Raw genomic sequence first — 57,671 nt, forward strand, 5'->3', positions numbered from 1 at the left:
CCCGCGGCGCGGATCGGTGCCGCCGCCTCCGCCCGTGGCGATGGGCGGCGCGCTGCTCGGCAGGCGGCCCGGGTCGGTGCGCCCGCCCGCGGCGGCCGGCGCGGAGAAGGGCTCGGACGTGCCGACGCTCGCCGCGCCGCGCGTGCCCGGCGGTCTCGAAGAGCTGAACACGATGGACGTCGTGGAGGCGCCCATCTCGACGCGGAGCAACGGCGGCTTCGGGTCGCCGCCGCCGATGCGCGCGCCTACGGGTTCGTCGTCGGACGAGCGGGGAGGGGCCGTGGAGCGGATCAGCGCGCTTCCGCCGCCTCCGCCGCCGCCGCGCAAGACCGCGGGTTCGTCGCCGATCTTCCCGCCGCCGCCGGCGGAAGGGGCGCCTCTGCCGCGAAAAACTGCGGCGTCGTCGCCGATGTTTCCGCCCCCGGAGGCCGCGCCTCCGCCGCGAAAGGCCGCGTCATCCGCGCCGATGTTCCCGCCGCCGGAGTCCGCGGTGCCGCCGAAGAAGGCGACGCCCGAGCCGCCGAACGTGCAGGACGCGGGGCCCTCGAGCGGCGAGGATCCGACGCTCATGATGGAGCGGCCTCCGACGAGCGAAGGGCCGACGCTGATGATGGATCGTCCGCCGTCGATCACGGCGGCGAAACCCGCGTCGGCCACGCCCGCGCCGCCGAAAGCCGAGCCCGCGAAGCCGAACTCGTCGAAGACGCCGTCGGCGAAGACGCCGGCGAGCGGGCCCACGTCGCTGCCGCCGTCGTCGGCGCTGCTGAGCCACGACGACGTGCTCTCGGTCTCGGGCGTGCCGCCGCGTCGGCCGCATGCCGCGCGCTGGATCGTGGGGGTCATGCTCCTCGGCGCGGGCGTGTTCGGCGCAGTGATGGTCGGGCGCGAGTACCAGACGAAGGGGAACGTGGCGGCGCCGACGCAAGGCGACGCGCGGCTCGGGACGCTGCTGGACCAAGGAGATCGCGATCTGCGCGACGGCGATCTCGACGCGGCGAACGAGTCGTACGTGAAGGCGAGCGCGATCGCGGACGCGGATCTGCGCGTGGCGGTGCGGCTCGCGCGCCTCGCGGCGGTGCGCGCGGACGTGGCGTGGCTGAAGGTGCGGCTTCTTTCGGCGTCGGATCCGGATCTGCCGAACGCGCGGCGGGAGCTCGATCTCGTGGTGGGGCGCGCGAAGCAGGCGGCGGAGCGGGCGCAGTCGATCGCCGCGGCCGACGCGGACGTGACGCGCTGTCGGATCGACGCGCTTCGCCTCGCGGGAGACGTGGACGGCGCGCGGAAGCTCGTCGCGACGCTGCCGAAGTCGACCACGCAGGCGAGCGACGAGCTCCTGTTCGCGACGCTCGATCTGGCCGAGTCCGCGCCGGTGTGGGCGACGGTGATCGAGCGGCTGAAGGCCGCGGCGCGGGACGAGCAGAACCTCGGGCGCGCGCGGTCGATGTTGATCTATGCGCTCGCCCGATCGGGCGATACGGCCGGCGCGAAGGCCGAGCTCGACAGGCTCGCGGCGATGCCGAGGCCGCATCCGCTCGTGGCGTCGCTTCGCGCGTTCGTGGCGAGCGCGGAGGGCGCGAAGAAGCCCGAGGTCGAGAACGCGAGCCTCAAGGTTCCGGCGGGGGACGACGCGCTGAAAGCCGCGATCGAGGCGATCGAGAAGGGCGAGCTCGACAAGGCCGAGCCGCTCTTGAAGGAGCTCGCCGCGAAGACGCCGAAGGACGCGAAGGTGCTGAAGGCCGAGGGGGATCTGGCGCAGAAGAAGCGCGATCGGGCCGCGGCGATCCGGTTCTACGAGCAAGCGGTGGCCGCGGACGGGATGTACCTCGACGCGGTCGCGGCGCTCGCGGATCTGCGGTGGGAGAACGGCGAGCGCATGACGGCGAGCACGCTCTACCGGAAGATCATCGAGAAGGGCGGCGAGGCGAACCCGCACACGAAGCGCGCGAAGGAGCGGCTCGCCAAGTTCGCGGATTCCTGGGAGCCCTGATGAAAAAGAGGCGGGACCAAGGTGTTCGTCGAGGGGCGCTCGTCCTCTCGATGGGAGCGGCGGTCGCGATGGCGGGCGCGGGCTGCGAGGGGAGGCCGCAGAGCGCGACGAACGCGCGTGTCTCGCCGGCGGTCACCGGGCCCGCGGTGGTCGAGATCGATCTGTCGCGCGGGGCGCCCGAGTCGTCGCAGGGCGGGCTCTTCGGCTCGCCGCGCGGGCGCACGCACGCCGATCTCGTGGAGGTGATCGGCGCGGCGAACGAGCGCCAGACGACGAAGGGGTTTTTCGTGAAGCTCGGGACCGCAGGGCTCGGGCTCGCGCGGGCGAGCGAGATCGGGCGCCTGCTCGCCACGATCCGCAAGGCGAAGAAGCCCGTGGTTTGTCACGCCGACGATCTCGGCAACGCGACGCTGCTGCTCGCGTCCGTGGGTTGTGATCGGGTCTGGGTGAGCCCGGCCGGAGGCGTGGAGTCGGTCGGCATCGCGGCCGAGCTCGTGTTCGGTCATCGCTTGCTGGAGAAGCTCCACGTCGAGGTGAACTTCCTCCAGGTCGGCAAGTACAAGGGCGCCGAAGAGCCGTTCACGCGCGACAGCGCGAGCCCCGAGGCGAGGCAGTCCGTCGAGGGCGCGCTGCGTGGGCTGCGCTCGTCGTGGCTGTCGGCGATCGCGGAGGGGCGCGGCAAACCCGGGCTCGCGGACATCGTGGAGGACGGGCCGTTCTCGCCGGAAGAGGCGAAGGCAAAGGGGCTCGTCGACGAGGTCGGGTACGCGGACGAGGCGCGCGAGGAAGCGAAGAAGCTCGCGGGCGCGGAGCGCATGAGTATGCGGTTCGGCGGAGGCGCGTCGCCGGAGCCGGTGTCGGGCGGGATCATCGACGTGATCCGCGTGCTCGCAGGGCCGGGGTCGGGCGGCGAGCCACACGTGGCGATCGTGCCGGCGACGGGGGCGATCTCGATGGGCGGCGCGCCGTCGTCGCCGCTCGGCGGGAGCGACGGGATCAACGAGCGCGATCTCGGAAAGACGATCGCGCGTCTGGAGAAGGACGAGTCGACGAAGGCGGTGGTGCTGCGCATCGACTCGCCCGGCGGATCGGCGCTCGCGTCGGATCTCTTGTGGAAGCGGCTGATGAAGCTGCGCGGGGACAAACCGCTCGTCGTGTCCGTCGGAGGCATGGCCGCGAGCGGCGGGTATTACATGGCCTGCGCGGGGACGAAGATCGTCGCCGAGCCGACGAGCATCCTCGGGTCGATCGGCGTCGTGTCGGGCAAGCTCGCCGTGGGCAAGACGCTCGACGAGATCGGCGTGACGACCGAGACGATCGCGGCCGCGCCCGATCCGGTGAAGGCGAGGCGCGCGACGTACATGTCGCCGTTCCAGGGTTGGGACGAGCCGACGCGGCAGAAGGTGCTCGGGTCGATGCAATCGATCTACGACCTGTTCGTCCGGCGCATCTCGGAGGGGCGCGGAATGCCGGTCGAGAAGGTCGGCGAGAGCGCAGAAGGCCGGATTTTCGGGGGTGTCGAAGCGAAGGAGCGAGGCCTCGTCGACGAGCTCGGCGGGCTCGCGGACGCCGTGACGCTCGCGCGAAAGCTCGCGCATTTGCCGGACGACGCGCCGGCCGAGGTGGTGGGCGAGGGCTCAGGGTTGCTCGATCTTCTCGAAGCCGCGGAGGACGGCGAGGCGGGCGCGGCGCAGGAGAGCAGGGCCGCAAAGGCGGCGCGGCAAGCCGCCGTGGACGCTCTTTTGCCCGAGGTGGGCGCGCTTCTGCCCGAGGTCGCCCGGTACCTGGGGTCGATGGCGCCCTTCCTGTCGGGCGAGCGAACGCTCACGGCCATGCCGTTCGGTCTGATCGTGCGTTGAGCTCACCGCTCGTCCGCGGCCTCTGGTAGCCTGGCCGCGCCCTTCCATGAGCTCTTCGGCCCATTTCTCCGCGGATGACGACGTCGCGCCGGTCGCACGGCGAGGCACCATGCCGCCGCCCGAGCTCGCCGATCGGCCGGCTCCCACCTCGGCAGGTTCGCTCGTGCTGGAGGCGAACCGCACGGAGGAGCCGATCCTGCGGCATCACGGCCCGCGCGCGGAGATCGCCCATCTGCGCGGCGTGGTCGCGCGCTGTCGGGACGCGGGCGACGCGGCCGGCGAGCGCGAGGCCGCGAAGGCGCTGGCGCGGCTGCTCGCGTCGCGCGAGACGGAGCTCGATACGGCGGTGAACCTGGCGCGGCGCGCGCTCGAGCTCGGGGAGGACGAGTCGCTGCGCTCGGAGCTCGCCGAGTGGCTCGCGGGGCTCGGCGAGCCGATCGCGGCAGCCGAGGTGCTGCGCGTGGCGTGTGATGCGTCGCGGCCCGCTTCGTCGGCGCAGACGCTGCTGAAGGTCGCGGTGCTGCTCGCGCGCGGCGCCAATCCGAAGGGCGCGGCCGAGGCGCTGAAGGAGGCGGCGGCGTTCGATTCGAGCCAGCCCATGCCGCTCGAGCTCGTCGGTACGATCGCGGCCTGGGCAAAGGATGCGATCACGAAGGCGGACGCGGCGGCGGGCTATTTGACGGCGGCGGCGCGGCACGAGGCGCTCGAGGACGCCGACAGCGCGCTCGAGGATCGGCTGCGGGCGTTCGAGATCACGCCCGAAGACGAGATGGCGGCGAACACGATGGTCGACGCGCTCGCCGCGCGAGGCGCCGCGGGCGCGGCCGACGAGGCGCTGCGCGATCACGCCCTCGCCGCGTTCCAGACGAACCGGTACCGCGCGCGGCAAGTGCACCTGCGCCGCGTGTCGCGGGCGCTCGACGAGGGGAACGCGGCGCGCGCCATCGCGGCCGTGCTCGACGCGGGGATCGTGGCCGAGGTCGAGAGTGATCTCGGTCTGCTCGCGGATCGCGCCGTCGCGCTCGCGTCGCTCGACGGGATCGCCTCCGTGCGGCGCGAGCTCCGGCAGAAGGGCGGGAGCATCGCGTCGATCGCGGCGCGCGCGAAGGGGCCCGAGGTCGCGGCGGCGGCGCTGCTCCAGGCGACGCTCGGCGCGTCGAAGGAGCGGGAGCGCGCCGACGCGCTCGTGCAGATCGCGGCCGAGGCGAGCGGCGAGATCGGCGCGAGCCTGCTCGCGGTGGCCGCGGAGGGCTACCTCGGGCTCGGGCACGCGTCGCTCGCGCGGAGGACGGCCGAGGACGCGTGCCTCGCGGATCCCGCGTCGGCCCGCGCCCTGTCGGCGCTGGCGAGGGCGACGATCGCGATGCCGGACCTCGACGCGGCGATGGCGGTCGAAGGCGGCGCCTCGACGATGCTGATCCGCTCGTCGCTCTGCGAGGGGCTCGCGAAGTCGTTCGAGACGGTCGGGGAGATGGCGCTCGCGGTGACGTGGACGCAGCGCTGGCTCGCGCTTCGCCCGGGCTGCCCCGATGCGATGCGCGAGCTCGTGCGGCTTGCTTCACAGGCGTACGATCCGGACCGGCTGGAGGACGCGCTCGGGTGGGTGCTCGCGCAGCCGCGTCCCCTCGACGACATGTCGAGCCTCTTCGGCGACGCGCTCTCGCTGCTCTTCGAGCTCGACACGCCGCGCGCGATCGACGTCGGCAGGCGCGCGCTCGACATGTACGGGCCGCGCGTGCCGGGGCTCCGAGGTCGGCTGCTCGCGATGAGCGATCGCGCGGAGGATGTGGCGCTCGGCGTGGTGCTGCTCGAACGGCTCGTCTCGGCCGACACGAAGAACGAGCGCACGAACGAGCGGCTCTTCGATCTGGCGCAGCGGCGCGCGGCCGCAGAGGACTGGGACGGCGCGGCGGCGGAGCTCGCGCGCGCGGCGGAGAAGGGCGCGGAGTCGCGGCACCTGCACGAGCACCTCGACGCGCTCGACGACAAGATGCAGGCGAGCGGCGCGTCGCTCGGCTCGGACGGGCTCGTCGCGTTCGTCGAGGCGAGGGTGCGCGCGCTCGGGGATCTCGTGGACGGGCCGGAGCAGTCGGCCCTCGAGAACCTGTCGAGCGGGCTGCGGGATCTCGGGGCCGTGCGCTGGGATCTCGCGCAGGATCCGGCAGGCGCGGAGGACGCGTTCTGGCGAGCCGCGGTGGCCGCGCCGCGCGGCGGGATGGAGCGGTACGCGCGAGACCTCGTGACGTTCGCGGGTCCAGCGGCCGCGCTCGATGCGATCGTGCGGCGCGCGGAGACCCTCACGTCGGAGCCGCGCCGCCGCGCGAGCCTGCTCATCGAGGCGGCGAACCTCGCCGTCGCGAACGGGCTGCCGAAGCGCGCGCTCGAGATCGGCGCGAGCGCGATCCAGATCGATCCGTCGCGCGCCGAGGCGGTGGCGATCGTCGAGCGATCCTCCACCGTGGAGGGCGGGATCGAGGTGCTCGACCGCACGTACGACGTACTCGCCGCGGCAGCGCTCGGTTGTTACGGGCGGCGCGCGGCGCACTACCGCGGCGCGCGTCAGCTCGAACGACGAGGCGCCATCGAGGCGGCGCTCCGCCACGCTGTCGCGTGCTTCGAGGCCGTCCCCTCCGAGGGCACGTCGTACTTCTTGATGGCGCGCCTCGCGGAGCGCGGCGGCAACCCGACCGAGGCCATCCGCGCGATCGAGCGCGTCGCCGAGGCGGCCGACGGCGGCGCGCGGGCCGCGTGGCTCAAGCGCGCCGCCTCGCTCGCGAAGGCCGCGGGCGAGGGCAGCCGCATGCGCTTCGACCTGCTCCTGCGCGCCCTCTCGGCGCGGCCGGACCTCGGGACCGTCGAGGAGCTCGGCGAGGCGCTGCGCAAGCTCGTCGGGTCCGTCAGCAACGTCGGGCCGCTCGTCGCGCGCTTCGAGACCACGGCCCTCGCCGCGTTGAAGCGCACCGACGGTCCGGACGGCGCGCGCGTGGCCGTGGCGCTCGCGAGGGTCGCGCTCGGCGTCCTCGGCGCGCACGCGCTCGGGCTCTCGCTCGTCGAGCGCGCCGTGGCCGCGGACGGCGACATCGACGAGTACGATACGCTCGTCGACGTCGCGCCCGTGGTCGCCGCGGGCGACGCGGAGGCGAGCCGCGGCTTCCTCGAATCCCTGCTGCGAGCCGTCGCCAAGCCTTACGCGAGCGTGGGCGTCGCCCTCCTCCGCCTCGGCGGCAAGCTCGCGCAGGCGCTCGGCGATCCGCTCGTCACGGGCACGCTCCTCGTGCAGGCGGCGCGCCGCGCCCCGGAGGACGAGGTCCTCGTGAGCGACGCGGACGCGGCCGTGTTCGCCTCGGGCGACGCGACGCTCGCGCGCGACCTCGACGCGGCCGTCGCCCCGGATGTTCGGCTCGCGGCCCTGCTCCACGTCGCCGAGCGCAAGGAGCGCGAGGGCAATTTCGCCGAGTCGATCGAGACGCTCGAGCGCGCCCTGCGATCGCCGAGCATCACGCCCGATCAACGCGAGGCGGCGCTCTCCAGCATGCGCCGGCTCTTCGTCCTGTCCGAGCGCGCGAGCGAGGCCGAGGCCGTGCTCGCCTCCGAGCTCGCGCGCCAGGACCTCGGCCCGATGTCGCGCGTGCGCATCGCGGTCGACCTCTCGACCATGCTCGCGGGCCGCGGCGAGGACGCGGCCGCGCTCGACGTCCTGAAGCGCATCCTCCAGGACAGCGAGCCGACCGACGAGCTGCTCGCGACCACGCTGCGCCTCGCGCGCCGCACCGGCGATCGCCCCGCGCAGGTCGCGCTCCTGAACCTCCAGCTCCAGCGCACCGAGGACGCCGTCGCGCGCGCCTCGATCCTGCGTGAGCTCGCCGCGCTGCTGGAAGCGCTGGGCGATCACAAGGCCGGCGTCGCGCACCTCAAGGCCGCGAGCGAGCTCGCGCCCGACAACGAGGAGGCCCTCGAAGGACTCGAAGCGCACGCGGCCTCGCAGGGCGATCACGCCGCCGTCGCCGACATCCTCGGCAAGCGCATCGCCGCGGCACAGGCGCCCGATCTGCGCCGCACCCTGCGCCTGCGCCGCGCCGCCGTCCTCGAGCAACGCCTCGGCCGCCTGGAGGACGCTTGCGCCGAGCTCGACGCGCTCCTCGCGGAGACGCCCGACGATCCGAGCGCGCTCCGCTTCCTCGCCGACATCCGCGAGCGACTCGGATCGCCCCTCCGGGCTGCGCCGCTCTGGCAGCGCCTCGGCGAGCTCTCCGCGAAGACCGACGAGCGCGCCGAGTACGGCATCCGCGCCGCGAACGACTGGCTCGCGGGCGGCAACGCCCAGGCCGCGCGCAACATCCTCGAGACCATCGCGCCCATCGCCGCGCGGGACGCCGTCATCGAGCTGCGCGTCTCGATCGCTCGCCACCAGGGCGACGCCCGCACCCTCTCCGAGGCCCTCGATCAGCTCGCCACCGCCTCCCGCGAGCCCGCGGACAAACGCGCGAGTTACCTCGTCGAAGCGGCCCGCGCCTCCTCCTCGACCGGCGACGAAGCCACGGCCCTCGACCGTGTCCGCCGCGCCGTCCGCCTCGCTCCGCACTCGGCCGAGGCCGTCCTCGAAGCGCGCCGCCTCGAGTACCGCGCGCGCGGCGGCGGCACGCCTCGCGAAGCGCAACACGCCATCGACGAGCTCACGCGCATCGCCGAGCACCTCACGCCCGAGCAGATGGAGCTCCAAGCATTCCTGCTCGCCGAGGAGCTCGACGTCATCCAGGGCGGCGGCGCTGGCATGCGCGAGCTCTCGCGCCGGCACGCCGCGTTTGGCCCGGCTCCGCTCATCGCCCTCGGCATGGCCGAGCGCCTCGTGCGCAACAAGAACTTCGACGCGGCCTTGCCCCTCTTCGAGCGCGCTTTGAGCGGCGACCTCCGTGGCCTTCGCAGCCGCGGCCGCGTCGCCCTCGCCGCGGCCGACGCGGCCCTCGCCGCGGGCCAGCTCGAGACGGCCTCGCGCTTGCTCGACACGGCCGCCGTCGAGCCCGACACCCGCCCGATCGCGATGCGCAAGAAGCTCGAGTTCGTCGCGGGCTACGGCGAGCCCGAGGCCGCGCGCGCGGCCCTCTTCGACCTCATCCGCCAGAGCGCTGGCCTCGATCGCGCCCGCTTCCTCTACCAGCTCGGCCGCCTCGTCGTCGCCACCGATCCCAACGAGGCCATCCGCCTCTACGCCGACGCCTTCCCGCTCGCGGCCCCCGATCGCAACCTCGCCGCGCAGATCGCCGAGGAGCTCGCCCATGCGCGGAAGCCCCGCCTCATCGTCGAGCCCTCCGAGCCGCCGCCGCCTCCTCCGCCGCCTCCGCCTCCGGCCCGCGCGCCGCTCGCCGACGACGGCCAGGGCCTCGTCTTCGACCTCGAAGAGGCCTTCGACCAGGCGTTCGACGACGCGATCGACGACGACGACGACATCCCGATCCCGCTCGCGGCGAGCGCCATCCGCTCCATGCCGACGGGCCTCCGCCCGCCGCCTCCCGCCGAGAAGCCGGTCCCCGCGCCCATCGTCGAGGAGCCTCCGCCGCCCGCGCAGCCGCGCGCCCGCCCGGCTCCTCCGGCTCCCGCGCCGGGCGGCGGACCTGCGCGCGAGACCGCGCTCTTCGAGCAGCTCATGGCCGGCTCGTACGACGCGGGCGAGCGCCTCGTCGAGCTCTACGGCGCGAACGCCGAGGCTCGCTCGCGCGACCTCCTCGTCGTGCGCAAGCACCAGGCGTCGCTTCGTCCCGGCGATCGAACCACGCTCCAGAAGCTCCACGAGGCCGCGCAGCTCGATCGCAACGGCGCCTATGCCCGCGCCGTCGAGCACGTCCTCGCCGGCTTCGATCCGGCGGGCCGCGCCGTCGCGCCTCCCGCGCTCTCGGCCCTCGCGTCCGCGCCCGAGCTCGTCCTCGCGCTCCTCTTCCGCAACGTCGAGAGCCCCATCAACGAGGCCCTCGCCATCACCTGGGAGACCGGCCGTTACCGCCGCGAGCCGAGCCACTACGGCCTCACCGGCGCCCTCCGCGTCCAGCCGGGCGCCCCCACCGTCCTCGGCGACGTCTGGGGCTCCGTCACGCGTGTCTTCGGCGCCGCGCGCACCCCGCTCTTCCACCGCCGCGCGCCTGCTGGCGCCCCGAACCAGGCCTCCGCCCTCGGCGTCCAGGTCGCGCTCCTCGCGCCGCCTGCCGTCGTCCTCGCCGGGGAGATCCGCGACGAGACCCCCGAGCTTCGTTACCTCCTCGGCGCCTCCATCGCCGGCGCCATGCCCGAGCACGTCCTCGTCCGCCTCCCCGAGGAGCACCTGCGCACCCTCATCGAGGCCCTCCGCGCCGCCTTTGGCCCCGTCGGCCCCACCGGTGGCACCGACCCGGGCGTCGCGCGCCTCGGCCAGGACCTCTGGCAAATCGTCCCACCCCGTGGGGACCGTCGCCTCCGTGAGATCTTCGCCCAGCCCGACGGCGTCACCTACGAGGCTGCCATCGAGAGCGCCCGCCGCGCCGCTCGCCGCGCGGGCCTCTTCGCGAGCGGCGACCTTCCCACGGCGCTTCGCCTCGTCGTCGCCGAGCTCGAGCTCGACCTCGACGTGCCCCTCACGGCCGAGGGGGGCCTCGCGCGCGCGTGCGCGGCGCATCCGGCGCTCGCCGATCTCGTTCGACTCGCCACGCGCAGCGAGTATGCCGAGGCCCGCTTCCGCGCGGCGCCTTCCACCGAAGGGAACAAGAACGGACCGCCGAGCCGATTTCGTGGCACTTGATGGAGGGGCTCGCGGGGTGGCCGCTGCGCCGCGCCCCTGCCCCAAAAGGAGGTGCCCTTGTTCGTCGCTCGTCCGCCCTCGTCCGCCCCTTCGTCCGCGCGTCGGCTCGACATACGTGGTGCGCCTCGAAGGCCCGTGCCAGAGGCTCTCCAGGACCTGACAGCGCTGTCAGGGGTGCCGCGCCGTCCGTCTTTGCCTGAAGGCCATTTCCTGGGCTTCGGCGCGCTGGCCCGAAGATCGCTTTACGCTCTCGGGCTCGTCGTGCTCGCCCCGGGGTGCCTCGTCACCGCGGAGCCCGTCACGTACGAGCCGCAGCAGACGCCGCCGATCCTCGTCGCTTCGGGCCTCGATCCCGATCCGCGCTCCATTCTGGTCGTGGGCGGCGATCTGGGCCTCGCGGCGTTCCCCATTGCCGCGTCCGTCGCTTCCGAGGACGCGGGGGAATCCGTCAAGGCCGCTCTTTACATCGATTACGGCTTTCAGAACGCCTTGAAGCAGCCCTTCCGGAACATATTGCCGAATTGGCCGGAGCTCCCGGCGGCGACGCTGGCGGACGGGCCGCGCCCGCTCGTCAATATTTCCTACAGCGACACGGTCTTGGAGCTCCAGCCCGGATGCCATCGCCTGACGCTCATCGTCACGCATGAATTCGATACCAGGACCGGTTGTCCCAGAGACCTCCGGGATTCCAGCCAGATCACCTGGCATTTCCGGCAATGCGACGTCGGCGACTGTCCGCCGGTCCTGGAGAATTGCCCAGCCAGCGAAGTGAGCTGCCCGCTCGATCCCACGGTGGTGACGAGCGACCTGAACGACGCCGGGACCACGGGAGGTTGACCTTGAAACGTACCTTGTCCTTGACTTTGTGGTCGATCGTGCTAACGGCCGCGCCTGCGCTCTCCGGATGCTTCGCGCTCGGGGGCTTCGACGCGGAGGTCGTGAACGCTTGCTCCTCCGACGAGGACTGCGAAGGCGGCGGCGTCTGCGCCAGCGTCGACGGCTTCCAGACCTGCGTGTCGACCCAGGTCGATCTCCCCGGCCTCATCCTCGAAGTGCGCCCCACGGCCGAGGCCGCCTCCGGCGCCAACACGCCCTACCTCGTGCCCTTCGGCGGCGAGGGCTTCGTCGACCAGTCGAGCGCGGGCCTCGTCGTCGATCACAACATCGCGCTCTCGCACGTCGTGGTCTCGCCGATCGAGCTCTTCGTCGACTACGACTACAAGGGCTGCCCCCTCTCGCCCGAGGGCAAACTCCAGGCGGACTTCACCTTCTACCGCGACGCGCAGCACGCGGGCCTGCCCGACCACGAGGCCAAGGCCGTCATCCAGCCGGGCAGCACGGACGCCTACTCGGTCGAGATCCCGCCCGGCATCTACGACGTGCACGTCGCCCCACGCGCGCCCGAGAACTGCCCCGCGCCTCCGCCGCCGCCCATGTACTACCGCGGCATCAACCTCAACCAGGGCGGCAAGATCGACCTGCACCTCTCCGCCGAGCCGCGCGTCATCTCCGGCAGCATCTCGTTCCCCGAGGGCAAGGACTTGAACGGCTGGTCGATCGAGGTCGTCGAGCCCAAGCACGGCATCCCCGTCTCGCGCACGCAGGTCCTCACCGTCGACCCGCCCTTGGCGCTCTTCACGACCTACAACCTCGAGTACTACTGGGACTTCGGCCTCGAAAGCTCGCCGATCCTCCGCCTCCGGCCGCCGCCCGACGATCCCAACGCGCCCAAGTTCTTCTGGCAGGTCGCCTCGCTGAGCCCCCTCAACCCCGACAGCAAGAACATCCAGGCCGACCTCACGCTCATCGACCTCGACGCCGTCGGCCGCGAGGTCACGTCGTTCGTCATCGACGCCCACGACCAGCCCGTCGTCGCCACCGTCGCCTTCAGCAGCCTCGAGCTCTCCGGCAACGCCTCGAACAGCGCCATCTACAACGTCGTCGTCGACACCAACGATCAGGGCGAATTCAGCGCGCTCCTCCCGCCCGGCAAGTACCGCGTCACCACGCACCCCATCTTCGACTTCACGAAGGCCGTCACCACCCACGACGGCTTCGAGGTCCCGGCCGACGGCGAGTGCGTCTGCGGCAAGGGTTTTACCGTGCAGGACAAGTCCGTCGTCTCCGGCGAGGTCGTCCTGCCGAACGGTGCGCCGCTCTCCATGGGCTCCGCCTCCGTCTCGCCCTCGCGTACGCCGGAGCGCCCGTACCTCTCGCGGAGCCTGCTCGCCGACGAGCCGGCCTCGCAGCCCATGTCGACGCCCCTCGGCTTCGGGGGCGAGTTCTCCTTGCTCGCGGATCCGGGCCTCGCCGATCTGCTCGTCGTACCCTCGCCCGGCTCGCTCTACCCGTGGATCGCCAACCCGCAGGCCAAGGTCACCGTCGGGCAGCCCCTCGACTTCACCACGCTCATCCTCCCGTATCCCGTCGTGCTGCGCGGCGAGGTCCGTGATCCTCTCGGGCAGATCGTGCCGAACGCGACCCTCCGCGCGTGGATGCCCGTCAAGGCCTCCGGCACCGAGCAGACCGTGGTGATTCAGATTGCGGAGGGAGCCACGGATTTCGATGGCCACTACACCTTGCCCCTCGCTCCGTCCCTCGCGCTTTCGAAGTAGGCGTGCGTGCTGCCACGCGCCTGCGTCCCGGGGGTACACGCTCGCCTCGGTCCGGGATAGGCTGGAGGCGTGGCGGAGTCCGACACCGGTGGAAGGGACGCTTCGGCGCGCGGACGAGGGTCTTCGCAGGAGGCGAGCCGCGGGCCCTTGGCCGACAAGGAGAGCGCGCGGATCGACGGCGACCCAGCGTTGCGACGCTCGACCGATCGAGACCTCGCGGGTGTCCTCCACGAGGTCTCGAACGCGCTGACCGTCGTGCTCGGATGGATCGATCGCGCGCGTGGCGAGATCGACTCTCTTCCCACCGTCGAGGACGCGCTCGCCATCGCGGCATCGCGCGCGCGTCATGCGCGACAGATCGTCCGCCGCGCCATCGGCGCCGACGTACCGGACGACGTACCCGCGTCCGTCGCGACGATCCTCGCCGAGGCTGCGAAGGGCTGCGAGCCCGAGGCCAAGCGCGGCGGCGTCGAGCTTCGCACCTCGCTCGACCCTGCGCTCGAGACCGCGCATCTGCCGGGCACCTCCGTCATCTTGCAGATCCTCACGAACCTCCTGCTCAACGCCGTCGCCGTCTCGCCGGCGCGTGGCGCTGTGCTCCTCGACGCGACGGTCGATGGCCCCGACGACGTCGTCTTCGGCGTGACCGACGAAGGCCCGGGCGTGCCTGTCGAGCGCCGCGCGAACTTGCTCGACGCGGGCGTCACCACGCGCGCGGGCGGCGCGGGCATCGGGCTTCGTTTCGCCGCGGCGCTCGCGCGCGAGTCGGGTGGTTCGCTCTCGCTCGTGCGGGCCGAGCCGTCGGCGCGGTTCGAGCTTCGCTGGCCTCGCCGCGCTTCGTCGCCGCCTGCGCCGCCGCGCTCGACGAGCAAGCCGGCGATGGTCCTCGCGGGCAAGTGCATCCTGGTCGTCGAGGACGACGATGCTGTCTTCGACTTGCTCGAAGCGGCGCTCGCGGCGCGCGGTGCGACCATCGTGCATGCGCGCACGCGCGCCGAGCTCGGCGCTGCGCTTCCGACGGGCCGCTTCGACGCGGCGCTCTGCGACCTCTCGCCGTTTGGCGCGGACGTGCACGGCGCGCTCGCCGAGATCCGCGAGACGAACCCCTCGGTTCGGATCGTCCTCATCTCGGGCAACGTGCGTGACCTGTCGGGTTTGCCCGCGTCGTTCGAGGTCAAGGCCGTGCGCAAGCCCTTCGAGATCGGCGAGATTGTCGCGGCGCTCACGGCCTGACGGACGGGCTCGAGGGACGCGAAAAAAAAGTGGTTGACATTGGGGGCGAACCGGGTAGGTTCCGTCGCCTCGAAGCAAGCGGTTCCGAGCGAAGGTGGCGGAATTGGCAGACGCACTAGCTTGAGGTGCTAGCGGGTAACACCGTGGGGGTTCAAGTCCCCCCCTTCGCACCCCGAAGCGACCCATACGGGTCGCAGTCAGCAAAAAAAGTGAAAAGGGCCGGTCACCGTAAGGTGCCGGCCTTTTTCGCGTTTGGGGGTTTCGACATGTCCTTGCGTTTCCTGCGTCCGGCGTCCCTGGTCCTTGCGCTCGTGCCTCTTGCGCTCGCCGCTTGTGCGGCGGCCCCGCCGTCCGCGGGCGCCCCGTCGACGGCGGGCGAGGCCGCGGCCCCGGCCGAGCCCTCTCCGCCGCCCCCTGCGGCGACGGCCATGACCGAGGAGAAGGTCACATCGGACGACCTCCGGACCCCGGACGACGCCGAGATGGAGCTCGCGCGCTGGGAGAGCTCCTTCCTCAACGTGATGGGCGTGGAGGCTTCCGCGAAGGCCTCCGGGGCCGATGCGACGCCGCCGTCGCCCACGCAGCAGAGGAAGGCGCCCGGGGCCGCGCCTACCAAGCCCGTGACGCCCGAATCGATGTCGACGACGGGCACCGAGGACAGCCCCTGCCATGGCGCTTGCCGCGCCTACGCCTCGATGAAGCGCGCGGCGACGCGCCTCTGCGACCTCGCGGGCAAGGAGGACGATCGATGCGCAGCCGCGCAGCAGCGCATCGATCGCGCGAACGAGCGGCTCAAGGCGGCGTGTCCGCGGTGCGAAAGCATCCGCGACTAGCCAATTTTCCAGGCTACGTTCCCGTCGGACGATTCCAATCGTTGCCCTCGCTTTGTCCGGTTCCTAGGATTGCATTCGGCCGCGCCTCTTCGGGGCGCGACCCACGTCCTCGGACTTCCCAAAGCAAGGGTTTACGATGCGCTTTTTCTCCTCCTTCTCGGCAAGCTTGATGGTCTTCGCGCTCGGCGGGACGGCCTTCGCCGCCTCCGGGCCGCGTACGCTGCTCGACGTCGGCGACTTCGTGCCCGCACAGAAGTCGCTCGTCTCGGTCAAGGATGCGGAGCCCCAGGCGCTCGAGGCCTCGGCGCGCACCATCCTCGCGGAGCGCGCGCCCTGGTCGCAGGGCCTCTCGCTCGGCGCGGCGCGCGGCGCGACGCTGCGTGATGGCCGGCGCATCGTCAAGATGCCGCAGATGCACAAGGGCGTGCCCGTGCTTCATCGCGGCGCCACGGTCTCGTTCGGCGACGACGGCGTCGCGCACGTCGTCGCGGCGCGCCTCGCCGAGGACCTGCCCGCGGACGTCGTCCCGGCGCTCTCCGCCGCCGATGTCGCCGAAAAAGCCTCCAAATCGGCCGGCGTCGAAATGGATCCCAAGAAGGCCCACCTCGTGATCTGGCCTTCGGCCGGCGGCCCTGTCCTCGCCTGGCATTTTTATGCGCCGGGCCTCACCCTTCCGTATGCGCCCGTCGTCGTCGTCGACGCGAAGACCGGCGACGTCGTGGTGCGTTACAACGCCGCGGTCTCGATGCACCAGGCGAACGTGTTCCCGTCGAACCCCGTGAAATCCCCGGACACGAAGGCCATTACGCTCGGTTTGCCGGACGGGGCCACCAAGCTCTCGAGCCCCCTCGTCGTCGCGCGCAATTGCATCGACAAGAAGACGACGAAGACGATCATGGGTATCACCATCCACCTCTGCGAGCTCGAGCAGACGGTGACGGCGAGCGCCGGCACGCTCGATTTCACGTCGATCACGCCGGCCGAGGATACGGCGCCGGAGGACCCGTTCTCCGAGCTGCACATGTATGCCCATACCGAGATCGCGTACGAGTTTTTCCGGACCTTCAAGTCCGATTTCCTCGTCCAGCAGGGCGCGCTCGACGCGGTCGCGAACCTCCGCATGCCCGACGGTTTGTTTGGCGGCAATCCCGCCAATATCGGCAACCCCAACGTCCCGCTCACCCCCTTCCAGAACGCCTTCTTTTCGCCGGCGGATTCCTTGGGCGGGCTCTTCGACATCTCGGGCGGCGCGATGATGTTCGGCCAGGGCCCGGTCAAGGATTACGCGTATGACGGCGACGTCATCTACCACGAGTTCACGCACGCCGTCGTCGAGGCGACGATCCAGCTCGTCGGCACCCCGCACCTCGACGCGTTTGGCATCGTCTTCTCGCCGGGCGGCATGAACGAGGGCCTCGCCGATTACTTCTCGTCGGCGATCACCGGCGACCCCGACGTCGGCGAATACGCCGTCCTCGACGCCGATCCGAGCGGCAAAGCCATTCGCAGCCTCGCGGCCCCCGACGCCTGTCCCACGGCCATCGGCGGTGAATCCCACCAGGACGCGACCCTCTTCTCGGGCGCGCTCTGGGACGTCCGCAAGGCTTTGACCGAGGCCCAGAGGCCCGAGCTCGACCTCGCCGTCTTCGCCGCCATGGAGGCCGCGCCCTCGGGCGACCTCGCCTATCACGACATGGCGGAGCTCATCCTCGCGCAGGTCAAGACCTCCTCGCTCGGCGACGCCGTCGCCACCCAGCTCGAGGCGGCCTTCACCACGCGCGGCGTCCTGCCCGAGTGCCAGCGCATCCTCGAATATAAGGGCTCCACGATGCAGGGCCCGCTCCCCGTCCAGACCGGCGGCGGCGGCACGCTCGGCGTCTGGTTTGGGCCGGGCATGGCCTCCGTGAACATCGGCTCGAACCAGCAAGGGTACGTGCCCGGCGTCGTCCAGGTCCGCGTGCCCCTGCCGGAGAACACCGGCTCGCTCACCATCGATTTCGACGCCGCGAGCACGGGCGGCGGCTCTCCGTTCGGCGGCGGCGAATTCGTGCCCAAGCTCCTCGTCCGCTTCGGCGAGGAGCCCCTCCAGTTCACGTATGGTCCCTTCAAGCCCACGGCCGACACCGTCGTCCTCACGCCGGACGGCGGCGGCGCCCAGGGCATCAATGCGTACAACACGACCGCCACGGTCCCGGCCGGCGTGAAGACGGCCTACGTGATGATCGCCAACTCCGGCGACGGCGACGGCCTCATCACGAACCTCGCCTTCACCCCGGATGGCTCGTCGGGCCAGGGCGGCGCGGGCGGCGCCGGTGGCGCGGGTGGCGCGGGCGGCGCCGGTGGCATGGGCGGCCCCGGCGGCGGCAGTGGTGACGGCGGCGCGGGCGCCAACCCGGCCAACCCGCCCGTCAATGACGACGGCAGCTGCGACTGCTCCGTCCCCGGCTCCTCCAGCGCTCCCGCGGGCGCCTCGCTCGCCGCCTTCGCGGCGATCGCCGGCCTCCTCGCGCGTCGCCGCCGGCAGAGCTGATCGACCCCGCCTTGCGCGGGCGCTACGGCAATCGCACGAGCGCCCGCGCCTCTTCGAGACTCCTCACCACCACATCCGCGATCTCCACGAACGCGGCCCCATCCCCCTCGGGCACCGCGATCACGGTCGGTCCTGTGGGTTGATCTGTCGAGGCGGCGCTTTCGCCGTCCTCTCACGAACCACGGGGGATTTCGTGCTCTTCACATTTTCGAGCAGATGGTGCGCAGGTTTTACAGGTCGAAATGCGCTTCGCCAACTCGGCCCTCGCGGAGTTCGCCGAAAAGGAGGCTAGGGCCCTGGGCGGTATGTGGTCCTCGTACGGGGGTACGGATACCATCACATTCGTGCTGAGGTGAATGCCGATGGCCCTTCTCACTTATTCGGTCATTCGTCGACACATGAAGCGCTCTCCCGCGTTTCATTCCACAGAGGACGTTGCTGACCTGCCGCTGCCAATCACGCTGACGCCCGGTGAGCACCTCGTGGGGTGGTACCAGAACCCACCACCGTGGACCGACGTCATCGTGATCTTCACCTCAACTGCGATATACACGTCTGATGCTGGAACTGTGTTCCGCATCGGTCTGGACGAAATCACCGATTACGAGACACCAAAGGACAAGACCGATGCTACGGGCGTTTACATTCGTACGCAGGATGGGTTTCGATTCGTCCGCATGGCGGGCTCCTACGGACCCCATGGCAAGTTCAAGGACGTGTTCAACCTGATCATGATCCTCGGGGTGATCGTACGCTCGCTCGCGTGAGATGAAGCGTGAACGGTTGCAGTTGTGTGCGTGGTGAACCCGATCACCGAGCACGATTCCCCGTCTCGTATTCGAGCGCTGCGAACATCTGCAACAGTTTCCCGGCGACACCGCTTCCGGTGCACAACCTGATCGCGGCGGAATGCCCCTGCCGCTCCCATGCCCCCTCCCCCCACACCCCGTAACGCGCGGGCGCTACGGCAATCGCACGAGCGCCCGCGCTTCTTCGAGACTCCTCACCACCACATCCGCGATCTCCACGAACGCGGCCCCATCCCCCTCGGGCACCGCGATCACCGCCATCCCCGCGGCCCTCGCGGCCCGCACGCCATTCTTCGAATCCTCGAGCGCCAGGCACCCCTCGGCCCCGACCGAGAGCCGCTCCGCCGCGCGCAGATACACGTCCGGCCACGGCTTTGCCCGCGGCACCTCCTGCCCGGACACCGTCACGTCGAAATGGTCCGTCAGGCCAAACCTTTTCAGGCTCGCGTCGATCAGCCGCCGCGGCGACGACGACGCCAGGCCGATCGGCAGCCGCCCCCGCGCCTCGTCCAGGAATGCGCGGGCGAACGGCTTGAGGGAAAGGGTCTCCGCGTCGGCGAGGAAGCGATCCTCGAGCTCGGCCACGTCGCGCGCCTCGTCCACTTCGAAGCCGATCTTCTCCCCCATGATGTGCACGATCCGCCCGATTCCTTGCCCCGTGCAGGCGAGCGCCATCTCGTCCGTCCACTCGCCCCCGCGCGCGCGCGCGAACGCGCGCTCCACGTGGTGCCAGAGCGGCTCCGAATCGACGAGCAGCCCATCCATGTCGAAGATCAGCGCGCGCGGGGAGAATCGGCTCATGTCGAGCCGGCGACTAGCACGGCGCGCCGCCCCGGCAAGCGCTTCACTTCCTGGGCGCCGTCGTCGTCGCGGCCGGCGTGACCGGCCCAGAGCTCGGCTGCTTCGGCTCTTGCTGCGATGTCCCCACGGCCGCGGGCGGCGCCGGCGGCGACGTATGGGTTTGTCGGAACCGAAGGGCCACGAACGCGCCCACGGCCGCAGCGATCACCACCACGAGCGCCACGAGCAGGCGAGCGCGGTCCGATCCGCGCGTCGACTCGGGCGCCGCCTCGACCAGCTCCGAAGACGCCTCGGCGGGCGTCTTTTCCTTCGTTCGCAGCGCGGGCGGCTCGGTCTTTGGCCCTGCGTTCCGGTCGAGGGTCGGCGTGACCGGCGGCGGCTCCACGGTCGACGTCGAGGGCACGCCCGGGGGCGGCGGGATCTCCGGCGCGATCGCGTCGGGCGCCTCCATCGACGGCGGCATGCTGCGCAGGTTCGGCAGGCTCGCCCCCACGCCCGGCTCGCTCCCGCCGTGCGCCGTATCCGCGCGCAGCACGCGCATCGACGACGCGGGCGCGTCCTCGGCTGACGGCGACGTCGCCTCGCCTTGCCGTAGCTTCGCGATCTGCCGCTCGATGATCTTCCGGATCTCGGTGCGTTTGTCCGCGTAGACCGTCGAGACGTACTTCCCGATGTCCTCCGGCGTGACGCGCAGCCCCGCGCCGTCGAGGTGCTCGAGGATCGCCGCGCGCATCTCGGCCGCGGTCGCATATCGATCCACCGGATCGTACGCCAGCGCCTTCGCGCAGATCTTCACGAGCGCCGCGGGTACGTCGGGACGAACCTTCTCGATCGGCACGAGATCGCCCGTCGCCAGCTTGTGGAGCACCTCCATGTCGGGGGCGTTGTCCCACATCTTCCGGCCGGCGAGGATTTCCCACAGCACGATGCCTGCGACGAACACGTCGGCGCGCCGATCGAGCGGCCTGCAGCGCACCTGCTCGGGCGCCATGTACCCGAGCTTGCCCTTCATGATTCCCGTGCGCGTCTCCATCAGGCGCACGTCGGCCTTCGCGATCCCGAAATCGAGCAGCTTGGCCTGACCGTCGTACGAGACGATCACGTTGTGCGGGCTCACGTCGCGGTGGACGATGTTGAGCGGCTTGCCGTCGTAATCGGCGAGCTCGTGCGCGTAGTGCAGCCCCGCGAGCACGTCGGCGAGGATCCGCAGGAGAACCCCGGGCGGCGCTGGCGTCTTCGTCCGCGACGACCGGTTGATCAGCCGGTTCAGCGGCGCGCCTTCGAGGTACTCCATCGTGATGAAGTACACGCTGTTCTCCGCGTGCACCTCGAACGTCTGCACCACGTTCGGGTGATTGAGGCGCGTCGCGATCCGCGCCTCGTCGAGGAACATCTCGCGCCGCTCGGGATCCTCGGCGAACTCGGCGCGCAGCCGCTTCACGACCTGCAGCTTGTTCACGCCGAGCGGCCCGGCGACCACGGCGAGGAACACGTCGGCCATTCCCCCACGGCCGAGGTTCGCGATCAGCTTGTACTTGCCGACGCTCACCGGCTCTTTGTCGGCTAGGCTTTGCGCGGCAGACACAGAGCCCATGTTCGTTCCGATCGTGCATCGGCGCAAGCGGGATCCGCCGCGCCGGCGGTGCAGGTTTTCGACGCGCTGCGCTCCGGATTCACGACGAACCTGCGAACATGCGATCCAGCATGGCCTGCGGGCGCCCGCCGGCGAGGATCTCCGAGAGCGTCCGGAACGTGTTCGCCTCCACCCGGCGCTCGTCGGCGAAGCGCACGATCCGCGGGATCAGCGGGATCGCCTCCACGCGGAGCTTCGCCATCGCGATCGCCTGATCGAGCGGCACCTTCCGCGCGAGCGCCTTGCCGAGCACCACCTCGGGCCGGTCTTCGAGCGCGATCGACGCGAGAAGATCGCCGTACCCGCCGAGCCCGAACATCGTCCGCTCCTCGCAGCCCGCGGCGGCCATGAGCCGCGCCGCCTCGTCGACCGCGCGCGAGATCAGCGCCGCCAGAAGCCCCGGCCCCGCGCCCGCCTCCTCCGCGTAGCCGACCCCGATCGACAGACAACCGACGAGCGCCGAGGCCCACTCGAGCCCACGCAGATCGTTTGTCCCGTACACCTTGAGGCTCGGGCTCTGGAACGCCCGCGTCACGGCCGTGAGCACCTCGGGGAACCGCGACCCGATCACCATCGCCGACGGCCGCCCCTCGATGAGCTCGCCGGCCTGCACCGGCCCTCCGAGCGCGCCGAGGCGCCGCGCGGGCGTCTCCTCCCGCACGAGATCGCTCACCGTCGTGAGCTCGTCGACCCCGAGCCCGCGCACCCCGTGCACCACGAGGTGCTGACCTCCGAGATGATCGCCGAGCGCCCGCAGCACGCTCCGCGCGACCGACGAAGGCACCGCGATCACGACGAGCCGCGCCTTCGCGACCTCCGCATAATCGACCGTCACGTGCAGGCCCGGATCGCTGTCCGCTTGATCGCGCCGCGAGTGCAGCACGACCTCGGCGCCCGTCCGGCGCGCCGCCGTCGCGAGCGCCCGCCCCCAGGGCCCGCCGCCCACGACCCCCACGCTCGGCGCCTCCCGTTCCGTCATGACAAACCTCCCTGCGTTGCCTCGGGCGACGCGGGTTTCGCGAAGACCGGCGGTCGCGCGGGCGCCATGCCCGGCGGGGCGATGACGTCCCAGGCCATCCCGTGGGCCGCGAGCCGGTTCTGGTAATAAAACAATAGATTCGTGTCGGCGATCGCGATCCCGTCCGGCCGCGACGCGAGCACGGGCGAAGCGTGGTAGCCGGCGAAGGCCCGCAGCGCCCGCTCCACGATGTCGCCGCCCGACGCGGTCCGGAGAAACCCGCCCACCACGATCTCGCCGCGATCGGCGAGCTCGACCAGCCGATCGCGGAGCTTCACCACGTCCCGCGCGAGATCGTCGCGCGGCACCACGACCACGTCGCGCTGCCGGAGCACCGTGAAGAGATCCCCGGCAGGAGAGGCGCGCCGCAGCCGTTCGAAGCTCGCGGCGGCCACGACGTGCGTCTCCAGCACCACCGTTTCGCGCAGGTAGGCCTTGCAGATCTCGTCGCCGAGCTCGCGCGTGTACTGCGCGTCGCGCACGGGATCGAGCGTCACGCGCCCGCCGTCGTCCTTCACGTAGCTCGACGGATCCACCTCGCGCCCGCGTCGATCGAACGACCGGCAGCGCTCGTCGACCACGTTGCCGAAAGGATCGATCGGCTTGCCGAACCGGATCACCACGGCGCCTTGCATGTCGAACATCTTGCGCATGAACGAGGTCACGCGGCCGAGGCGCGACGACTCGTCGTCCTCGATGATGAAACGCCCCTTGCCGGCCTCGGCGAGGAAGTCCGCGATCAGCGTCTCGGCCTCCAGCGTGATGAGGTAGTTGATCGTGGCGGGCACGAAGTACACGCGCCGCTCGCGGTTCGCGATCAGCGTCCGCGCGTACGCCTCGATCGCCGTGCCCATGAGCCCGAGCTTGAGCCGCCGCTCCACGCCGCCCGAGCGCGAGCGCGTCCCGCCCGGGAAAAACAGCGAGTGGTAGCCGCGCTCGAGCAGCACGCAGGAGTACGTCTTCAGCACGTCCTTGTAGAGGTTGTGCCGGATCCGCCGGTCGACGCGGTAGGCGCCGAGGTTGTGCATGAAGAACGACAGCACGGGGTTCGTGAACAGGTTCTTGCCGGCGCCGTAGGTGGCGGGAGGCAGCCCGGCGCGCTCGAGCGCGTAGCCGAACACGATCGAATCCATGTTCGAGAGGTGCGTCGGGACGTACACCGCCGTCCCGTGCCGCGACAGCTCGCGCAGCTCCTCGACGGGCCCTTCGACGCGCACCTTGTCGTCGAGGGCCGACAGGCTCACGAGGCGCTTCGGATCGCGTGCGAGGCGGACGAGCGTCCGCGGCGCGAGCAGCGACGTCACGACGGGCGGCAGGAGCTTCGACGACACCTTGAACACGCGCGGATCGAAGTTGCCGGCGACGTCCCAGCCCATGTGCTCGACGAGGGAGGCGAGCTTCTCGCGCCGCTCGCCGTCGCCCATGCGGCCGAGGGAGCGTGCGAGCTTTTGCCACTCGGCGAGCTCCTTCTGCTCCTCGGGCCCGCGCTTGCTGGCCTCGAGGCGCTTGGTCTCGTGGTAGGCCGCGTCGTTCAGCGCGAGCAGTGGATCTTTCGCGGAGAGCACGACGCGCGAGACCACGGACCGCACGATGTCTTCCCGCGCCGCGTTGAACCCGAAGATGGGGGCGTCGTCCTTCATGACGGATCTTGTTTAGAAAATTTCGCGGCCAGGCGCGAGCACGATGTGCGTGCGGGCGTACGCGTCCGGACGACGTAGGGCTTGGCTGTAGCTTTTGGCGAGGGGCGGGCGAGGTGAGGATCAGCGAAGGCGTTCGAGGTGGTTCTGGTGGCGCGTGGCCCACTTGTAGGTCGCCTTGAACGTTGTCTTCCCGGGTTCGATGGATTCCACGCAGTAAAACTTCTCGCCGAGGAGCAAGCAATCGCCCACGCTCACGGTGAAGCCCAAGGGATGGGGTTTGTCCCCCCACCACTCTTTTTCATGTTGGACCGATTCGGGGACGCCGCAGGCGAACTCCAGGACTGCCCATGGACCACCACGTTCATCCGTGGCGTTCCAGGCGTTCATGAAAAGGTGGCAATCCTCCACGCGCTCGACCTTGTTGTTCTCGAGGACGAAGCGGGCCGACTCCGAGCGGCCGCAGGCGACGCCGGAAATCATGATCACGAGGCCCAGGAGGATTACGTCTCGCATGAACAGTCCTTCGACGAACGCATCAATCGTCACAACGTGAGAAGGTGAAAGGTCCGCTGCAGTCGGTACATGTCTTCGAATTGCGCGCGCAACACGCTCCACAGTCCGACCGCGCGCTGGGGTGCGCGCAACTGTTGTAGCAGAGGTCCGTTTGCTCATGGCACCACGCGGCGTCCTTGCACTGCACGGCCGTGACCGTCCCCGCGGGCCCACACCCCACCGTCATCCCGGCCACCCCAAGAACAAGCCCCACAAGGTACGCCCGCATCGTTCCTCGACCCCAGCAGACGTTACCATGACTACATCTTCTCGGTCAACGCACCCCCCCGAGGGCCCCCGCGGCGCTACGTATTGCGCTCGTCGAGCCTGCGGCAGGGTCGGGAGACGCTCCACGAAGCGCCGTGCGAGCGTGTCGGGGTATCGAAGAACGCTCGGGCGTCCGCCGAGCGAGCCTCCGGCAGGCTCGACGGTCGCAACGCAGAGCGCTTCGGCACCCTCTGGTAGCCTCGACGGTCGCAACGCAGAGCGCTTCGGCACCCTCTGGTAGGCTCGACGGTCGCAACGCAGAGCGTTTCGGCACCCTCTGGTAGGCTCGACGGTCGCAACGCAGAGCGTTTCGGCACCCTCTGGTAGGCTCGACGGTCGCAACGCAGAGCGTTTCGGTACCCTCGGGTAGGCTCGAAGGCCGCTTCCTGTTGCGTTTCGGCACCCACCGATAGGCTCATGGCCCGCAATGTCGAGCGTTTCGAGGCCCCTTCGAGGGCCCCGAGGGCGCTCGATCCAGTGACATGCGGGCCCGCCACCGCCGTCGCACCTGCATCCGTCTCCGCGCCATTCGGGGGACACGGGGCCCGGCTCCTGTGGCTCCGGGCCCTCCTCGTGATTCGCCGCCTTCTACATCAAGGCACGCACGGATCCGGCGGCGGCGGCGCGGCTGGCACCACGCCCCCGAGCTGCGCCGATTTCATCGTGAAGCCGATCCCGATCGAGATCGCGTCGCATTCCTTGTTCGGATCCTGCGTCCCGTCGCTCAGGATGTCCGAAGCCTGGCGTATCTGGTTCAAAATGCTCTGAAGCGTCGGGCTGCTCGGATCGCAGAACGACTCGTCGAACTGGGCGGCCACCTTCTGCATCGCGTCGGTGAGCTCCTTCGTGTAGAGCACGCCCGAGATCTGGCCGTTCATGGCGCTCGCTTGATTGTCGTCGAGCTGGAGCGAAATGCGTGCCTGGTGAATGGGCAGCTTCAAATCGCCGGCCCCGAGCTTGAGCAGCAGCAGCGTGAACTGGCTCGGCGGCCCCGCGTCGACCAGGCCCGGCGTGATGGCCGTGGACGGGAACGAGCAGACCGCCGACGTCGCGTCGGCCGGGTCCGTGAGCGAGGACGCGTCGATCGGCCAGACGTCGCTCCCGTCGAAGGCCGGCTGTTTGCCCAGGTTCGCCCCCAAAAAGAGCTTGCTCGACGTCGAGCAGGTGTTCTGGCCGAGGCTCGCCACCGAGAGCAGGTACGTGAGCTCTCCGTTCGCGATGGCCTCGTTCTGCACCATGCTCAGGTCCGAGGAGAGGCCCAGGAACATGGGCAGGATGTTCCTCCCGAATGAGTTGTCGATGCCATTGTCCCCGTCCGGATACGCCCCCGCCGGCGACGCGCCCGCCGCGGGCTTGCAGACGTCGACCGAATTCTTCGTGGAGACGAGCCCGTCGATGTTCCTGCCATATTGCTTCCACCCCGACGTGTAGTTGGGCGTCCCGTCCGGATTCGTATCGCCGATCAGGAGGCGATCCATGGCGAGCACCACCGGCGAGCCCTCGATGCAATCGGGCAAGCTCATGCCGCCGCCCTGTCCGCCTTGTCCGCCTTGTCCGCCGCCGGCGCCACCGGCGCCGCCCGTGCCGATACCACCGGCACCGCCCGCGCCGCCCGTGCCGATACCACCGGCACCGCCCGCGCCGCCCGTGCCGATACCGCCGGCACCGCCCGTGCCGCCCGTGCCGATACCGCCGGCGCCGCCCGTGCCGCCTTCACCGGCGGAGCCGCCGCCTCCGCCCCCTGAGACCGTCCCACCACAAGCCGCGAGCGCGAGCGCCGCTGCGGCTGCCACCACCCCACCGACGCGAACGAAGCCAAAACGAAGCATGAAGTCCTCCGATCGGCGTCCGGGCTACGGACGCCGACTCACACCGTATCATGCCTTTTCACCTGACACGACCCGCGGTATCTTCACGGCAAGAATCTGACCACCTCTCGGGCCCCCGGACCTCGGGCAGATGAGACAATGATACGCTTTGCCAAACCATTTCTCGTCGCGCCCCTCTTCCTCGTCGCCTGCTCGGCGCCCGTCGTGCCCTCGGATCAGGCGCCCGCGGCCGGGAGCGCCTCCGCCGCCGCGCCCGCGCCCGCATCCGCCTCTGCGTCCGCCACCGCCACCGCGCCTGCATCTGCATCCGCGCCCGCTCCCGCGAGCATTCCCGCACCCCCATCCATTTCAGCGGACGAAGCCACCACGCTGCTGTTCCCCGGCGAAGCATCCGCAGCCGCTGCCTGCACCGAAGCCGACCCGCGGGCGCGGATTCGTTGCCTCCTCGAAAAACGGTACGAAGGACACGCCTCCGCGCGGGCCACCGTGCTCTCGCTCTACGAAAAGACCGGCAGCGTCGTCGGCGTCGAGGAACCTTACGTGATGGATGGCGGCTTCCGTGGCTCGATCCGCATCGTCCCGGAGCTGCCCGTCGGCCGCTACGAAAAACACCTCGGCTGGGTCGCCGAGGCCAGCGCCGATTTCGACGCCTTCTTCGACGGCATCGCCGCCCGCGCGAAGTCGGGCGTGAACTATCGACATCGCCCCATCTCCTGGAAGTTCTTTCGCTCCGTCGGCCGCACGACCCCCTCGGCCTATGCGAGCGGCTGGAGCATCGGGTACAACGTCTCGGGCTCGCTCCACGGCTCCGCGGACGCCGTGCGCGAGACCCTGTTCCACGAGATTTTCCACCTGAACGACGCCGCGCGGCTCTCGGGGCCCGAGGCATGGTCGCGCAAGAAGCTCGGCTCGATCCACGACGCCATCCTCCAGAAATGCAGCACGAAGGCCGCGTGCCTCGCGCCCTACGCGCCCATGCCCACGATGGTCCGCGGCGGGACCTATTACGCGTTCCAGCCGAACAACGGCGACGCCGTGAACGAATACGGCGCCGACCTCGCCGCCCGGTATTACCGCGAGACGCGCGCCCTGCTCCGCGGCGACAAGCCGGTCAAGCCCGCGTTCAAATGCGGCCCCGAGGAGAATGGTCGCGCCTGGAGGATCCTCGTGGACGAGTTCTTCGGCGGCGTGGACCTCGTCCCCGAATGCTAGGACGCGCGCCCACCTTCATCGCTTCCGTTTCGTTCCGTCATCATCCTCGCACGCAGCGTGCACAATGTCATCGCTTCCCGCGCGGGGCTCTGGTTTGATGGCGCCCGAGCCCATCGATTGGAGGAATCTGCCATGAACGCGACGAACACCCGACGCGCGCGCTGTGCAGGCATCGCGCTGCTTGTTTTGCCCCTCGGTATTTCTTGCGGGGAGACGCAGCCCGGCGGCGGGCTCGGGCCTGGCCCTGAGCCCGAGCCCGAGGTCGTGCTTCCCCCGCCGCTCGATCCGCTCCCGTCCGTCGCGCCCACGAGCACCGATCGTTTCGCGACCAGCGGACAGTGCGGGCAATGTCACTTCGCCGGCCCGGAGGCCACGGTCATGCACGACGCTGCCGGCAACGACATCTCGCCGGTCTATCTGTGGCGCAGTTCGATGATGGCCTTCGCCGCGCGGGATCCTTATTATCTCGCGGTCTTTGGCGAGGAGCTCGTGAAGAACAAAGGCCGCGAGGCCTTCGTCGAGGAGACGTGCACGCGTTGTCACGCGCCCGCCGGATCCGAGGAGCAAGCGCAGGCGGGCGGGCATTTGACATTCGACGCCATGGTCGCGGGCGACGGCAAAGAGGCGCACCTCGCCCGCGACGGCGTGACCTGCACGTTGTGCCACCAGATCGCCGACGAGGGGCTCGGAAAGATCCAGAGCTTCGCGGGCGGGTTCGTCATTGGATACGAGCGGGAGATCTATGGCCCGCACCTCGTGCCCAAGGTCGACCCGATGCAGCTCATCGTGAATTACACGCCCACCGCCTCCACGCACATCACGAAGAGCGAGGTCTGCGCGACGTGCCACACCGTGCTCGTGCCGATCATGAAAGGCGAACAGCGCGTCGGGGATTTCCTGGAGCAGGCGCCCTACCTCGAGTGGAAAAACTCCACGTTCGCGTCGGGCGCTCCTTGCGCCACCTGCCATTTGCCCACGCAGGATGCGTCGAAGGTCGACATCTCCTCGCCCATCGCGAAATTCCCGGCGGGGCTCGGCGCGCGGAAGCCGTACGGCCAGCATCGCTTCAGCGGAGGCAATTCCTACATGCTGCGCATCCTCGCGGACAACGTCGAATGGACGGGCGCGGCCGTCGCGCCCGAGGAGCTCGAACAGGCGGCGACGCGGGCCGAGGCGCACGTCGCCGAGGGGGCGGTGGTCAGCATTCTCTCGACGTCGATGCAGGGCAATGCGCTTGCCGTCGCCGTGCAGGTCGAGAACCACGCGGGGCACAAATTCCCCACGGGGTATCCGGGCCGGCGCGCGTGGATTCACGTGCGCGCCGAGGGCGCGGGCGGCGAGGTGCTCTTCGAATCGGGCGCGTTCGATGCGACGGGCGCCCTCGTCGATCGCGCGGGCGCGCGGCTCGATCGATCCGACGCCGTCCTGCCGCACCGCGATCTCATCACGAAAGAATCCGAGGTGCAGGTCTACGAGGCCGTCGCCAAGGACGCCGCGGGGGCCCCCACACATCGGCCGCTCGCGTCCGTCGGGTACATCAAGGACAATCGCCTGCTGCCCCTGGGCTGGTCCAGCGCGGATCCGTGGATCGATTGGATCGGCCCCGTGGGCGTCTCGGGCGACGGCACGTTCCAGGCTGGATTCGACCGCGTCACGTACGAGATCCCGGGCGGCGCGGGGGTCCGGCGCGTGATGGTGGAGCTTTTGTATCAATCGGTGCGACCCACCGAGCTCGACACGCTCGCGCGGGTGCCGCACCCTGCCGCGGTGCGGTTCTCCGGCATGGCGAGCGCGCGGCCGTCGATTCCCGTGGTCGCCGCGCAGGCGCAGATCGAACTGTGAAAGAGAGGAAGCAGATGGGAAGCCAATACGACATGCTCGCGGCCATCACGAACCTGACGGCCGAGATGCCGCTGCGAAAGTATTTCGAGGAGTACACGTTTTTCCAGGCGCTCGGCGACGTCACGGGCCGCTCGGTGCTCGACGTCGCCTGCGGCTCGGGGCTCTACAGCCGTCGATTCAAGCAGCGCGGCGCGGCGCGCGTCGTGGGCATCGACAACTCCGAGGGGATGATCGATTATGCGCGCCACCTCGAAGCGTCGCAGCCGCTCGGCATCGAGTACCACGTGCAGGGCGCCGAGAACGCCCGCGGCCTCGGCACCTTCGACGTCGTCGCCGCGACGTACCTCCTGCATTACGCGCCCACGCGGGAGGTGCTGCGCGACATGTGCGCGAGCCTGTTCGCCTCGCTCGCGCCGGGCGGTCGCCTCGTGTCCATTTGCATGAGCCCCGACATGGAGCTCGGGGACAGCTCGTATTATCGCAAATACGACTTCGAAGCGGCGTCGCGCGGCGAGGAGGGAGACGTCGCCACGGTGAAGAGCCTCGTGCCGGAGCTCCCGTTCACGATCACGGCATATCACTGGACGCGCCCCACCTACGAGGCCGCCCTGCGGGATGCCGGCTTCCGCGACATCGTGTGGCACCCGCCGCAGATCGCCCCCGAGGGCATCGCGGCGCTCGGCGCCGATCACTGGACCGAATACCTTCGGCGACCCCACGCCGAGGTGTTTTCCTGCACGAAGTGAACTAGCGAGGCCGCGGCGCGACGCGGCGCGGCTGGCGCCGGTTCTTGTCGACGATGCCCGCGATGAGGAGCGCGAACGCCAGCAGCCGGACCAGGAAGATCCAATGGCGACTTTCGTGGTTCCCGGGGACGAACGCGAGGACGCTGCGCTCGACGGAGAGCAGGGCGAACACCAGCGAGAGCAGCGCGAACAATCGCTCGCGGCTCTTTCGCCAGAACCGAAAGAAAAACAGGCAGACGGCCAGCGCCATCCCCACGAACACGCCCGAGAGAAGCTGGATCACGTGACCTCCCTGATCATTCCGTAAAGGAGCAGCCCCACCGCGACGACCGCGGTCATGACGCGCGGGAGCGACAGATCGGCGAGCGGCCCGATCAGGAGGTCCGTGAGGAGCAGCAGGTTGTTCAGGGCGAACGCGGAGAAGCTGAGGCCCGTCCAAAAGATGAGGCGCAGGCGGGTATGCCTGTAATTCTTGAGGAGAAGCACCGCGCAGACCAGGCTGGCCAGCAGGCAGAGCGTATAAACGGTCTCAGCCATCCCGCTCCTTTCTGAACCGGAATCCTTCCGCGTATACGTGCAGGTTGGAGATGGGGTTCGAGAAGATGCTCTCGAGCACCTTGTAACGAAGCTCCGTGTAGGCCGACGACAGGCGCGCGACGTCTTCGTCGAGCGACGGCGAGGCCGGCGCGTACCGATGGACGACGTGCTCGGAGGCCTTGCGCGACGCGACGAGCCCGCCGGCCTCCAGATCGGCCAGGCGGCGGATGACCGATTGCTCGCTCGTGCGGAGCGCCTCGCAGATCGCGCGGGCGGTCCACTCGTCGTCCGGAGCGCCGCGCAGGAGCAGGAGGATTTCCAGCTGCTCCACCGAAGTGATGTGGTCGGCGATGAATCGCGCGACCTCGTCCGGTAATCGCCGCTCCTCGGCCAAGTTCTCTCCCGATCCCCCGGCGTACCACCCGCCCGAATCCCTCGCAACCGAACGGAGGCAACGATAGGTAGACGGGCAGCCCATACCATTGCGGCCGTGACGGACTCATGCATTAAGGTGCGAGCGTGCTGTCTCGAACAACGCTAAGCATGTGCCCTTGACCACGCTGGGTGAGGACCGCTCATCCAGAGAGGGGTCGTTCAGCGGACCAAGGACGTCCCTGGGAAACGAAGAATGAGCACAAAAGAAGCCATCGTCTCCAAGCAGAGCCGCGCTGCGCGCCTGAATGGCACGCACAAGACCTCGAACGGCGTCGATGGACATCTCAATGGTCGAGGCACCCCCAAGAACGGCGCGAGGAGCGTCGGCAGGACGACGCGGAGCCGCGGCGCCTCCGCCATCGCGGAGTGGGAGCGCCTCTCCGACGACAGCCGCGCCGAGGTCGAGCACCTCCAGGAAGTCCTGAAGGCCGTCAAGCAGGGCGATTTCACGGTCCGCTTCGAATACCAGAAAGACGGGATTCTGAGCCGCACGGGCGAGCTCTTGAATGACGTCATCGGCCTGAACGAGCACATGACGAGCGAGCTCGTTCGTGTCGGAAAGGTCGTCGGCCAGGAAGGCAAGATGCACGAGCGCGCCTCCGTCGGCCCCGCGAAGGGCTCGTGGGCGAGCTGCATGGCGTCCGTCAATCAGCTCATCTCCGACCTCGTGGCGCCGACGAACGAGGTCGCGCGCGTCATCACCGCTGTCGCCCGCGGCGACCTCTCGCAGAAGATGGTCCTCGAAATCGACGGTCGCCCGGTGCGCGGCGAATTCCTCCGCATCGGCACCACCGTCAACTCGATGGTCGATCAGCTGAACTCGTTCGCCGCCGAAGTCACGCGCGTCGCGAAGGAGGTCGGTAACGAAGGAAAGCTCGGCGGGCAGGCGGACGTCAAAGGCGTCTCCGGCACGTGGAAGGACCTGACGGACAACGTCAATGGCCTCGCGGCGAACCTGACCGCGCAGGTGCGTAACATCGCGAAGGTGACGACGGCCGTCGCCAAGGGCGACCTCTCGCAAAAGATCACCGTCGATGCCCGCGGCGAGATCCTCGAGCTGAAGAACACGATCAACGTCATGGTCGATCAGCTCTCGTCGTTCGCCGCGGAGGTCACGCGCGTCGCGAAGGAAGTCGGCACCGAGGGCAAGCTCGGCGGGCAGGCGGACGTGAAAGGCGTCTCCGGCACGTGGAAGGACCTGACGGACAACGTCAATGGCCTCGCGGCCAATTTGACGGCCCAGGTCCGCAGCATCGCGAAGGTGACGACCGCGGTCGCCAATGGCGACCTCTCGCAGAAGATCACGGTCGACGCGCGCGGCGAGATCTACGAGCTCAAGAACACCATCAATACGATGGTCGACACGCTCCGCTCGTTCGCCGCGGAGGTGACGCGCGTCGCGAAGGAGGTCGGCAACGAAGGCAAGCTCGGCGGTCAGGCCGAGGTGCAGGGCGTCTCCGGCACGTGGAAGGACCTGACGGACAACGTCAATGGTCTCGCCGCCAATTTGACGGCCCAGGTGCGCAACATCGCGAAGGTGACGACGGCCGTCGCCAAGGGCGACCTCTCGCAGAAGATCACGGTCGACGCGCGCGGCGAGATCCTCGAGCTGAAGAACACGATCAACGTCATGGTCGACCAGCTCTCGTCGTTCGCCGCGGAGGTCACGCGCGTCGCGAAGGAGGTCGGCAACGAGGGCAAGCTCGGCGGGCAGGCCGAAGTGAAAGGCGTCTCCGGCACGTGGAAGGACCTGACGGACAACGTCAATGGTCTCGCCGCCAATTTGACCGTCCAGCTCCGTGACGTGTCCAAGGTCGCGACCGCCATTGCGAACGGCGATTTGACGCAGAAGATCACCGTCGACGTCAAGGGCGAGATCCTCCAGATCAAGGACGTCATCAACAAGATGGTCGATCAGCTGAACTCGTTCGCCGCGGAGGTGACGCGCGTCGCGAAGGAGGTCGGCACCGAGGGCAAGCTCGGCGGTCAGGCCAATGTGAAGGGCGTTTCCGGCACGTGGAAGGACCTGACCGATAACGTCAACGTCCTCGCGGCGAACCTCACCACGCAGGTGCGCAACATCGCGAATGTCACGACGGCCGTCGCGAAGGGCGATCTTTCGCAAAAGATCACGGTCGACGCGCGCGGCGAGATCCTCGAGCTGAAGAACACGATCAACGTCATGGTCGACCAGCTCAATTCGTTCGCCGCGGAGGTGACGCGCGTCGCGAAGGAGGTCGGCACCGAGGGCAAGCTCGGCGGCCAGGCCGAGGTGAAGGGCATTTCCGGCACGTGGAAGGACCTGACCGACAACGTCAACGTCCTCGCGGCGAACCTCACCGTGCAGGTCCGCAACATCGCGAATGTCACGACGGCCGTCGCGAGGGGGGACCTCTCGCAAAAGATCACGGTCGACGCGCGCGGCGAAATCCTCGAGCTCAAGAATACGATCAACGTCATGGTCGGCCAGCTCCGCTCGTTCGCCGCGGAGGTGACGCGCGTCGCGAAAGAGGTCGGCACCGAGGGCAAGCTCGGCGGCCAGGCCGACGTCAAAGGCGTCTCCGGCACGTGGAAAGATTTGACCGATAACGTCAACGTCCTCGCGGCGAACCTCACCACGCAGGTGCGCAACATCGCGAAGGTGACGACGGCCGTCGCGAAAGGCGATCTTTCGCAAAAGATCACGGTCGACGCGCGCGGCGAGATCCTGGAGCTCAAGAGCACCATCAATACGATGGTCGACACGCTCAATTCGTTCGCCGCGGAGGTGACGCGCGTCGCGAAGGAGGTCGGCACCGAGGGCAAGCTCGGCGGCCAGGCCGACGTCAAGGGCGTGTATGGCACGTGGAAGGACCTGACGGACAACGTCAATGCCATGGCGTCGAACCTCACGGTCCAGCTCCGCGACGTGTCCAAGGTCGCGACGGCCATCGCCAATGGCGATCTGACGCAGAAAATCACGGTCGACGTCAAAGGCGAGATCCTCCAGATCAAGGACGTCATCAACAAGATGGTCGACCAGCTCAATTCGTTCGCCGCGGAGGTGACGCGCGTCGCGAAGGAGGTCGGCACCGAGGGCAAGCTCGGCGGGCAGGCGGACGTGAAAGGCGTCTCGGGCGTCTGGAAGGACCTGACCGACAACGTCAACGTCATGGCCGCGAATCTGACGAAGCAGGTGCGCGGCATCGTGAAGGTCGTCACCGCGGTCGCCACCGGCGATCTGAGCCAGAAGTTCGTGCTCGAAGCGAAAGGCGAGGTCGCCGCGCTCGCCGAGACGATCAACAACATGACCGATACGCTGCGCACGTTCGCCGATCAGGTGACCACGGTCGCGCGCGAGGTCGGTATCGAGGGCAAGCTCGGCGCGGAGGCCAAGGTCCCCGGCGTCTCCGGCGTCTGGAAGGATCTGACCGACAACGTCAATATCATGGCCTCGAACCTGACGAAGCAGGTGCGCGGCATCGTGAAGGTCGTGACCGCGGTCGCGAACGGCGATTTGCGGCAGAAATTCGTCCTCGAAGCGAAGGGCGAGGTCGCCGCGCTCGCGGAGACGATCAACAACATGACCGATACGCTGCGCATCTTCGCCGATCAGGTGACCACGGTGGCGCGCGAGGTCGGTATCGAGGGCAAGCTCGGCGGTCAGGCCAAGGTGCCCGGCGCGGCCGGCACGTGGCGCGATCTGACCGATAACGTCAATCAGCTCGCCGGGAACCTGACGTCACAGGTCCGCGCGATCGGCGAGGTGTCCACCGCCGTCGCGCAGGGCGATCTGACCCGGTACATCACGGTCGAGGCGCAAGGCGAGGTTGCCGCGCTGAAAGACAACATCAATCAGATGATCGGCAACCTCAAGGACACGACGCACAAGAACCAGGAGCAGGACTGGCTGAAGACGAACCTCGCCAAGTTCTCCAGCATGATGCAGGGCCAGCGCAGCATCGTCTCGGTCGCCCGGCTCATCATGTCCGAGCTCACGCCGCTCGTGGACGCGCAGCACGGCGCGTTTTACATGATGGAGAGCGACGCCTCGGGCGAGCCTGCCCTGCACCTCATCGCGAGTTATGGGTTCGGCGGTCGCAAGAACCTCTCGAATACGTACCGATTGAAGGAGAGCTTGATCGGGCAATGCGCGTTCGAGAAGAAGCGCATCCTTCTCCACGACGTGCCCGACGGGTTCATCTACATCGCGACGGGCATGGGGGAGGCGCCGCCGCGCAGCGTCGTCGTCCTGCCGGTGCTCTTCGAGGGCGAGACGAAGGCGATCATCGAGCTCGCCTCGTTCAAGCCGTTCGTCGCGAACCACCTCGCGTTCCTCGATCAGTTGATGGATAGCATCGGCGTCATCCTCAACATGATCTCCTCCAGCATGCGGACGGAGGAGCTCTTGCAGCAGCTCAAGAAGTCGAATGCGGAGCTCGAAGCGCAGGCGGCGGAGCTCAACGAAAAGGCGAAGCTGCTCGAGATCAAGAACAACGAGGTGGAGCTCGCGAGCCTGAGCCTCGAGGAGAAGGCCGAGCAGCTCCAGCTCATCTCCAAGTACAAGTCGGAGTTCCTCGCGAACATGTCGCACGAGCTCCGGACGCCGCTCAACAGCCTGCTCATCCTGTCGAAGATGCTGGCGGACAACCAGCACGGAAACCTCACGGCCGAGCAGGTCCGCTTTGCGCAGACGGTCTACACGTCGGGCAATGATCTCCTGGCGCTGATCAACGAGATCCTCGATCTGTCGAAGGTCGAGGCGGGCAAGATGCCCATCGATCCGAGGACGTTCCGCCTCGCGGACGTCCGCGAGTACCTGGAGCAGACGTTCCGGCACGTCGCGGACCAGAAATCGCTGTCGTTCGAGGTCCGAATGGATCCCCATCTGCCGGAGACGCTTTACACCGACGTCAATCGGCTCCAGCAGATCCTGAAGAACCTCCTCTCGAACGCATTCAAGTTCACGAGCGAGGGCGGAGTATCCATGACGATCGCCGTGGCGCCGGGGGATCGGGGCGAGACGATGATCTGCTTCGCCGCGCAGGACACCGGGATCGGAATCCCGCCGGAGAAGCAGAAGCTCATCTTCGAGGCCTTCCAGCAGGCCGACGGGACCACGAGCCGCAAATACGGCGGCACGGGCCTCGGGCTCACGATAAGCCGCGAGATCGCGCGCCTGCTCGGCGGCACGATCGACGTCGTGAGCGCGCCGAACCGGGGCAGCACCTTCACGCTGTACCTGCCGGCGACCTATGTCGGCCCGGAGGCCCCGGAGCGCGACGAATCGAGCTCCGCGCCGGCGTCCACGGACAAGGACGTGCTGAAGCTCCCGGCGGACGCCGAGTTCAGCGGGATGAAGGTGCTGCTCGTCGACGACGACAACCGAAACCTCTTCGCCCTCCGGACGGTGCTGGAGGCGCAGAACATCGAGGTGCTCCACGCGGAGAACGGGCGCATCGCGCTCGAATTGCTCCAGGTGCACCCCGACGTCGACCTCGTGCTCATGGACACGATGATGCCGGAGATGGATGGGCTCACCGCGACCCGCGCCATTCGCGACATCATCCAGTTCCAGTCGCTCCCCATCATCTCCCTCACCGCGAAGGCGATGAAGGGTGATCGGGAGAAGGCGCTCGCGGCCGGCGCTTCCGATTACGTGACCAAGCCAGTCGATCCGGAGCGCCTGCTCGCCGTCATCCACGGCTGGCGCTTCAAGAAGCACGTGGGCCCGTGTCTGCTCGATTGAAACCGTTCGCCCCTCAGGAAGCCATGAATGCGGAACAACGCACGGCGACGGCGAGCGTCCTGCTCGTCGACGATACTCCGGCAAACCTCCTCGTCCTCGCGGCGGTGCTGAAGCCGCTCGGCGCGCGGCTCGTGGAGGCGAAATCAGGGAGCGAGGCGCTGGAATGCGTGCGTCGCGAGTCGTTCGCGGTCGTGCTGCTCGACGTCCAGATGCCGGACATGGACGGATTCGAGGTCGCGCGCCGGATGCGCGCGACCGAGCACGGCCGCGAGGTCCCGATCCTGTTCTTGACGGCCATTCACCGCGACGAGGCCTACGCGCGGCGCGGATACGCGGTCGGGGCAGCGGACTACATCACGAAGCCCTTCAACGTCGACGTCCTCCGCGCCCGCGTGAAGGCCTTCGTGGATCTCTTCCAGCAAAGGGAGGAGATCCGCAAAGCCCAGGTCGAGCTGCGGACGCGGGAGCGCGACGAGGCCGTGCGCAGGCTCGTGGCATTCGAGCGTATCGCGACGGCGGCGCTCGACACGGACGACCTCGGCGTGCTTTTGCGCGAGCTGCTCGATATCTTCCTCGGCGCGGCGGACGCGGCCGATACGGCGACCGTGCTGCTCCGGGAGGGCGACGATCTCCGTGTGCGCGCCGCGGTGGGCCCGCACGGGGCCGAGGAGGGCATGTCCGTGCGGATCGGCGAGGGCCTCTGCGGGGCGATCGCCGCGGGCAAGCAGCCGGTCGAAATGGAGGGGGGCTCGGCCTTGCCGGATTGCGGCTGCCTCCAATCGATGGGCACGCGCGCGCTTTATGGTGTGCCGCTCCTCCATTTCGGCGAGGTCGTCGGGGTCGCCCTCATCGGTTCGCGCGGCGCGAGCGGATTTTCGGATGCGGAGAAGCGGCTCTTCGCGGCGATGGCGGAGCGCGCGGCCTGGGCCGTGGCGCGGCATCTCCAGCGCGCGGCGCACGAGGCCGAGCGCGCCGCCTTGCTCGAACGCGAGCGCGCCGCGCGCGCCGAGGCGGAGCTCGCGAGCCAGGCGAAGGATCAATTCCTCGCCACGGTCTCGCACGAGCTCCGGACGCCGCTCAATGCGATCCTCGGTTGGGCCGTGCTCGCGCAGCAAAAGGCGACGCCGCAGGTCGAGCGCGCGCTCTCGGTGATCGAGCGCAATGCACGGGCGCAGGCGCGCATCATCGACGACGTGCTCGACATCTCGCGTATCGTGAGCGGCAAGTTCCGCCTCGACGTGGTGCCGACGAACCTCCTGGAGGTCACGCAGGCCGCCGTCGAATCGCTGCGGCCCGTGGCGGAGGCGCGCGGCGTGAAGCTCACGACCCAGGTCGGACCGCTCGGCTTCACGCTCGGCGATCCCGAGCGGCTCCAGCAGGTCGTCTGGAATCTCCTCTCGAATGCGATCAAATTCACGCCGAAGGACGGCCAGGTCGAGCTCAGCGCATGTCTCTCGGGCGCGAGCCTCCTGCTCCGCGTGACCGACACGGGGCAGGGGATCGACGCGTCGTTCATGCCGTACATTTTCGAGGCGTTCCGGCAGGCGGACGGGTCCACGGCGAGGCGTCACGGAGGGCTCGGGCTCGGGCTCGCGCTCGTCAAGCAAATGGTCCAGGCGCACGGCGGGACGATCAGCGCGACGAGCGACGGAATCGGGAAAGGCTCGGCCTTCACCGTGGAGCTGCCCATCCGGAGCACGCCGGTCACACGCGCGGAGAGGGACGAGGCTGCGACGGCGAGCGATCCGCAGGTGCGGCTCGCGGGGCTCAAGGTGCTCGTGGTCGACGACGAGGAGGACGCCCGCGCGCTCTTGCGTCGCGTCCTCGAAGACAGGGGCGCGACGGTGACGCTTGCGGCGTCGAGTGACGAGGCCCTCGATGATCTCTCGCGGAGCCGGCCCGACGTGCTCGTGAGCGACATCGGATTGCCGGGCATGGATGGATATGCGCTGATTCGCAGCATTCGCACGTTGCCTCCGGAATTCGGCGGGCGCACGCCGGCGATCGCGCTCACGGCGTATGCGCGTACCGAGGACAGCCAGCGCGCGTTCGCCGCGGGGTTCCAGCGGCACGTGCCGAAGCCGGTGGACCTCGGGCGGCTCGTCTCGCTGATCGCGAACCTTTGCGGGATTCCCCTGACGGAGGCCTAGACGCCGCGTGGAGACTGTGGTCCATGAATGGCCATGACATCGCCGGAGGACGCGCTTTGGCCGGGCAGTGACCCCGAGCTCGTGGCCCGGATGGCCGCTGCGCCGGATTACCTCCTGCATACGTGGATGTGCGACTGCGCGGAGCACGCCCTCTCGGTGTGTGATGCTCTCGCCGGGGCCGCGGGATACGGCTCCATGCCGGAGCCCACGCCGATCGAGGTCAAGCGTAGCTGGCTCGCGGGCGAGGCGGACGACGCCGATCTGGAGCGCGCCCAGTACCAGGCCGTCCCGGAGTGTTATTGGGGCAAGCCGCTCGCCCTCGGCGCCGCCGTGCTCGGCGCGGCCTGGTATCCCGGCAGTGGCCTCGCCCTCGCCGAGGACGAGCATTACGCCGAGAGCATGTCGTATTACCCGAGCGCGTTCGCGGCGGCGTGCGACGTGATGCGAGAGTGCATGAAGGCGGTCGGCGATGTCGCCCACCGGGCCGCGTTGAAGTCGGGGGATCCGAGCTCCGCGGGCGAGGTATGGCGGCGCGCGCGAGAGGCCGAGATGGCGTGGCAGCGGAGCCACATTTTGTCCGCGCCGGCCGCGTGCGAAAAACTGGCGTCGCACGGGCGCAGCCAAAAGGGGCAGGGCAGGAACGAGCTTCAGGATGCATTTCTCGCCGCGACCGAGATCGGGCTCTTCGTCGTGGTCGACGCCATGGGCAGCGCGCGCGCGGCGGCCATTGCGCTGTCCATCTTCGAGGAGACCATCCGGTCCGCACGTCACGAGGGGATGCTCGACGGGGCGCTGACGAGAGCCGCGAGGAGCGTCCACGAGGCGATCAAGCATGTCATCGTCATGGAGCCCTCCCATCGTGGCATCGGCGCTCAATTCGTCGCGCTGCTCGTCGACGAGCACGAGGCGCGCGTCGCCTGGATCGGGCAGTGCCGTTGTTATCGCTCCCGCGAGGGAAAAACCGAGCGCATGACGAAGGACGACAGGACCCTCGGCTGCGCTGGCCCGGTCGACCCGGGGTTTGCGAGCGACGAGCCCGTCCTCCCGCTCATTGACCAGGTCCTCGGCGGGGATCACGAGGTCCACGTGCACGAGGAAAAACTCCCCCCGCCGAAGCCGGAAGATACGTATCTGCTCAGCACGGACGGGCTCCACGGCCTTTACCAGGACAAGGTGCACCTCGTCCTGGATGGAGCCCGGAACGAGGCACTCCCGCGCCTCACGTCGCTCCTGATGCAGAGCGCCGTCGACGTGGACGACGACGCCACGGCGCTCTGCGTGCGCATCGGGGCGTAACGAGATGGCGACGCCCTCGTCGACCGTGCCAAAGCGGCGGACGTTACGGCATCGCCGACACGCCGATCACCATTCGGTGTCCGTGCAGCATGCCCACGTAAAGCAGGATCACCACGATGAACCGCACGATACCGATCTCGGCGAGCGCCTTGCCCACGCCGCCGCGGGCGAACGGAACGAGCGAGGTCTTCGCGGCGAACGGCTCCCACGCCTCGCCGAGCGCGATTTTGCGGCGGCTGTCGATGTGTAGCATCCCGGCGATCGCCAGGAACACGATCCCACCGAACAGGCAGAGCGACGCCACGTCCCCGTTCGGCGGGATATGGGCCATCCCCCAGAGCGCGAACGACCATAACGCCGGGTGGCGCGTGATCCGCACGATGCCCCGTGGCTCCGCGCCCACCGCCTTCTCCTGCATCATCTGCGTCGGGTTTTGCGTGGAAAACCCGCAGATCATGAAGAGAAACGCGATCGGCATGACCACGACCGGGATCCACCGCGTCCACGTCGGGGCGCGCCAGAGCTCGACGTAGGGCGCCGCGCGATAGGCGAAGATCATCCAGACGAACGCCGCGAGGACGAGGAGCGAATAGACACTCTGAAACCCCTTCTCGCTGAGCTTCTGGATCAGCGGGCGCCGAAGGGGCACGCTCGACAGGCCGATGTGGCCGAGCACGAAGGAGAGCGTCGCGGCCGCGAGCACGCCGAGGGTGCCGTCCTTCTCGCTCTTCGCGGGTTCCGGTTTTGCCGGGCTGCCGATCTCGACGATGGCGGCGACGAGGTGATCGACGTCCCCCTCGCGCATCGCGAGCCCCGGCATGGCGCCGGGCATGTATCCTTCGACGACGTCGTGGTTCGGCTCGAGGATGCTGCGGCGGATGTAGGCCTCGTCCGCCACGATCTCGCGCGGTTTTTCCTGCGTCGTGACCTTCCGCGTCTTGCCGACGAGGCCGAGATAGGTCGGCCCGGGGCGCGCGGAGCCGTCGAAGGAATGGCAGGCCGCGCATCCGCGCTCGAAAAGGAGCTGCTTGCCGCGCGCGGGATCGCCGTCGGCGAGCGCGCTTGGGGCGACGAGCACGCCGAGGCCCGCGAGGGCGAGGGCCGGGAGGGTACGCATGGGGCCGGAGGGTACGACGGTCCGCGGCGATGTGCCAGAGGCCTTCGGGTGTTGCGCCCGGCGATCCGTGAATGGTAGGCTCCCGCCAATGTCGCTCGCGAGCGGGCCGCACCGGGACGAACGTCGCGCGCTCGCCGGCGTGGCTGCCTGGGCGATTGCGATCGCGTATCTGCTCGCGGCGCGCGGCATCCGCAATTTTTTCCCGCTCTCGGTCTTCGACATGTACCAGGGGCGCTCGCCCGACGTCGCGTCGCGCGTCCTCGTGGTCGACGCGGCGGGCGAGGCCGCGGAGCTCACGGCGTTCGACGGGTTTTCCTGCGCGCCCGCGTGGCCCAAGCTCGACGACGTGCGGCATTGTGCGTTCGGCGATCAGGGGCGCGTCGAATACGTGCCCCGCGACCTCCAGATCCACTTCGACGCGCACGTCACGAGCGATGCCGCCGGAATGGAGGACGGGCACATCGTCTGGCGGACGTGGACCCTCGAAGATCGCCCGGGACCACCGGCGAGCCAGGATTGCCAGCTCGCCTTCTGCCGCGTACGCCGGAGGGCGCGATGAGCCTCGCGTACAGCTCGCCCTACGACGGGTATTCGCGGACGCCGCTGCGCGTCGGGCTCGCCGTCATCGCGGGGATCGTCTTCCTCGGCGAAGCCTGGAGCGTGGCGCAGATGGCGAGGGATCCCCATTTCGTCCCGAAGTCCCCCGGCGTCCTGCCATTCTTGCCGAACGACCCGGCCTTCGCTTGGGTGCTCTTTGGGCTCGTCGCGGTCGGCCTGCTTTTCCTCGCGCTCGACCGGTTCGTGATCGCCGCGGGGGCATGGGCGATCGGGTGGATGGCCGTGCTGAGCCAGTGGCAAACCGCGCTCTTCGGCACGCCGTCGCGCAATTGCTTTTTCCCCGGGGCGATGCTCTTCGGCTGGTTCCTCGGCCTCGTCTGGGCCCGCGTCGTCGCGGGGCGCGTCGCTCTTTCGCCCGAGGGGCGGGCCTTTCGCGAGTCGCTCGCCGAGGCGGGCGCGATGGCCTGCATCGCGGCTGGATACGTGGGATCGGCGCTGAGCAAGCTCTTCGCGTCGGGGTTTGGCTGGGTCAACCCGAGCCAGATCCGCTGGCTCGTCCTCTCGCAGGAGCCGCTCGCGAGCTGGCCGTGGCTCTTCGCTTATCGGCAAACCTTGATCGAGAGCCCGGGGCTCGCGCGGCTCTCGGCGCTCCTGACGCTCGTGATCGAGGGCGGCTCGTTCGTCCTGCTCTTCGGCGCGCGCGCGCGTCTCGCGTGGACGGCCGCGATCTGGGCGCTCCACCTGAACATCATCCTGCTCTGCACGATGCCTTATCTGGAGCCGATGTCGCTCCTGCTTCTTTTCGCGGTCCCGTGGCCGCGCATCTTTCGCCGCCCGCGGATCGAGGATTCGCTGCTCGCGCAGAGGCCCGCGCTCGGGCAGCCCACGATTCCGGATGCGATGTGGATCCTGCTCTGCGTGATGATCGTGCTCGCGTGGATCGCGCCCGTCGGTTGGCGCGCGGGGTGAATCAGGCCGGTTGCGGCAACGCGGCGCGCTCTCCCGAGGGCGCGGCGCGGAATCGCCAGATGCGGTGGTCGAGCCAGTAATGGGCGAGGTTCACGCCGAGCATGGCGGCCGCCCAGGGAGGAAGAGGCAGCGCGTCCGCGGGCCGTAGGCCGCTCGCTTCGGCCGCCGCGCGGACAGCGACGGAGCCCAGCGAGAGCAGCACGACGACGCCGCCGCCGAGCCCGGTCAAGGCGACGAGATACGCGAGCCGTGAGGGCGGCGCGACGCGGGCCCGGAGCCACGCGGGCACGACGCCGAGGCCGGGGCGAGAGCGCTCGAATTTCCAGACGAAATACAGATATTGCACGTAATGCCCGCTCGCCAGGGCATACAGCGGGATCGCCGGGTGCTCGATCAGGACGGGCAAGGCGCTCCAGAAGAGCGATTGCGAGACGACGATCGCCGGGCCGAGCGGATCGACGGGTTCGCCTCTGCGAAACGCCAGGATTTCCCGCGTGACGTGAATGCAAAGGGCGAGCGCGCCGGCGACGGAGACGGCGAGGACGAGCGCGAGCGGCGGGGTGAGCAGGGGCGCCGTCGAATAGGTGTGACAAACGGCCCGCGCCCGGTAGAGGAGCGCGCCGAGCGGCAAGAGCAGGCACGCGGCCTGGTCGATGCGCAGCGCGAGCGGTGACAAACTCCGGCCGGCGCGGCGCTGGAGGGCGCGCGAGAGGCCGTAGTTCTGCATCATCGCGTGGTGCAGGCTCAGGTAATATTGCGCCCCGAGGAGCGCGGCCCCGTAACCCACGGCCTCGGCGCCGAGCGCGAAGGCGACGAGCAGCGCTGGGACGAACACGCGCTCGAACATCGCATCGCGCAATCCTCGTGGATCGAGGTACACGCGTGACCACGTGGCCGCCATGTGCGCGAGGTTCAATCCGACGAAGCTCAACGAGAAGACGTACAGCGCGGCTTTTTCGCCCACGAGGCCAGCGCCCGCCGCGAGGGCGAGGCAAACCCCCGGCAGGGCCGACGCGACGTGGCAGAGCCATTCCGCGCGGCCGGCGGGGGCGCTCGCGCGGCTCATGCCGAGGCCCCGCTCGTACGCACCCGATGACGGACGCCTTCCGCGAGCGCGCCGGCGACCGAGCCGAGCAGGTGCTGGACGTGCTCGCGTGTCGCCGGATCTCCCTTCAACGCGAGGCCGACCACGCCGAGCTGCTTCAGATAACTCGACGTCGGCAGCATGCGATATCGCCCGGCGTCGAGCAGCCATTCAATGGCAGCGGGCGGCAGGAGCGGGAGCAGGTCGAAGAGGTTCGAGAGCCGCCTGAGCTCCTCGTGCTCCGGATAATCGACGTTCCCCTCGTACATGTAGCCAGGCCCGACCTCGCCGTCGAGGATGCGGGCCACGGCTTGTTCGGTGAGCAAGCCACGCTCGCGGGCGTGGTCGAGGGCCGTCGTGCCGGGGAAATACGTCATCCAGTGGGCGATGATGCGGGTCGGGCGGACCTCGTTGTAAAAGCGGATCGCCGCGACCTGATCACCCGCGCCCTCGCCGGGCAGGCCGATGATGTGGTCGACCGAATACGACAGCCCGTGATCGGCGAGGTACCCGATCGTCTTGCGAATTCGATCCTCGTCCCCTCTTCGATCCACGGCGGCGAGCGTGTCCGAGTTGACCGTCTGCACGCCGACCCGCACCATGACGCAGCCCGCCTGGGCGAGCAGGCTCGCCATTTCGCGGTTCATCGCGTTCGGGTGCGTGTAACACTCGAACGGAATGCCGATCTCCGCGCGATAGGCCTCTGCGAACTCAGCCATCCAGCGATTGTCGAGGGTGAAGATCGGGTCCCAGAAGAAGACCTTCCTCACGCGGCCGCGGGCCTTCCACGGGCGCAATTCGCGGAGCACGTGCTCGACCGAGCGGCGGCGCACGGGTTTCTCCCCGGGGTACTGCTGCGGGAAGGTCGAGTATTCGCAGAAGCTGCAGCGGAACGGGCAGCCGCGGCGCGAGATCACGTAGTATTCGCGCTCGTAGGCGGGCACCGCCTCGTAAAAGATCGATTTGTCCGCGAAGGGCAGCTCGTCGAGGTCCTGGAAGAGCGGGCGCGGCAGGTTGCGCTTCGGCGTGAGCAGGCCCTTCGTCGTGACGTTCGCGATGTCGCGGCGGCCGAAGCGGTTTGTCTCGGCGCATGCGACGAGGTCGAGCAGCGCGCCCTCGCCTTCGCCCTCCACGACGGCGTCGATCGCGGGCTCCAAGATCGCCCGCTCCGGCGTGGAGCCGACGTGCGGCCCGCCGAACACGATCGGCACCTTCATGGAGGCCTTGATCGCGCGGGCCACGTCGACGGACCAGCGGTGCGTCGCGCTGTACGAGGTGAACGCGACGACGTCGGGTTTGGTCTTCACGACGCGCGCCGCGGTCTCCTCGGGCGGAGGTTCGAGGATGCGCGCGAGCAGCGGGATGTCGGTGCCGCTGCCCGAGGAAAACGGCCTCGGCTCGTAGACGAGCCGCGTCTCGTGCCCGTGCGCGCGGAGGTAGGCCGACAGGGCCTCGATGCCCAGGTGTTCGAGCCCGGTGGTGACGAAGGTGACGCGCATGGGGCAGGCTCGCGGGGATTCTAGAACGGCTGCGGCCGTCGTGTACACTCGCGCCTCGTCGATGCGATCCGCGCTCCGTGCCATGTCGCCCCGGCTCGCGGGGGCCTGGCTCGCGGCCCTGCATTTTTGCTGCGGGCTCGTCGTCGCGCTGGATCCTCGATCGCCGCACGACGAGGGCCTGCTCATGTTCGGCTTCGCGCGTTCGCTCGGCGAGGCGTTCTTCCCGTGCTTGTTCCTGCAGAAGATCAAGCCCGCGCTGGCGCTCGTGTACATGCCGTTCGCGCGCCTCGGGCTCGCGCCTTACCTCGTCGCGCACCTCGCCGTGGCGTCCGCCGCGATCGCGCTCGTGCACGCGACGGCGCGGTCGCTCGGCCATGCGCGCCCGTGGCTGCCCGCGCTCGTGCTCGCGCTCTCGCCCATCTACACGTGGAGCGGCATGGTCGGCGTGTCGAACTCGGACGGCGTCGCCTGCATCGCGCTCTTTTTGTACCTGCTCGAAGCACGGAAGAGCCTGTTCTTCGCGGGTCTCGTGCTCGGGCTCCTGCCCTGGGTCCGATACGAGTGCGCGCTCTTCTCGGCGGCGTTCGCGCCGTGGGTGCTTTGGCGTCAAAGGCGTTTGTCGTTCCTCGCGGGGCTCGTGCTGTGGCCTCTGCTCTACCTCGGCGCGGGCGCGCTGTATCACCACGACGCGCTGTGGTTCGTGCACTTCTTGCCGAACGTGTCGAACCTCGACTCCGGCAACGAGGTGTGGATCGCCGAGTTCGCGAGCCACGGGCCGAAGACGGCGATCTTCACGCTCGTCGCGGTCTCGCCGGCCGTGTTTTTCCTGTTGCTCGTGCGCCCGTCGCGGCTCGGGAGCCTCGAGCGCGCGCTCGGCGCGTTCGCCGCCGTGTTCTTCGGGCTCTTCCTGGTCACGCACATGGCCCCGCGGGACATCGGGCCGGCGTTCACGCTGGGGTTTTCGTCGCGCTACGCGGTGGTGCCCGTGATCGGCGTGGCGCTCTTGCTCGGCCGCGCGATCGAGGCGCTCGAAGCGGAAGGTGAGCCGCGCCTGCGCGATACGGCCGCGGCCGCCGCGCTGCTCGGCGTGGGCACGACGCTCCGCGCGTTCGCGCTCGCGCCGCTCTGGGGCGCCGCCGCGACGGGCGCGGTCGTGGCCGCGATGCGCGGGGGTGCGAAGAAGATCGCGCTCGCCGTGGTGATCGGGTTTCTCGTGCTCGTGCCGATCCAGATGCGGGACGAGGTGCTCCTGGCGTTCCCGGTCGCAGACCCGACGCTCGCGCCGATCGCCGCGTGGCTCGAAGAAAACCCGATCGCCGCGGGCCGCGAGATCTACACGAACCACCAGCTCCTCGTGCCGTACCTCGCGCGCACGCAGCGCGGCCCCGCGGCGCGCGCGCGGTTCCTGCTCGCCGTCGATCACCACTTCGAGCTCGTGCACCTCTCGAACCCGGCGAACGGGCAGCGCGCCGCCGTGCTCGATGCGATCCCACGCGCCGTCTTCGGCGACGTCGTCCCGCCGGAGCAGCTCGATCCCGCGATCGTCCCGCCCGGCACCGTGTTCGTCCTGATCGACGATGCCCGGACGAAGCAGATCCTGCCGCCGGAGACGTGGGGCCAGAAGCTCCAGCCGATCCACGCGGGGCAGGGCTTCCGCGTCCTCGTGTTCTCCGGTTGAGATCAGCGCGCTTCGGCGGCCTCGACGCGCTTCGCGAGGAGCCCGAGCAGCTCGAAGATCTCGTCGTTCGTCGGAGGCCCGTCCTGCGCGCCGCGACGGTTGTAGAAGAGGTCGTGTTTCGCGGTCTGCTTCGGCGCGGAGTGCGGAACGGCGCCCGGCGCGGCCACGAGGAGCAGGAGGCTCGTCCCGCCCTTGTCGAGCTCGACCTCGATCACGTCGGGCTGCGTGCAGCTCACGAGTGTCACGCGATAGCCGCCGAGATCCTGGCCCACGTCGAGGCCGTCGAGCAGCGCGCGCATCGCGTCGGGGCAGGGGGCCGACGTGGCCTGCGCAGGGCCCGCGTCTTCGCCCGGAGAGCGAGCGGAGCCGTGGTTTCGCGCGGTCTGGATCGCGATGACGAGCGCGACGATCGCGATGCAGAGGGGCGGGACGATGCGGCTCTTCATCCCGCGCCTCCCCGAAGCGAGAGCGAGAGCTTGCGGGCGAGGTTCGCGAGCGACATCTCCATGCGCGACTCGTATCGGCCCGAGATCGTGTTCGCCGCGAGCGTGGCGAGCCGCCACGGCCGCATGCCGAAGCCGAGCGCGTAAAACAGGGTCATGCCGAGCAGCCGGTAGGCGCGCAGCGCGTCCGACGAAACGTGTTCGTCCCACGAAACCGCGCCCGCGAGATCCGAGTACGAGAGCAGCGCCGCGAAGTAGTCGTCGTCCATCGCGCCGATCTCGCCCTTGGCGACGAGCGCGTCGAAGAGCTCGGAGCCGGGGTAGGGCGAGAAGGTCCACACCGAGACGTCGTGCACGCCGATCGTCGCCATGCGCGCGACGAAGCGGATGCTCTCGAGGAGATCCGCGTGGGTCTCGTCGGGGAAGCCTACGAGGATGTTCGCCTTCACGTTGAGGCCGGCCTCGATCGAGGCGCGCATCGAGGCCTCCATGCGGCCGAGATCGACCTTCTTTTTGATGGCGCGCAACGTGCGTTTCGAGCCGCTCTCGGGGGCGTACGAGACGTTGCGGCAGCCGGCGCGGTAGAGGAGGCGCGCGACGTCGCCGTCGATGGCCTCGCTGCGCGTGCCGCTCGGGAGCTGCCAGGTGATGTCGAGCTTGCGGCGAAGGAGCTCCTCGCAAAACGCGACGATCCAGTCCTTTCGGATGATCGCGGTGAGGTCGTAGAAATCGATGTTTTCCGCGTGGTAACGGCGCACGTACGACTCGATCTCGTCGACGACCTTGCGCGGCGTGCGCGTGACGTAGCGGGTCGTCCACATCTGCGGGCTCGAGCAGAACGTGCACTGGTAGGGGCAGCCGCGCGTGGCGACGATCGGGATCGTGCGGCCTCGGTCGACGCCGAAGCTGTAGCCGCCGTCGAGGTAGGTCTCGATGGGCGTGAGATCCCAGCGCGGGAGCGGGATCGCGTCGACGTCGCGGATGCGGGCACGCGCGCCCGTGCGGACGAAACCGGCCTTCGTGCGCACGACGAGGCCCGGCACGGTGACGAGGCTCTTTCCCGCGGCGATGGCGCGCGCCACGTCGACGATCGTCTCCTCGCCTTCGCCGAGCGCGCACGCGAGGAGCGCAGGCGAGGAGCGCAGGGCGTGATCGGGCGCGGCCGTCGGGTGCTCGCCGCCGCAGAGGATCGGGACGCCCGGGAGCGCTCGATCGACCGCGGCGATGATCTCGCGCACGACGGGCCAGTCGGTGGAGAACATGCACGAGATCGCGACGAGCGTGGTGCGCGGATCGATGCGCTGCACGATGTCGTTGGTGGTCAAACCGTTGACGAGGACGCTCGGGTGGTAGCCAGGCCTCGTCGTGGAGACGCCTTCGCCGACGGCGTCGACGATCTCGACCTCGAAGCCGGCCTCGGCGAGGCTGCCCGCGAGGCACGCGACCGAGAGGGGTGGCGTGACGTTCAGCGTGAGCGCGAGCCGACCAACGGCGCTCGGGGGGCGGATCAGGGTAACGAGCGGCGGCACGCCGTGAGGGACTGTACCGAAAACGGGGGGATCTGAATAGGATGCGCGCATGCGAAAGCGCCCTTCCACGGGTTTGCTCCCCACGTTCGTCGTGCTTCTCGCGTTCGTGGCCCTCGGCTGCGGCGATGACGGCGGCATTCCGCCGGGCCCGGTCGACGCCGGGCGCGACGCCACGGAGACCGACGTCACGGAGCCGGATGTCTCGCAGCCGGACGCGGGGTGTCCGCCGGGATCGCACTTGGAGGACGGCGCGTGCGTGCTCGACGCGAGCTGTCAGGACAACCCCTGCGGCGAGCACGGGACGTGCGACGATTCGGGTGGATCGGCGGTCTGCACGTGCGCGGAGGGCTGGGCCGGCGCGACGTGCGCGTCGTGTGATACCGCGGGCGGCTACCACGACGACGGGAGCGGCGGCTGCACGACCGACCCGTGCGTGCCGGACCCGTGCATGTCGCCCGATCGCGTCTGCGATGGGAGCTCGGGCAGCGCGAAATGCGTGTGCAAGCCCGGCACGCACGACGAGGGCGGCCTGTGCGTGGAGGACAAGACGTGCCTGCCGACGACGTGCAGCGGTCACGGGAGCTGTGACGGCCAGGGTGGGTCGACCGTGTGCACGTGCGACGTCGGATGGAGCGGGAGCGCGTGCGATACGTGCGACGACGTGGGCGGCTATTACAGCGATGGCAACGGCGGCTGCACGACGGACCCGTGTTTGCCGAACCCCTGCGTGGCCCCGCACGCGAGCGTTTGCACCGTCGAAACGGGCTCGCCTGTCTGCGGCTGTGATCCCGGGTATCACGACGAAAACGGCGCTTGCGTGATCGACGAGGTCTGCACGCCGTCGAGCTGCTCGGGCCATGGATCGTGCGCGATCGAAGGGGGTCACGTGGTCTGCGCGTGCGACGCAGGCTTCGCGGGGGCCACGTGCGATACGTGCGACGTCGCGGGCGGCTACCACGACGACGGGAGCGGGGACTGCACGACGGACCCGTGCCTGCCGAACCCCTGCGTCATGCCGAACAAGACGGTCTGCGCGGGAGAAGGCGCCTCGTACGTGTGCGCGTGCGACCCGGGCCATCACGACGACGGGGCCGGCGGATGCACCGACGATCCCTGCACGCCGAACGTCTGCCTCGTGATGAACCAGGCCTGCATGGTCGTGGGCGGAATGGCGCAGTGCTACACGCCCGATTGCGACGATCAGAACCCGTGCACGGTCGACGCGATCGTAGGCGGGATCTGCCAGCATTCGCCGCTCGCCAATGGGACGACGTGCCAGACGTCGCTCTGCATCGTGGGCCAGTCCTGCCAGGCCGGCGTCTGCGCGGGCGGCAGCCCCCGGGTGTGCGACGACGGCAATGTGTGCACGGACGATACGTGCGACCTCGCCGTGGGGTGCGTCGCGACGAACGACGATACGAACATGCCGGATGACGGGATCGCGTGCACGGTCGACGCGTGCGCCGGCGGCCTCGCGTCGCACACGACGAGCAACGCGGCCTGCGACGACGGGGCGTGGTGCACGGGCGCGGAGGCGTGCGCGCCGCTCCAGGCGGGCGCGGACGCGGCGGGCTGCGTGCACGTGAACGTGCCGCAAAAGCCCGTGAGCATCAGCCCTTGCGTGAGCTACGGCGCGTGCGACGAGGCCACGGATTCGTTCCCGATGCTGCTCGCGTCGCCGGGGACGTCCTGCAATGACGGCATCTCCTGCACGAGCGGCGACGTCTGCAATGCGCAGGGCGCGTGCAAAGGTACGCCTTCGGTCGGGTGCGACGGCGGGGCTTGCGCGACCACGCACCCCGGCACGGGCGACGTCGACATCCCCGTGGGCGTGGTGAGCGGGACGATCACGCTCGCGGGCGCGCCTCTGCCGGCGACGAACCTCGATTACGACGGCGCGGACATCTACCTCGTGGCGAAGGACACGAAGGCCGGGCATTACATCGGCGGGTACAGCTATCAGTATCAGTCGCCGGGCGTGTATACGCTGATCCCGAACACCTACGGCGGCAAGGTGGTCGCGGGCGTGTACGACGTGCTCTACCGGCGGGGCTGGTCGTCGAGCGGGAATACGGTGTCGCGCACGCTGTCGACGAATACGCACGTGAACGGTTACCGGACGCTCGCGACGGGCGTCGTCGTGGGCACGGGGCAAAGCACGCTCGACGTGAACATCCCGGTGGCGAGCGTGAGCGGGACGATCACGCTCGCGGGCGCGCCGCTGCCGGCGACGAACCTCGATTACGACGGCGCGGACATCTACCTCGTGGCGAAGGATACGGGGGCCGCGCATTACATCGGCGGGTACAGCTACCAGTACCAGTCGCCGGGCGTGTACTCGCTCATCGCGAATACCTACGGCGGCAAGGTGATCGCGGGCACGTACGACGTGCTCTACCGGCGGGGCTGGTCGTCGAGCGGGAATACGGTGTCGCGTACGCTTCCGGCGGGTACGCACGTGAATGGCTACCGGATCCTGGCGACGAACGTAACGCTCTCGGCGGGGGCGAACACGCTCGACGTAAACATCCCGGTGGCGAGCGTGAGCGGGACGATCACGCTCGGGGGCGCGGCGTTGCCGGCGACGAACCTCGATTACGATGGCGCGGACATCTACCTCGTGGCGAAGGACACGAAGGCGGCGCATTACATCGGCGGATACAGCTACCAGTACCAGTCGCCGGGCGTATATACGCTGATCCCGAACACCTACGGCGGCAAGGTGCCTGCGGGCACGTACGACGTGCTCTACCGGCGGGCCTGGTCGTCGAGCGGGAATACGGTGTCGCGCACGCTCCCGACTGGCACGCACGTGAATGGCTACCGGATCCTGGCGACGGACGTGACGCTCTCGGCGGGGGCGAACACGCTGGACGTCAATATCCCGGTGGCGAGCGTGAGCGGGACGATCACGCTCGCGGGCGCGGCGCTGCCGGCGACGAACCTCGATTACGATGGCGCGGACATCTACCTCGTGGCGAAGGACACGAAGGCGGCGCATTACATCGGCGGGTACAGCTACCAGTATCAGTCGCCGGGCGTGTACACGCTCATCCCGAACACCTACGGCGGCAAGGTGCCCGCGGGCACGTACGACGTGCTGTACCGGCGGGGCTGGGGGTCGAGCGGGAATACGGTGTCGCGTACGCTGACGACGGCCACGCACGTGAATGGCTACCGGATTCTGGCGACGGACGTGACGCTCTCGGCAGGGGCGAACTCGCTCGACGTGAACATCCCTGTCGCGAGCGTGAGCGGGACGATCACGCTCGGGGGCGCGGCGCTGCCGGCGACGAACCTCGATTACGATGGCGCGGACATCTACCTCGTGGCGAAGGACACGAAGGCGGCGCATTACGTCGGCGGGTACAGCTACCAGTATCAATCGCCGGGCGTGTATACGCTGATCCCGAACACCTACGGCGGCAAGGTGCCCGCGGGCACGTACGACGTGCTCTACCGGCGCGGCTGGTCGTCGAGCGGCAATACGGTGTCGCGTACGCTCCCGGCGGCCACGCACGTCAATGGCTACCGGATCCTGGCGACGAACGTCACGCTCTCGGCAGGCGCGAACACGCTGCACGTCGACATCCCGGTGTCGATCGTCGGCGGGACGATCACGCTCGCCGGCGCGGCGCTGCCGACGAAGAACCTCGATTACGACGGCGCGGACATCTACCTCGTGGCGAAGGACACGGAGGCCGCGCATTACATCGGCGGCTACAGCTACCAGTACCAATCGCCGGGCGTGTATACGCTGATCCCGAACACCTACGGCGGCAAGGTGCCTACGGGCACGTACGACGTGCTCTACCGGCGGGCCTGGGCGTCGAGCTCGAACACCGTGTCGCGCACGCTCACGACGGCGACGCACGTCAATGGGTATCGGCTGCTCGATCGGTGCATGACCACGCCTTGAAGGGGCGGCGAGCCGGAGCGTAGGATGCGTGGGGGTGCGTTCGGCACCCCCGATCGAGGGAGTTTTCGGGTGCGGGTTCTCATCACCGGCGGCGCAGGGTTCATCGGATCGAACCTCGCGCGCGCGCTCGTCGACGGCGGCCACGAGGTCATCGTCGCCGACAACCTCTCGATGCATCACTCGACCGCGCTGCTCGGCGAGACCCTCGCGCGGCTCGCGTTTTTCCACTGCGACATCCGCATGACCGAGGACCTCGACGCGCTGCCCGAGGGCCCGTACGACCGCGTCTACCACCTCGCCGCGTCCTTCGCGAACGAGCGCTCCCTCGCGCAGCCTTTGCTCGACGTGCGCACGAACGCCGAGGGCACGCGGAGGACGCTGGACTTCGCGCGGCGCGTGGGCTGCGGGCTCTTCGTGTACGCCGCGTCGTCGTCGTCGTACGGCGCCGCGCCTCTGCCGCTGCGCGAGGATGGGCCGCTCTTGCCGAACACGCCCTACGCGATGAGCAAGCGGCTCGGCGAGTCGTACGTGGAGGCGAGCGGGCTGCCTTTCGTGAGCCTGCGCCTGTTCAACGTCTACGGCCCCGGCGATCCGCCGGGCCTCTACCGCAACGCCATCCCCAACATGATGCGCGCGCTCGACACGCGCGGCGCCCTCGACCTGCTCGGCGAGGACGCGACGCGAGATTTTACGTACGTGGACGATGTCGTCGACGTGATGGTCGAGGCGCACCGCGCGGAGGGGCGAGTCCTCAACGTGGGCACGGGCCGCGAGACGCCGATCGGCGGGCTCGCGCGGCAGATCCTCGGGCTGTTCGGCGCGAGCGAGGAGCGCCTGCGGATCGGACCTCCTCGCGCGTGGGACACGGTCGTCCGCCGCGTCGCCGACGTGACCGCGCTCCGCGCGCTTTTCCCCTCGGCCTGCGAGACGCCGATCGACGTCGGCCTGCGCAAGACGGCAACGTGGCTCCACGAGGCCGGATATCTCTCGCGGGGACCCGCTTGAAGCTCCCGGGCTCCGCGCTCTTCGTGGGCGCGCATTGCGACGACATCGAGCTCCTCGCCGGCGGGCTGTTCGCGCGCGCGTGTCGCACGGGCGTGCGGGTCGGCGTGCTCGTCTTCAGCGATCATCGTGGTGTGATCTCGCCGGAGGCCGCGACGCAGGCGCGCGCGGAGATGCAGGCGAACCTGCGCTGGCTCGCGGCGCGGACGGGCGCGGAGATCACGGATCACACGGACGTGCTGCTCCCGGCCTGCGCGGGCGCGTTCGAAGCCGAGCGCGGCCGCATCTACGCCGCGCTCGAAGCGCTGCGGGATCGGTACGAGCTCGTCGTCACGCATCCGATCCACGACACGAACCAGGATCACCAGCAGGTCGCGCGCGAGGCTGCGCGGGTCTTCAAGGCGCACGCGACGCTGCTCGCGGGCGAGTTCCCGAACAACGATCTTGGCGACGGGCGCCTCGACGTCTACGTGCCGCTCGACGAGCGCGACATGGAGGCGAAGGTCCACATGATCACGTCCTACACGTCGCAACGGTTCGGCGGACGGCCGTACCTCGACGAGGGCGTCGTGCGTGCGCTCGCCACGCTACGCGGCTCGCAGGTGCGCGAGCGCGCGGCCGAGGCGTTTTTCGTGCTCGCGCGGCTCATCGTGCGCTGAGCCAGGCCTCGATCGCGCGCGCCACGCGCGGCCCCGCTTGCCCGTCCCAGCCCTCGATGACGGCCGGCTTCCGGCGCCGCCCGAGGGCCTCGCGAAACGCGGCGAGGATCCGATCGGGCGAGGTGCCCGCGAGCAGGTTCGTGCCGTGCGTGATCGTCACGGGCCGTTCAGTGTTCTCGCGGAGCGTCACGCACGGGACGCCGAGCACGCTCGTCTCCTCCTGCACGCCGCCGCTGTCCGTGAGCACCACGCGCGCGTTCGCGAGGGCGCACAAGAAATCGTGGTAGCCGAGCGGGCTCGTCATCCGCACCCCGGGCATCGCGGCGAGGCGCGCTCCGTGCCCGGTCGCTTCGAGGCTCGCGCGCGTGCGCGGGTGCACGGGGAAGAGCACCGGCGTGCGCCGCTGGATCTCGTCGATCGCGTCGAGGACCCGCGTGATCCCCTGGTCGCCGTCGACGTTGTGGGGCCGGTGGACCGTGAGGAGCGTGTACGCCTCGGGCTCGAGCTCGACGCGCCGGAGCACCGTGCTCGTGAGCGCGCGCGGCAGCGCCGCCTGGAGCGCGTCGATCATGACGTTGCCGACGAAGCGGATCCGCTCGCGCGGCGCGCCCTCGCGCAGGAGGTTCGCCTCGGCGTCGGCCGAAGGGGTCAGGAGCAGCTCGGCGATGCCGTCGGTGACGACGCGGTTGATCTCCTCGGGCATCGTCCGATCGAACGAACGAAGCCCCGCCTCGACGTGCACGACGGGCACGAGGAGCTTGGCCGCGACGAGCGCCGCGGCCATCGTCGAGTTGACGTCGCCGTACACGACGACGGCGTCGGGGCGCTCCTCGCGAAGGACGTCCTCGAACGCGATCATCACCGCGGCCGTTTGCCTCGCGTGCGAGCCCGATCCCACGCCGAGGTACCGATCCGGCGGCCGGAGCGCGAGGTCGACGTAGAACGCATCGCGCAGGGCGACGTCGTAGTGCTGCCCGGTGTCGACGAGCAGGTTGCGCACCCCGGGCAGCGCTTCCATCGCGCAGAGGACGGCGCTGGCCTTCACGTAGTTCGGTCGCACGCCGACGACGTGGACGACGAGGCGATCACGCGCGCGCGCAGCCATCAGCCTTCGAGGCGCTTGCGAAGGATCCGCAGGAGGATCCGGGTCCCGTCGCGGAACGAGTGCAGGCTCGACGCGCCGTAGTCACGCCGCGCCCGGGAGACCGGAACCTCCACGACACGCGCGCCCGAGCGCAGCACGGAGAGCAGGAGGTCGACCTCGATGTCGTACCGATCCGCGGAGAGGCGCGCGCGCTCGGCCGCGGCCTTGCGCACGGCGCGAAAGCCGGCCTGCGTGTCGGTCAGGTGCGCGCGGAAGAGCGCGTTCACGACGCCCGTGAGGAGCTGATTTCCCGCGCGGTTCAGCGGTGTGATCGCGCCCTCGCCGAACCGGCCGAGGAAACGCGAGCCGACGACCATGTCGACCCCGGGCTCGAACGCGCCGAGCAGCGCCGGGATCTCGCGCGGATCGTCCTGCCCGTCGGCGTCGAGGAAGAGCAGGACGTCCCCGCGCGCGAGCTCGATCCCGCGCCGCACGGCCGCGCCCTTGCCGCGGTTTTTCGCGAACCGCTCGACCTTCGCGCCGGCCGCCTCGGCGAGCTCGCCGGTGCCGTCGCGCGACCCGTCGTCGACGACGATCACCTCGCAGAGCCCCGGTGTGTGCGTTGCGCAGCCGCGCACGACGCGCTCGATGGTGCCCGCCTCGTTGTACGCGGCGAGGATGACCGAGACGTTCATCCCCGGAGACGTACCACACGCGCCTTCCGCGTCGCGCCCCCTTTCCGCTTGACAGAAGCTTCGGGGAAACCGGAGGCTCCCGTCCTGTCGACCTTTCGCCGCATGATCCGGCCTCTTCCCGCACAGCGCTCTCACGCGGCAGGGACGCTCGTGGCGTTCTTCGTGGGGGCCTCGCTCGGCTTCTTGTTCCTGCTCACCGACGCGAAGGGCCCGGCCCCCTTCCTCGCAGCGGCGATCATCACGACGGCCTACGGGGTCGCGCGTTCGCCCGCCGCGACCCGGGGCCGCCGCGTCCTGCGCATGGCCGCGCTGCTCGTCGTGCTCGGCGCCCATGCTTTGTGGTCCTACGAGCTCGTCTCGTTCGCCGGCGAGCTCGCCTGGTCGATCCCGGCCGCGGTGTGGGCCCTCGTGATCCTGCTCTCCGCGGGCGTCGTCTGGACGCACCTGCCGCGATGGAAGCGCGTCGAGGTGCCGCTCGTGCTCCCTGTCGGCCTGATCATCGCCGCATGCTTGTTCGGGTGGCGGCGCGAGGAGGCGCGCATCGATTGCGACGACCTGCTCGACGTGTCGGGACAACCGAACGTGCGCGTACGGATCCCGACGACCGCCGCGCAAGCGAGCTGCCGCGCGGGCGCGATCCTTCCCATTGCGCGATTCCCTCGCCATCTGTGGGAGTCGCCCGACGGCGCCTGGTACGTGTTCACGACGCAGCTCCGAAACCCCGAGCACAACCCGTCCGTGCCCTCGCCGGGCCGCCTCACGGGCTCGATCTGCGCGAGCCCGGTCGACGGCGCGCAGGAGCCGAGCTGCGTCGGCGTGGGGACGGCGCAAGGAATGGCGGAGTCAGCGCCGCTCGACCGGCTCTTCGTGGCGAACTGGGGCGCGGTCTTGCCGGGCGGAGCGCGCGGGGGCCAGGTCTATGCCCTGTCGCGGACCGATCCCCGGCGTGTCGTGGGTCGCCGTGAGACGAACGTCCTTTCGGGCGAGCTCTTTTACGATCCGACCGACGACATGGTCGGCGTGCTCAGCGACGAAGCCGAGTACATGTACCCGCTGCGCGCTTCCACGCTGGAGCCCCTCGATCCGATCCCCACGCCCGTCATTCCTGGGGACAGCCATT

Annotated in this window: 37 protein-coding genes, 1 tRNA gene and 1 pseudogene (1 of these 39 running past the window's edge); 23 read left to right on the forward strand and 16 right to left on the reverse strand. The window is 69.5% G+C overall.

Annotated elements, in window-relative coordinates; translation table 11 throughout:
• The 10 genes and pseudogenes from QHF85_RS36030 to QHF85_RS36075 all read left to right on the forward strand — a co-directional run.
• Positions 1 to 1,987: pseudogene (locus QHF85_RS36030) on the forward strand (hypothetical protein); the annotation flags it as partial.
• The gene (gene sppA, locus QHF85_RS36035; RefSeq protein WP_281331937.1) at positions 1,987 to 3,846 is read left to right on the forward strand and encodes a signal peptide peptidase SppA; all 1,860 of its coding nucleotides are present in this window, start codon (positions 1,987 to 1,989) and stop codon (positions 3,844 to 3,846) included. The pseudogene QHF85_RS36030 and the gene sppA, both read left to right, overlap by 1 nt.
• A gap of 46 nt (positions 3,847 to 3,892) precedes the next feature.
• Positions 3,893 to 10,609 (forward strand): hypothetical protein, encoded by a 6,717-nt coding sequence (locus tag QHF85_RS36040; RefSeq protein WP_281331938.1) that lies wholly within the window; start codon positions 3,893 to 3,895, stop codon positions 10,607 to 10,609.
• Positions 10,610 to 10,870: 261 nt separating this feature from the next.
• Positions 10,871 to 11,446 carry a hypothetical protein gene (locus QHF85_RS36045; protein WP_281331939.1) on the forward strand — a complete coding sequence of 192 codons (576 nt, stop codon included), beginning with the start codon at positions 10,871 to 10,873 and terminating at the stop codon, positions 11,444 to 11,446.
• A gap of 2 nt (positions 11,447 to 11,448) precedes the next feature.
• A complete protein-coding gene (locus tag QHF85_RS36050) occupies positions 11,449 to 13,224 on the forward strand; it encodes a hypothetical protein (RefSeq protein ID WP_281331940.1) in 1,776 nt (591 codons plus the stop codon).
• A 147-nt stretch (positions 13,225 to 13,371) separates the two neighbouring features.
• Entirely contained in the window at positions 13,372 to 14,457 is a 1,086-nt protein-coding gene (locus QHF85_RS36055) for an ATP-binding protein (protein ID WP_281331941.1), read from the forward strand.
• A gap of 88 nt (positions 14,458 to 14,545) precedes the next feature.
• Positions 14,546 to 14,627, forward strand: a tRNA-Leu gene (locus QHF85_RS36060).
• A 96-nt stretch (positions 14,628 to 14,723) separates the two neighbouring features.
• Entirely contained in the window at positions 14,724 to 15,290 is a 567-nt protein-coding gene (locus tag QHF85_RS36065; protein WP_281331942.1) for a hypothetical protein, read from the forward strand.
• Positions 15,291 to 15,426: 136 nt separating this feature from the next.
• Positions 15,427 to 17,820: an MYXO-CTERM sorting domain-containing protein gene (locus QHF85_RS36070; protein ID WP_281331943.1), complete on the forward strand. Its 2,394-nt coding sequence runs from the start codon at positions 15,427 to 15,429 to the stop codon at positions 17,818 to 17,820.
• A gap of 362 nt (positions 17,821 to 18,182) precedes the next feature.
• The gene (locus tag QHF85_RS36075; RefSeq protein ID WP_281331944.1) at positions 18,183 to 18,587 is read left to right on the forward strand and encodes a hypothetical protein; all 405 of its coding nucleotides are present in this window, start codon (positions 18,183 to 18,185) and stop codon (positions 18,585 to 18,587) included.
• Positions 18,588 to 18,782: 195 nt separating this feature from the next.
• Here QHF85_RS36075 and QHF85_RS36080 read toward each other — a convergent pair whose 3' ends face one another.
• From QHF85_RS36080 to QHF85_RS36105, 6 genes are all read right to left on the reverse strand, one after another.
• Complete coding sequence (locus QHF85_RS36080; RefSeq protein WP_281331945.1) at positions 18,783 to 19,430, reverse strand: HAD family phosphatase; 648 nt, start codon at positions 19,428 to 19,430, stop codon at positions 18,783 to 18,785.
• A gap of 43 nt (positions 19,431 to 19,473) precedes the next feature.
• The gene (locus QHF85_RS36085; RefSeq protein ID WP_281331946.1) at positions 19,474 to 20,979 is read right to left on the reverse strand and encodes a serine/threonine-protein kinase; all 1,506 of its coding nucleotides are present in this window, start codon (positions 20,977 to 20,979) and stop codon (positions 19,474 to 19,476) included.
• 124 nt (positions 20,980 to 21,103) lie between these two features.
• Positions 21,104 to 22,042: an NAD(P)-binding domain-containing protein gene (locus tag QHF85_RS36090; protein WP_281331947.1), complete on the reverse strand. Its 939-nt coding sequence runs from the start codon at positions 22,040 to 22,042 to the stop codon at positions 21,104 to 21,106.
• Positions 22,039 to 23,721: a 1-acyl-sn-glycerol-3-phosphate acyltransferase gene (locus QHF85_RS36095; protein ID WP_281331948.1), complete on the reverse strand. Its 1,683-nt coding sequence runs from the start codon at positions 23,719 to 23,721 to the stop codon at positions 22,039 to 22,041. The genes QHF85_RS36090 and QHF85_RS36095 overlap by 4 nt, the downstream gene beginning before the upstream one ends.
• Positions 23,722 to 23,841: 120 nt before the next feature.
• Entirely contained in the window at positions 23,842 to 24,234 is a 393-nt protein-coding gene (locus tag QHF85_RS36100; protein WP_281331949.1) for a hypothetical protein, read from the reverse strand.
• Positions 24,235 to 25,133: 899 nt separating this feature from the next.
• Positions 25,134 to 26,369 (reverse strand): hypothetical protein, encoded by a 1,236-nt coding sequence (locus tag QHF85_RS36105; protein WP_281331950.1) that lies wholly within the window; start codon positions 26,367 to 26,369, stop codon positions 25,134 to 25,136.
• A 138-nt stretch (positions 26,370 to 26,507) separates the two neighbouring features.
• On the opposite strand from QHF85_RS36105, the gene QHF85_RS36110 reads away from it, so the two are divergent.
• The 3 genes from QHF85_RS36110 (at position 26,508) to QHF85_RS36120 (ending at position 30,169) form a co-directional block, all read left to right on the forward strand.
• A complete protein-coding gene (locus tag QHF85_RS36110; protein WP_281331951.1) occupies positions 26,508 to 27,581 on the forward strand; it encodes a hypothetical protein in 1,074 nt (357 codons plus the stop codon).
• A 132-nt stretch (positions 27,582 to 27,713) separates the two neighbouring features.
• Positions 27,714 to 29,423 carry a hypothetical protein gene (locus tag QHF85_RS36115; protein ID WP_281331952.1) on the forward strand — a complete coding sequence of 570 codons (1,710 nt, stop codon included), beginning with the start codon at positions 27,714 to 27,716 and terminating at the stop codon, positions 29,421 to 29,423.
• Between the two features lie 14 nt (positions 29,424 to 29,437).
• On the forward strand, positions 29,438 to 30,169 hold the full coding sequence (locus QHF85_RS36120) for a class I SAM-dependent methyltransferase (RefSeq protein ID WP_281331953.1): 732 nt from the start codon (positions 29,438 to 29,440) through the stop codon (positions 30,167 to 30,169).
• A gap of 1 nt (position 30,170) precedes the next feature.
• Here QHF85_RS36120 and QHF85_RS36125 read toward each other — a convergent pair whose 3' ends face one another.
• The 3 genes from QHF85_RS36125 to QHF85_RS36135 are packed head-to-tail and all read right to left on the reverse strand — an operon-like array spanning position 30,171 to position 31,100.
• Positions 30,171 to 30,452: a DUF5985 family protein gene (locus QHF85_RS36125; RefSeq protein ID WP_281331954.1), complete on the reverse strand. Its 282-nt coding sequence runs from the start codon at positions 30,450 to 30,452 to the stop codon at positions 30,171 to 30,173.
• On the reverse strand, positions 30,449 to 30,706 hold the full coding sequence (locus QHF85_RS36130) for a DUF5985 family protein (RefSeq protein WP_281331955.1): 258 nt from the start codon (positions 30,704 to 30,706) through the stop codon (positions 30,449 to 30,451). Before QHF85_RS36130 ends, QHF85_RS36125 begins: the two co-directional genes overlap by 4 nt.
• Positions 30,699 to 31,100 carry a winged helix-turn-helix domain-containing protein gene (locus QHF85_RS36135; RefSeq protein WP_281331956.1) on the reverse strand — a complete coding sequence of 134 codons (402 nt, stop codon included), beginning with the start codon at positions 31,098 to 31,100 and terminating at the stop codon, positions 30,699 to 30,701. The genes QHF85_RS36130 and QHF85_RS36135 overlap by 8 nt, the downstream gene beginning before the upstream one ends.
• 234 nt (positions 31,101 to 31,334) lie before the next feature.
• Between QHF85_RS36135 and QHF85_RS36140 the strand changes: the two genes are divergently transcribed.
• From QHF85_RS36140 to QHF85_RS36150, 3 genes are read left to right on the forward strand one after another with little or no spacing between them, the layout of a single operon-like run.
• Positions 31,335 to 36,869: a HAMP domain-containing protein gene (locus QHF85_RS36140; RefSeq protein ID WP_281331957.1), complete on the forward strand. Its 5,535-nt coding sequence runs from the start codon at positions 31,335 to 31,337 to the stop codon at positions 36,867 to 36,869.
• Between the two features lie 23 nt (positions 36,870 to 36,892).
• Positions 36,893 to 39,019 (forward strand): response regulator, encoded by a 2,127-nt coding sequence (locus QHF85_RS36145; protein WP_281331958.1) that lies wholly within the window; start codon positions 36,893 to 36,895, stop codon positions 39,017 to 39,019.
• Between the two features lie 33 nt (positions 39,020 to 39,052).
• Complete coding sequence (locus QHF85_RS36150) at positions 39,053 to 40,315, forward strand: SpoIIE family protein phosphatase (protein WP_281331959.1); 1,263 nt, start codon at positions 39,053 to 39,055, stop codon at positions 40,313 to 40,315.
• A gap of 43 nt (positions 40,316 to 40,358) precedes the next feature.
• On the opposite strand, the gene QHF85_RS36155 is transcribed toward QHF85_RS36150, so the two are convergent.
• Positions 40,359 to 41,432 carry an NnrU family protein gene (locus QHF85_RS36155; protein ID WP_281331960.1) on the reverse strand — a complete coding sequence of 358 codons (1,074 nt, stop codon included), beginning with the start codon at positions 41,430 to 41,432 and terminating at the stop codon, positions 40,359 to 40,361.
• A gap of 88 nt (positions 41,433 to 41,520) precedes the next feature.
• Between QHF85_RS36155 and QHF85_RS36160 the strand changes: the two genes are divergently transcribed.
• Both QHF85_RS36160 and QHF85_RS36165 read left to right on the forward strand, forming a co-directional pair.
• Positions 41,521 to 41,991: a hypothetical protein gene (locus QHF85_RS36160; RefSeq protein ID WP_281331961.1), complete on the forward strand. Its 471-nt coding sequence runs from the start codon at positions 41,521 to 41,523 to the stop codon at positions 41,989 to 41,991.
• Positions 41,988 to 42,959, forward strand: a complete 972-nt coding sequence (locus tag QHF85_RS36165) for a hypothetical protein (RefSeq protein WP_281331962.1) — start codon at positions 41,988 to 41,990, stop codon at positions 42,957 to 42,959. The genes QHF85_RS36160 and QHF85_RS36165 overlap by 4 nt, the downstream gene beginning before the upstream one ends.
• Position 42,960: 1 nt before the next feature.
• Here the strand turns inward: QHF85_RS36165 and QHF85_RS36170 are convergent, their stop codons facing one another.
• Both QHF85_RS36170 and QHF85_RS36175 read right to left on the reverse strand, forming a co-directional pair.
• Positions 42,961 to 44,025: a hypothetical protein gene (locus QHF85_RS36170; protein WP_281331963.1), complete on the reverse strand. Its 1,065-nt coding sequence runs from the start codon at positions 44,023 to 44,025 to the stop codon at positions 42,961 to 42,963.
• The gene (locus QHF85_RS36175; RefSeq protein WP_281331964.1) at positions 44,022 to 45,542 is read right to left on the reverse strand and encodes a radical SAM protein; all 1,521 of its coding nucleotides are present in this window, start codon (positions 45,540 to 45,542) and stop codon (positions 44,022 to 44,024) included. Before QHF85_RS36175 ends, QHF85_RS36170 begins: the two co-directional genes overlap by 4 nt.
• Before the next feature lie 82 nt (positions 45,543 to 45,624).
• Here QHF85_RS36175 and QHF85_RS36180 point away from each other — a divergent pair, with 82 nt between their 5' ends.
• Positions 45,625 to 47,220, forward strand: a complete 1,596-nt coding sequence (locus QHF85_RS36180; RefSeq protein WP_281331965.1) for a hypothetical protein — start codon at positions 45,625 to 45,627, stop codon at positions 47,218 to 47,220.
• A 2-nt stretch (positions 47,221 to 47,222) separates the two neighbouring features.
• On the opposite strand, the gene QHF85_RS36185 is transcribed toward QHF85_RS36180, so the two are convergent.
• Both QHF85_RS36185 and QHF85_RS36190 read right to left on the reverse strand, forming a co-directional pair.
• Positions 47,223 to 47,666 (reverse strand): hypothetical protein, encoded by a 444-nt coding sequence (locus QHF85_RS36185; protein ID WP_281331966.1) that lies wholly within the window; start codon positions 47,664 to 47,666, stop codon positions 47,223 to 47,225.
• Complete coding sequence (locus tag QHF85_RS36190) at positions 47,663 to 49,192, reverse strand: radical SAM protein (RefSeq protein WP_281331967.1); 1,530 nt, start codon at positions 49,190 to 49,192, stop codon at positions 47,663 to 47,665. Before QHF85_RS36190 ends, QHF85_RS36185 begins: the two co-directional genes overlap by 4 nt.
• Before the next feature lie 49 nt (positions 49,193 to 49,241).
• Here QHF85_RS36190 and QHF85_RS36195 point away from each other — a divergent pair, with 49 nt between their 5' ends.
• The 3 genes from QHF85_RS36195 (at position 49,242) to QHF85_RS36205 (ending at position 54,772) form a co-directional block, all read left to right on the forward strand.
• Complete coding sequence (locus QHF85_RS36195; protein ID WP_281331968.1) at positions 49,242 to 53,111, forward strand: calcium-binding EGF-like domain-containing protein; 3,870 nt, start codon at positions 49,242 to 49,244, stop codon at positions 53,109 to 53,111.
• A gap of 69 nt (positions 53,112 to 53,180) precedes the next feature.
• Positions 53,181 to 54,116 carry an NAD-dependent epimerase/dehydratase family protein gene (locus QHF85_RS36200; protein ID WP_281331969.1) on the forward strand — a complete coding sequence of 312 codons (936 nt, stop codon included), beginning with the start codon at positions 53,181 to 53,183 and terminating at the stop codon, positions 54,114 to 54,116.
• Positions 54,113 to 54,772 carry a PIG-L family deacetylase gene (locus QHF85_RS36205; RefSeq protein ID WP_281331970.1) on the forward strand — a complete coding sequence of 220 codons (660 nt, stop codon included), beginning with the start codon at positions 54,113 to 54,115 and terminating at the stop codon, positions 54,770 to 54,772. The genes QHF85_RS36200 and QHF85_RS36205 overlap by 4 nt, the downstream gene beginning before the upstream one ends.
• Here QHF85_RS36205 and wecB read toward each other — a convergent pair.
• Both wecB and QHF85_RS36215 read right to left on the reverse strand, forming a co-directional pair.
• Positions 54,759 to 55,877 (reverse strand): UDP-N-acetylglucosamine 2-epimerase (non-hydrolyzing), encoded by a 1,119-nt coding sequence (wecB, locus tag QHF85_RS36210; RefSeq protein ID WP_281331971.1) that lies wholly within the window; start codon positions 55,875 to 55,877, stop codon positions 54,759 to 54,761. The genes QHF85_RS36205 and wecB overlap by 14 nt on opposite strands.
• Positions 55,877 to 56,551 carry a glycosyltransferase family 2 protein gene (locus QHF85_RS36215; RefSeq protein ID WP_281331972.1) on the reverse strand — a complete coding sequence of 225 codons (675 nt, stop codon included), beginning with the start codon at positions 56,549 to 56,551 and terminating at the stop codon, positions 55,877 to 55,879. Before QHF85_RS36215 ends, wecB begins: the two co-directional genes overlap by 1 nt.
• A 102-nt stretch (positions 56,552 to 56,653) precedes the next feature.
• Between QHF85_RS36215 and QHF85_RS36220 the strand changes: the two genes are divergently transcribed.
• On the forward strand, positions 56,654 to 57,671 hold the 5' portion of the coding sequence (locus QHF85_RS36220; protein WP_281331973.1) for a hypothetical protein. It continues 497 nt past the right edge of the window; the window shows 1,018 of its 1,515 coding nt (coding positions 1-1,018); the start codon lies at positions 56,654 to 56,656; its stop codon lies beyond the right edge, outside the window.

The sequence above is a fragment of the Polyangium sp. 6x1 genome (assembly GCF_029946515.1).
In the GTDB taxonomy this organism is placed as follows: domain Bacteria; phylum Myxococcota_A; class Polyangia; order Polyangiales; family Polyangiaceae; genus Polyangium.

Coding starts and splice junctions, on each gene's coding strand:
- QHF85_RS36110 (WP_281331951.1), top strand. CDS start 26,508: ATGATACGCTTTGCCAAACCATTTCTCGTCGCGCCCCTCTTCCTCGTC.
- QHF85_RS36160 (WP_281331961.1), top strand. CDS start 41,521: ATGTCGCTCGCGAGCGGGCCGCACCGGGACGAACGTCGCGCGCTCGCC.
- QHF85_RS36140 (WP_281331957.1), top strand. CDS start 31,335: ATGAGCACAAAAGAAGCCATCGTCTCCAAGCAGAGCCGCGCTGCGCGC.
- QHF85_RS36215 (WP_281331972.1), bottom strand. CDS start 56,551: ATGAACGTCTCGGTCATCCTCGCCGCGTACAACGAGGCGGGCACCATC.
- QHF85_RS36120 (WP_281331953.1), top strand. CDS start 29,438: ATGGGAAGCCAATACGACATGCTCGCGGCCATCACGAACCTGACGGCC.
- QHF85_RS36070 (WP_281331943.1), top strand. CDS start 15,427: ATGCGCTTTTTCTCCTCCTTCTCGGCAAGCTTGATGGTCTTCGCGCTC.
- QHF85_RS36105 (WP_281331950.1), bottom strand. CDS start 26,369: ATGCTTCGTTTTGGCTTCGTTCGCGTCGGTGGGGTGGTGGCAGCCGCA.
- QHF85_RS36090 (WP_281331947.1), bottom strand. CDS start 22,042: ATGACGGAACGGGAGGCGCCGAGCGTGGGGGTCGTGGGCGGCGGGCCC.
- QHF85_RS36145 (WP_281331958.1), top strand. CDS start 36,893: ATGAATGCGGAACAACGCACGGCGACGGCGAGCGTCCTGCTCGTCGAC.
- QHF85_RS36080 (WP_281331945.1), bottom strand. CDS start 19,430: ATGAGCCGATTCTCCCCGCGCGCGCTGATCTTCGACATGGATGGGCTG.
- QHF85_RS36065 (WP_281331942.1), top strand. CDS start 14,724: ATGTCCTTGCGTTTCCTGCGTCCGGCGTCCCTGGTCCTTGCGCTCGTG.
- QHF85_RS36195 (WP_281331968.1), top strand. CDS start 49,242: ATGCGAAAGCGCCCTTCCACGGGTTTGCTCCCCACGTTCGTCGTGCTT.
- QHF85_RS36165 (WP_281331962.1), top strand. CDS start 41,988: ATGAGCCTCGCGTACAGCTCGCCCTACGACGGGTATTCGCGGACGCCG.
- QHF85_RS36180 (WP_281331965.1), top strand. CDS start 45,625: ATGTCGCCCCGGCTCGCGGGGGCCTGGCTCGCGGCCCTGCATTTTTGC.
- QHF85_RS36095 (WP_281331948.1), bottom strand. CDS start 23,721: ATGAAGGACGACGCCCCCATCTTCGGGTTCAACGCGGCGCGGGAAGAC.
- QHF85_RS36100 (WP_281331949.1), bottom strand. CDS start 24,234: ATGCGAGACGTAATCCTCCTGGGCCTCGTGATCATGATTTCCGGCGTC.
- wecB (WP_281331971.1), bottom strand. CDS start 55,877: ATGGCTGCGCGCGCGCGTGATCGCCTCGTCGTCCACGTCGTCGGCGTG.
- QHF85_RS36115 (WP_281331952.1), top strand. CDS start 27,714: ATGAACGCGACGAACACCCGACGCGCGCGCTGTGCAGGCATCGCGCTG.
- QHF85_RS36130 (WP_281331955.1), bottom strand. CDS start 30,706: ATGGCTGAGACCGTTTATACGCTCTGCCTGCTGGCCAGCCTGGTCTGC.
- QHF85_RS36150 (WP_281331959.1), top strand. CDS start 39,053: ATGACATCGCCGGAGGACGCGCTTTGGCCGGGCAGTGACCCCGAGCTC.
- QHF85_RS36040 (WP_281331938.1), top strand. CDS start 3,893: ATGAGCTCTTCGGCCCATTTCTCCGCGGATGACGACGTCGCGCCGGTC.
- QHF85_RS36155 (WP_281331960.1), bottom strand. CDS start 41,432: ATGCGTACCCTCCCGGCCCTCGCCCTCGCGGGCCTCGGCGTGCTCGTC.
- QHF85_RS36175 (WP_281331964.1), bottom strand. CDS start 45,542: ATGCGCGTCACCTTCGTCACCACCGGGCTCGAACACCTGGGCATCGAG.
- QHF85_RS36170 (WP_281331963.1), bottom strand. CDS start 44,025: ATGAGCCGCGCGAGCGCCCCCGCCGGCCGCGCGGAATGGCTCTGCCAC.
- sppA (WP_281331937.1), top strand. CDS start 1,987: ATGAAAAAGAGGCGGGACCAAGGTGTTCGTCGAGGGGCGCTCGTCCTC.
- QHF85_RS36185 (WP_281331966.1), bottom strand. CDS start 47,666: ATGAAGAGCCGCATCGTCCCGCCCCTCTGCATCGCGATCGTCGCGCTC.
- QHF85_RS36075 (WP_281331944.1), top strand. CDS start 18,183: ATGGCCCTTCTCACTTATTCGGTCATTCGTCGACACATGAAGCGCTCT.